Below are 57,671 nucleotides of genomic sequence, written 5' to 3' on the forward strand. Positions count from 1 at the left end.
TGGGATAACAGTTTTACCTTCAAAAATTTCGACTTAGGTATAACTATGCGAGGTGCATTCGACTATGACATCCTCAACTACCCCCGCATGTTTTATGAATGTCCTGTAAACTTGACCCGGGGAAATTTGCTTGCCACAGCTTATGAACCGAAGTACGGAAAGACTGTACTAAACGACCAACAGGAACTTCAATATGTTAGCTATTTCATCGAAAGAGGAAACTTTTGGAAAATTGATAATATCACCATTGGTTATACCTTAAAACTTAAGAATGATTATTTAAAAAGGATACGTATATACGCAACCGGTAATAACCTATTCACATTTACAGAATACAGTGGATTAGACCCTGAGGTTAATACGCAAGGACTTAATCCCGGATGTGATGAATTAGGCCGTTACCCTTCTACACGTTCCTTTACTTTAGGCGCAATGTTTACTTTTTAAAATAAATAAACTCATGAATACAATTAAAAAACATATAAATATTTTATTATTAGGTTGCTGTTCATTGAACTTTATTTCCTGCACAGACCTAACCGAAGAAATCTTCTCTGACATTACTGAAGATAGTTATAAATATGAAGCTGGAGACGCAACTAAAGTAGTTGGTGCCGCTTATACCAATCTTCAAGATTGGGGATATTGCGGTTCCGGACAAGCTCCAATGCTGAGTCAAGAAATATGTACCGATGCCGCAGTGTTCCCCGCTAATGGTTCCGGTTGGGATGATGGAGGTGTATTTCGTAGAATGCATCAACATTCATGGAACTCCGAACAATTACAAGTGAATCGTTTATGGGAAGTTTGCTATTCCGGAATTATCTTGGCAAACCGGGCTATCAGCATTATCAACCAAGATGATTTTCCTTTTGCCGCTAATGAAAACAAGGCTGCCATGATCGCTGAATCTCGAGCATTACGTGCTTTCTATTACTGGTACATCATGGATAATTTTGGAGATGCTCCTTTAGTCACGGAACCCACCTCAGAATTACCTGTAAAAACATCCCGGAAGGATCTTTATGATTTTATAGTCAAAGAACTAAAAGAGTCTTTCAGCGATCTCCCAACAGAGAAAAATGAATCTAATTATGGAAGATTCACATTATGGGGAGCTAAAGCCCTCCTCGCTAACGTATATTTGAACGCAGAAGTATATACAGGTGATCCCCAATGGAATGCTTGTATTCAAGAGTGTGATGATATTATTAATTCCGGAAAATATAGTTTAGACATTAATTATAGCGATCCATTTAAGGCACACAATGAAAACTCATTAGAAAATATATTAGTCATTCCTTATGATGAAATATTTGCCACTGGATTTAACTATCATTTAGCCGCCTTACACGGAGCAAACCAAAAAACGTATGATCTAGTTGGAAGCCCTTGGGGAGCTGGGGCCTATAAAGGAATACCTCAATTCATCGACACCTATGATCCAGATGACGAACGTTTAAATGCGACTTGGCTAGGAGGTCCCCAATACGCATCTGACCGGACACCTCTCACAGGCTCTTATGACTTAATGGGACAACCGCTTATCTTCGTCAACAAAATGCCCAACGGAATTTTCACTGGTGAGGCAGAAGGATATCGCTGGTTAAAATATGAGGTTGAGATGGGAGCCAGAAGTGAACTAAATAATGATTTGGTCTTATTCAGACTTACGCAAGTCCATATGATGAAAGCAGAATGCCTTTTACGTACTGGGAAAGCAGATCAAGCAGCGTCTATTGTAAGTATGGTCAGAAAAAGAGCTTTTAAAGAACATCCTGAAAAAGCAATTGTCTCAGGAGCGCAATTACAAGAAAAATCCTGTTATAAATACGGTACGGTAGAAAACTATGTATTAACTTCGCAAAATCAAGTTTATCCGGAAAAATTCGGACGTTTCTATGATGAACTAGGTTGGGAATTCGCTGGAGAATCTTATCGCCGGAGAGATATGATACGTTTCGGTCATTTCACAAAAGCTAAATGGTTATCTCATGAGCCGAATGGAGATTATAAAACGGTATTTCCCTTACCTCAAAAAGTAGTAGATACCAATCCGAATCTGGAACAAAATCCGAATTATCAATAATAACATAGAGGGTATGTCTCTATATTGACATACCCTCCTTTAATCTCAATTTCTAAAGCTATATGAAGCAATACCTTTTACTCGCTGCGTCTGCCTTTCTTTTGCAAGGGTGCCAGACCTCTAAAGAAGATATAAAGGAACAGCCTTTGAAAATGATCGAGCAGATCGATTTCTCTCATGTGAAAATCAATGATAACTTTTGGTCACCCAGACTCAGTAAACATGTCTCGGCGACCTTGCCTGTCTGTATCGATCAAATAGAGAATCAAACCGGGCGTATCCGTAATTTCGAGAATGCAGCGAAAGGGGAAGGAGAGCATTCCGGCATTTTCTTTGATGATTCCGATGTATATAAAGCGTTAGAAGGTATGGCTTATAGCCTGATCAACAATCCGGATCCCGAGCTGGAGAAGAAGGCGGACGAATGGATTGATAAATTCGCTGCCGCCCAACAACCAGATGGCTACATCAATACCTTCTATACACTCACCGGATTGGATAAACGGTGGACCAATATGGACAAACATGAGATGTACTGTGCCGGACATATGATTGAGGCTGGAGTGGCGTATTATCAAGCTACTGGAAAGCGCAAGTTATTAGACGTATGTATCCGCATGACAGATCATATGATGAGCCAATTCGGTCCGGGAAAAAGACATTGGGTACCGGGACATGAGGAAATAGAACTGGCGCTTGTCAAGCTTTATCAAACCACCCAAGAGCAGAAATATCTGGATTTCGCTTATTGGCTGCTGGAGGAACGTGGACACGGTCACGGCACTATGGGTGATGAAGGTAAATGGGACCCGGTTTACTATCAAGATATCGTTCCCGTCCGGCGACTTACCGATATCTCCGGGCATGCGGTACGATGTATGTATTTGTATTGCGGTATGGCTGATGTGGCTGCCTTGAAGAATGATACGGGATATATAGCCGCCATAGATCGTCTATGGGATGATGTGGTACACCGCAATATGTATATCACCGGGGGAATCGGTTCATCCCGGGATAACGAAGGGTTTACGGAGGATTACGATTTACCGAACCTAGATGCTTATTGCGAGACTTGCGCTTCTGTCGGAATGGTGCTTTGGAACCAACGTATGAACCAACTTACCGGAGACTCTAAATACATCGACGTACTGGAACGTTCTTTATATAACGGTGCGCTTGCCGGTATCTCCTTGGGTGGAGACCGTTTCTTCTATGTCAATCCGCTGGAATCTAAGGGTGATCACCATAGACAAGAATGGTATGGTTGCGCTTGTTGCCCAAGTCAGCTTTCACGCTTCTTGCCTTCTATCGGAAATTATATCTACGCCTCCTCCGATGATGCGTTATGGGTAAATCTATATATCGGAAATACGGGGCAAATACGGATAGGAGAGACTGATATCCTATTAACACAAGAAACGGACTATCCGTGGGATGGATCGGTAAAACTAACAATTTCTACGTCTCAGCCTTTGGAGAAAGAGATACGCCTCCGCATTCCGAATTGGTGCAAAACCTATGATTTAAGTATCAATGGTAAGAGAATAAACGTGTCTGAGGAAAAAGGCTATGCGGTAATCAAGGATTGGAAATCGCAAGATGTAATCGCTCTAGATATGGATATGCCCGTGGAAATTGTTGCGGCAGATCCGCATGTCAAGGAAAATTTCGGCAAACGGGCGATTCAACGAGGGCCACTTGTATACTGCATGGAAGAAATAGACAACCCGGAATATTTCGATCAAATCCAGTTGAGCCCAAGTACAACATTCCAGACAGCCTTCGTTTCCGATATATTGAATGGGATAAAAACAATTAAAACAAACGGTAGGGCACAATCTGCTACCTTCATTCCCTATTATGCGTGGGATAACCGTAAAGCAGGAAAAATGAGGGTATGGATCCCCTATAACGAATAACTAAAAAAGCATCAAAATGAAGTATTTATTAACGATAACATTATCAAGCCTAATCTCAATTACCTCCTTTTCTGCCACTTTGCCGGGAAATGAAGGTTCTATCAACATTAATTACCCGAACAATCGTTATCCATTAGCCTCTAAGCCTTATATAGAGTTGCCTATTGGGGATGTTAAACCTGCGGGTTGGCTAAAAATCCAAATGGAACGAATGTGTACGGGAATGACCGGCCATCTGGATTCTATCTATACGAAAGTAATGGGACCGCGTAACGGTTGGTTAGGCGGAGATGGAGACGTATGGGAACGAGGCCCATACTGGATAGATGGCTTACTACCTTTGGCTTACATCATGAATGATGAGGCCTTGATCCAAAAAGTAAAGCCTTGGGTTGAATGGACATTGGCCTCTCAAAAGCCTAACGGATATTTCGGGCCAGATACAGACAGAGACTATGAACCCGGCTTACAACGGGATAACGCACAAGATTGGTGGCCCAAAATGGTTATGCTCAAAGTTCTGCAACAATATTATTCCGCTACCAACGATCAAAGAGTTATCTCGTTCCTCACTAATTATTTCAAATACCAGCTTTCTGAACTACCTAAAAGTCCTCTGGGAAAATGGACTTTCTGGGCTGAACAACGAGGAGGGGATAATCTGATGGTCGTATATTGGCTTTATAATATCACGGGGGATCCTTTCCTTCTGGAGTTAGGAGAGTTAATCCATAAGCAAACCTTCAATTGGACCGACGTGTTCTTGAACCAAGATCATTTAGCCCGGCAAAACAGCCTGCATTGTGTAAATCTCGCCCAAGGATTCAAGGAACCTGTCATTTATTACCAACAGAGCCATAATCCTCAAAATCTGGAAGCGGTTAAGGAAGCTGTACGGAAAATGCGCCATACGATTGGTTTTCCTACAGGATTATGGGCGGGAGATGAACTTTTACGTTTCGGTAACCCGACACAAGGATCGGAACTCTGTACCGCTGTCGAGATGATGTTCTCTCTCGAGAAAATGTTAGAGATAACCGGAGATGTCCAGTGGGCTGATCATTTAGAGAAAGTCGCATACAATGTACTGCCAACACAGATCAAGGATGACTTTTCCGCACGACAATATTATCAGCAAGTCAATCAAGTAGCGATCACTTGCGAAGGACGTAACTTTGTCTCACCACACGAGGACACAGACATTGTTTTCGGAGAATTGAGCGGTTATCCTTGTTGTACCTCCAATCTACATCAAGGTTGGCCTAAATTCACACGACATCTATGGTTTGCCACCGCCGATAATGGCATCGCTTCACTTATCTACGCACCATCGGAAGTGACTGCCCAAGTGGGAAACGACATCACGGTTAAAATCGCAGAGAAGACCGATTATCCCTTTGAAGAAAAGATCGATTTCAATTTATCGTTCCCTAGCAAGAAAGACAAGAAAGCCTTTTTCCCTTTTCACTTGCGTATTCCCGCTTGGTGTAATAATCCCGTGATTACGATAAATGGCGAGGCTGTCTCTATCGCGGCTCACTCTGGCGAAATCGTACGAATCAACCGGGAATGGAAAGATGGCGATCATATCCAGCTAGAGCTACCCATGCGTATATCCACAAGCAATTGGTATGACGATGCGGTTGTCATCGAACGAGGTCCATTATTGTATTCCCTAAAGATGGATGAGAAATGGGAACGCAAGGTTGATCAACGCCCGGAGTCTTCACATAAAGGAGAATGGTATTATGAGGTCACCTCTACTTCAGCATGGAATTATTCCCTGATTCGCAAATATCTGAAAGAAGAAGAACTAGAGAAAAATTTCGTCGTTAGAAAGGCAGAGAACATAGCCCCTTACCCATGGAACCTAGAGAATGCCCCTATCACGATCAAAACAAAGGGACGGATCTTACCTTCATGGAATATGTTCAAAGGTTCCGCCGGCCCCGTAAATTTCTTCATGCAAGCCAACGAACCGATGGGTGATGAAGAGACGATCGAGTTAATTCCTTATGGCTGTACCACTTTACGTATAACCGAGTTCCCGGTACGATAAAATAATGTGCCAATGCTTATTCTACACAAAGAGTATTCGCATTGGCACATTGCCTACATTGGCACATTATTTCAATTCTTCTTCATCGTATAATCCTTCACCCCCAAGGAATCATACGCCTGCAAAAGCGCCTCGTCATTATCGGAAATCATTAACAACTTATCATTCTCCTTTAATTCCGTATTTCCTTTCGGGATAAAATAGCGGCCTTCCCGTTTCACCATTACCGCCAAGGTATGATCGGGTAAAGTCAGCTGCATCAATTTATTTCCATGGGATAATACCGCCGGGGTAATATCGATCTCGCTCATTGCGCTCTTGATCTCCTCGGGAAGCTCGATGCCAAACTCATCCTTTCGTTCCGGCTCATCCACCATATCCAGCCATTTAGCGGCTTGGGTAACCGTGGTTCCTTGGATCAGCAAAGAAAGAATCGTGATAAAGAATACGATATTAAAGAACATACTAGCATGCTCGATCCCGGCGATCATCGGGTAAGTAGCGAAAATAATAGGAACCGCCCCGCGTAATCCCACCCATGAGATATACAGTTTACCTTTGAAGGAGAAATTCTTATAAGGTATCAAACAAAGGAACACGCTAATCGGACGGGCGATCAAGATCATAAAGACTCCCACCATAACACCTACACCCGTCACCGGTAATAACTCATGCGGGTTCACTAGCAAGCCTAACGTAAGGAACATCACGATCTGCCACAACCAAGCGAAACCGTCAAAAAACGTCCCCATACTTTTCTTGTGAACAATCTTAGCGTTACCAACCACCAAACCAGCGATATAAACCGCTAAATAGCCATTACCTTTACATAAGGTCGTAGCGGCGAAGGTGAAGAAAGCCGTAGCCAATAAAAGGATCGGATACAAAGACTCGTTATCTATATCGATCTTATTGATAATCAACACAGCCAGTCTCCCCAATAAGAAACCGGCGATAGCTCCCACCGATAATTGAATGACCAAGGATAGCCCGGCCTCCCAAATATTCATACCTCCGCTTTGTATGTAAGCGATCAGAAGCAAGGTAAGCATATAAGCCATCGGGTCATTACTACCACTCTCCAGCTCCAAGGTAGGACGCAGACGCTCTTTCAAATAAACCCCTTTACTGCGCAAGATGGAGAAAACCGAGGCTGAGTCCGTAGAGGACATGACCGCCGCCAGCAATAAAGATTCCGGGAAAGTCAACGTAACATATTTGCCAAATAAACCAAATAACCAATAGATAAACCCGCCCGTGATAAAAGTCGTGGCCAGCACCCCGAGCGTAGCCAATACCACACCTTGCGAGGCGATAGGTTTGACCTCCGCAACTTTCGTATCCATACCACCCGAGAACAAGATGATACTCAACGCCAACATGCCGATAAACTGGGCCACATTCGGATCGCTGAACTGGATGCCCAGACCATCGCTGCCAAACAACATTCCCACACCAAGGAACAACAACAAAGCGGGTAAGCCGAAACGATAACCGGCCTTACCGGCGAATATACTTAAAAACAGGATCACAGAAGCTATTAATAGCACTTGCTCAGGATTTTGAAACATACGCAAAACGGGTTTTATGATTAGTGATTTGATACTTTGTTACAAAGTTCGTAAACTTTTTGTAATTATAATCACACAAAAAGAAGAAATCCGGTCCCAAATTTACAGGAAGACCAGATTTATTCTTTCTATAGAAAAACAAATCTTTCTTACAAATTGTTCGAGAATTTTTCTATCTCGCATAGAATCATTACTTTTGGCAAACATACATATCCGCTTTATGAACAAAAAACATCTATTTACGCTGTTGTTCACATTACTCGTATGGACGAGCTGTAACAACCAACAACATTTTATTACCGACGCCGCTTACCGAGCTGAGGTCGAGAACGATTTCCAAGCGAAACAGGCCGCTCTGCCTAACGGAGACCTTTTCGCAGTATTTAACGATCAAATGACTCCCGAAGAGAGGGAGGCGTTAACCTTCATGTACGCCTATATGCCGATTGGAGACATCACGGACTATAGTGGCGATTTCTATTTGAAAAACATCCGTTCCTCTTTCCAAGCACGGAATGAGATGCCTTGGGGCGATAGCATCCCAGAGGATATCTTCCGCCATTTCGTATTGCCGGTACGAATCAACAATGAGAATCTGGATGAAAGCCGCATGGTTTTCTTTGATGAGTTGAAAGACCGGGTGAAGGGTCTCTCGTTGTACGACGCCGTACTGGAAGTGAATCACTGGTGTCATGAGAAGGTTATCTATACTCCTTCCGATGGGCGCACAAGTTCCCCTTTGGCATCCGTAAAGACCGCTTACGGTCGTTGCGGTGAGGAGTCTACCTTCACGGTAGCCGCTTTACGTTCCGTGGGTATCCCCGCGCGTCAGGTATATACGCCTCGCTGGGCGCATACGGATGATAACCACGCATGGGTAGAAGCTTGGGTGAATGGTAAATGGTATTTCCTCGGCGCTTGCGAGCCCGAACCGGTATTGAATCTGGGTTGGTTCAACGGCCCTGCTTACCGGGGTATGTTGATGCATACGAAAGTATTCGGTAAATACAATGGCCCGGAGGATGTCATGGAACGTACCGATGGGTATACCGAGATCAACGTGATCGATAATTACGCGCCTTCGGCTAAAGCTGTTATCACGGTTACGGATGCCAATGGCAAGCCAGTGAAGGACGCTCTGGTTGAATTCAAGATTTATAATTATGCCGAGTTTAACAGTGTAGCCCGCAAGAAGACGGATGCGGATGGCAAATGCTCATTATCCGCCGGAAAAGGGGATATGTTGGTATGGGCCAGCAAGGACGGCAAATTCGGCTACAGCAAGGTCTCTTTCGGCAAAGACGGAGAGGTTACGATCGCCTTGAACAAAAAACCGGGAGATGTGGAGACGATCGCCCTAGATATCATACCACCGGTGGATGGCTCTATCCCAGCGGAAGTTACACCGGAGCAAAAGGAAGCGAACGCCAAACGTTTATTGGAGGAAGACGCTATCCGTAATAAATATGTAGCCACTTTCTATACGGAAGAGAAAGCGGAGGCTTTAGCGAAAGAATTGGGTATCGACCCGATGAAGACGGAGGATTTCATGATTGGTAGCCGTGGTAACTGGATGGAGATCGAGAAGTTCTTACGGGAGACTCCCGCCGAGAAGCGTGCGCAGGCGATGGCATTATTGGATGTCGTGTCCGCTAAGGATCTACGTGATACACCAGCGTCTGTCTTCGCAGATCATTTGAATAATACGCCGGCCGTTCAAAGCGAATGGTTCAATGAATATATCATGAATCCTCGTGTGGCCAATGAGTTCCTGACTCCTTATAAGAGTTTCTTCGCCGCGAATATTGAGCCTTCCCTTGCGAAACAAGCCGTAGAGAATCCACAGGCATTGGTGGATTGGGTGAAGAATAACGTCTCCATTAACGACGCACTAAATGCGCAACGTATTCCGATCATGCCGATGGGTGTCTGGAAATCTCGTATCGCTGATAAGGGCTCCCGTAATATCTTCTTCGTGGCCGTGGCTCGTAGCGTAGGTATTCCGGCACGTATCGAGCCGGTAGCCCGCAAGATCCAGTACTTCAAGGACAACGCTTGGGTAGACGTCGATTTCGAGGCTGCCGTACAGACGACCGCTAAACAAGGCAAGGTAATCGCTTCTTACCAACCGATCAAGGCGCTGCAGGACCCGAAATATTACAGTCACTTCACGATCGCCAAGGTTTTGCCGAACGGTACTTTACAGACCTTGAATTTCGAGAGAGGCGGTAATGTGGATATGGGCTTGGGAGATACTTGGAGCGGATTACTGAAGAAACCGTTATCCATGGATGAAGGTAATTATATGTTAGTGACCGGTACTCGTATGGCAAACGGTAGCGTATTGGCCGAGATCGAGTTTTTCAATGTGGAGGCAGACAAGACCACCCCGATCCAATTGGAGATGCGCGAAAGCAAGGACGAGATACAGGTGATCGGTAATTTCAACTCCGAGAATAAATTCAAACGTGCGGACAACGGCGAGGAAACTAGCTTGCTAGCTACTACCGGACGTGGCTACTATATCGTAGCGCTTCTAGGCTCCCGCCAAGAACCGACAAACCATGCGATGCGTGATATCGCCGCCGTGAAGAAGGAACTAGAAGATTGGGGACGAGGCATCGTGCTTCTCTTCCCTGACGAGAAGGGCTATAAGAACTTCGATCCGAAAGAGTTCGGCGATTTACCGGGCACGATCACATACGGTCTGGATATCGACGGGGCGATCCAAAAGGAGATGGCTACAGCGATGAAATTGCAAAACGCCAATACCTTGCCGATCTTCTTGATCGCCGATACGTTCAACCGTGTCGTATTTGTCTCTCAAGGCTATACAATTGGCTTGGGCGAGCAGTTAATGAAAGTTATACATAAGCTATAACGAACTCACAAAAAAGTAAAGGAGTTATCTACAACTATAAGGAGGGGCGGTTCTATCTATAAGGGCGCCCCTTTTGTATTAACCTTAATCATTCTGCCAGTGAGATCCTTCTCCCCCATAATTTCTATATAACCAATATCCTTTTTAGGGACAAGCAAGTCTTTCAAAAAAGTACCGTCATACAAGATTTCCAATAAAGGGGTCATAGGTAAAGGTGAGATTTGATATTGGCACGCTGGATCAAAATATAAATGGAAATATAAAATAACCGCCAGTTCGTTCAGTATATAAAGAGAAGCTAGATCATAATCAGAAGAGTCGATCCTTGCAAAACGAAAACCTTCCGGCAACCGCCTGTTACGTTCTAGAATCTGCTTGATAACTTCCCGCCGAAAAAGGATTTCAGTTCCATATAATAATCTAAGTCTTTGCAATAAAGTCTTGAATCGAGGCTCTAAGGCTACCGCTTTCCAAGAAAGCAATCGAACATTGTCATAGTCACCTTTCTTGATAACCCTTTCTATGAATCGATACTTTATATCGCCTATTTGCAAAGCTTTCGCACAAGCCTCTTTTCGTTCCAAACCTTTAGAAGCCATAAAAGTGTACATTTGTATCTCATCGGCTATTAATACATAAACAGATTTGACATTTGCCTTGCACCAATCAAACAGAGCAACCAAAGTCTTCTCTGAAAATAAACGAGAGCAAATACTCACTCCTAAAAAAGCATTCGATTCCGAATACGGATATATTCGTTCTATATAGCAAGACTCCAATCGTCGCTCATACAAGAGGCTCATAAGTATTTCTTTTAATCCACTCTCCTAAAACAAGAGGGAACATAACAACCACTGATTCAAAAATAAATATCAATACACTTTGCTGCATCGGAACACAAGCTTTCTCGAATACTTCAGATCCATCAACAAGAAAATAGTTATACAAATAAAATGCATCAACAAGAAAAAAGAACAAAAAAACAACCGGCAGCAAATAATAAGAAATGGAGACAAGCCTATATAAAAAATAATAGTTAAACAGTTTCTTACAAGAAGACCGCTTCATAAAATCCCCCAAACAACTGCAATCCGAAAGCCCATCTAAGGGCTGTTTTTCAAGGTATTCCCTTACTTTTCGCATATTCGTAGATTTCATCCATTTACATAACAATAGGAATCCTCCTAAAGCTGAAACCATTAGTTCGAAAATCTCACCTTTTGTTAACTCCAGTATCATAACCCTCTCCTTTCTTAATAAAAAACCAAGGTATCGCAGAAACCAGAATCGAAACAAGTGGAGCCGACAGATAAACGTATTCCACCGGATGAAAAAGCATCCACACCATCATGCATACAGAAGCCAAGAAACCAGCAGAAAGAGAGAATATCGCATACTTTCTCATCCGTACACAATCCTTACGGAATATCGCCACGCAAATCGGTATAAGCAATATGATCTGAGCACTATAAACTAAAAAAACAAATCCAGAACACCCGGTATCACAATACTAACCAAGTAAATGAACAAAGGGCTGATAAGTCCGAATAAATAAACCATTTTCCTTCCATAGCGCAATAAACCCTTCATTTTCTCCGGGTCATTTGTATCTTCTATCGTCTTCAATGAATGTGAAGGATACAATATATCAAAAACAAAAGTCTGTATAGAAGCAATCAATAATGTATCTGCCGTAGACACTAATGCGGCAAAGCAGCCCGCCGCAAACAGAGCAAACGCCCAAGGTTCTTGGAGATAACTCAATAGCAAGGAACCGTAATCATTATTCGAAGGAGCCGTAAAGTCCGGAAAATAATTCAGTAAAACACCCAATGAAATCAACACACACCAAGAGATTCCAATTGAGTAAATAGATTGTGACAATCCTTTCTTTATATCCTTTTGGTCTCGCATGGAACAGACTCGTTGCCAAACGGACATATCGATCAACTGCCAAGGTACATTCACCACAATTAATGAAAGGACAAATAACACTGATAAGTTTGAAAATCCCCAATGGTCCGAAGCCAATGTCTCAAGACTCAATACATTCTCATTATGAGATATTAAGAATCCAAAAACGGCAGCAATCCCGACGTATGAAAACCACAATTGCATCTTTTCCGTATCAATAACAGCCTTAAAACCTCCTAGTGCAGTATACGTACACACTACCAGACTCAAACCCAAGATAATATAAATAGAGGAGACATTAGGGAAAAGGACTTTAGCGATCTTTATCCCAACCAAGATTTCTATACCATAGGTACCCAAGAATCCGATGATCGATAACAAAGAAGCGAAATAACCGATAAATCGGCTATCATAACGATTGGCCAAGAAGCCATGCAATGTTCTCTTTTCCGAATTTTCTATACGAGGAAATACCTTATACAAGATAAAGAAACCCAGCAGCCATGTCAAAGGAGAGATAAAAGCGGCAAGCTTATAAGAATATCCAAAGCTCAAAAACGCAAAGATAGCAGAACCTACACTGATATTCGATGCGGTCAAAGAATCCCTCAACTTCTCTGATGACATTCCTTCCGGATACCAGAAGAAATCACTTGGTTTATTTATCCCCCTAAAGACCCGGAAACCTATCCATAAAGACCATATCACAGGGATAGAAACAAAAAGGTACCACCAACTAAACTGCATATCCTTTAATTTTTAGATTAACAATACAACATATGGAATAAAGTCTTGGCGGCATATACAATGCCAACCAAGACTTATTCTTACCGCCCTCTCTCCTCACGGAGGTAACGACGGATGAACTTTAATTTATTACTTTAGTATTAATATTAATCCATTCCCGCTTGTTCATCCATCACGGAGTACTTGGTTACCCGCACGGGAATGTATTTTCGATTTATTTTATTTCTTTATAAATCTTATTTTACGATAGCCTTAACAGCTTCCTCGCCATCAACAGCTACCGCTACGATACCCGCAGGTACAGCGATTGTAGCGTTATCAGATGTAAGAACAGTCTCTGCGACTACCTTACCTAAGATGTTCGTGATAACTACTGACTTACCGGCTGCACCTTGAACAGTTACAGTACCGTTGCCAGCGATGATAGATACACCTTCAGCGTTAGCGCCTTCGATAGATGTTACCATATCCTCAGCGTCAGTCTTTTGGTATGCGTTGAAGATCAAAGCACCGTCAGAGCCAGTCTTAGCTGCGCTAAACTCTGAATCACCACGAGTCAATACCAAGCAACCATTCTGCATCTTCAACCATGCGGCGTAAGAAGGAGCGATTGAACCGGCAACGGTTTTATCGAAGCCCTTAGTAGCCTTACCAGTAGAAGCAACGCCTGCCTCGTTATAGATGTTCGACTCGAACAAGAATTCGTTATCAGCACCCTCTTCCGTTACAGCACCAGCCTTATCCGGGTTTACATAGCGGAATGACCAAGTTACGTTCTTGTGGTTGTCACCCTGTAAATTCACGATAAAGTTCTCGCTCTTGCTCTTCTTATAAGCATTGATGATCGTAGCTGTATCCAATGTAGCCGGATCCATGTTCTCAAAACCTTGTGTCAAGACGAACAAGCTGTCACCAGCGTGGATTGCCTTAACAAAACCTACGCGAGTATAACCACCATCGATATCCATATACGGAACCTTCAATTCATGGCCCTTAATAAGGGCAGAGTCGCCAAAGCTTACCAAATACTTACCGTAGTCGAAGCCTGAATGACCTTGAGTTGCATGAGAGCAATGCGCTGCGTCAACAGGATTACCAGCGTTATCAAAATGATTATGCTCATACGTACAAGGAATACCCGGAGTACCGGCTTGATCATTGCGAGCGACAGAGATCAAATATTGCGGCTTGATATCGCCATTACCACGGTTAACCCAAGCAGTATCAACGATGAATCCTAATTTACCGTCAGCTTTCTCCTTATTCCAGATACCAGCGTAATCTACATTCTTGTCTGTCAAGTTCTTGTTCCACTCATCCATCAAGTATTCCTTACGGATCTTCTCTACGAAGAACAAGCTATCAGCGGTTTCACTCTCGCCTAACGCAGCGTTGTTGAAACGACGGTACAATGGAGAGTCGTCTTTTGATACGGCGAATGCAGAGGTACGGATCTCTGAATAGAACTTATCATTTAAAGTACCCTCAGTCAAATCAAGAGTATTGTCGTCAACAGATACTTTTACAGATGCATAGTCCCAAGAATTTGAACGAGAAATCGAATTGAATGCTTTTTGTAATGATACAACGCCATCCTTTGCTTTATAAGCATATACATCACCAATTTCACTACCATCCACAATCAAACGATTACCATCCTTATCATAATATGGAGCGCTCGCAATATTACCATTTGCATCGGCGTAATATTTTACTGTGACGGTGGAACCATCCGGTTGCTCATAACTACGAGTTACCTCCTTTGTATTCAGTGCAGCAAAAGTCTTAGCATCAGCAACCTTTTTACCATTTTCCGAAGCAGGGTACCAAGATAATGCGATATCATTGTTACCTTCTTTAACCAATACCTCAGAACGCAAATTAGCTTCTACCAAAGTATAATAATGAGTACCGTCAATGCAATTGTTCTCTTTCAAGAAGAAAGGAGTCGGAACTGATTTCATCATATACTTATTCGCTACACCGTCGAATGAGATATAACGACCTTTTCCGTCAGAAACATAGTAAGCGTTTCTTACCAAACCATCCTTATAACCATATTTGTCATCCTTTGCGATCAAAGTCAAACGGAAGTTCGCTTTCTCTCCATTCTCGTCTACACGAACAATAGAGTCTTTTCCTGCCGGAGTATACAGATATTTATTCAACGCCAGCCCATGCAAATAGTTGAACAAATATGTCTGAACAGAAGCTTCTTCAGCCGTTACATACTTATAACCTAATTTTGTATCCTTAACCAATGCCTCATCAACTTTGATAAAACTCAAAGTATCAGCTACACTACCATTGAAATAGAATACATCATCACTACCTTCCACCGCATAGAATTGAGTCATTTGAGACGGAAGAACACTTGTATTAGAAACATCACTGAACTCACGATTATCAATCGTAACCATAGCAGTAGAAGAAGTGCCATTCTTATCCACTACCCATTGAGCGGCAGGCATATGCTTGAACTCTTGGTTACGAGCCAAATTAGCCCAACCCAAGTTTCCTGCTAAGTTTGCCAAAGCATATAAACCATTTTGTTTGATTTTCGGATTTCCTGCCGAGGCCTTGTACTGTACCAAATATACGCCATCAGGGATCGTAGTAAGCGTCAATCCGGAGAAGTTCGTGCCAAGCTTGACAACTGTTTTCTGAACATTAGCCATAGCTACAGGTGCAGAAGTACCAGTTAGATCTGTCTCATCCGTATTGATAGTCAAGACATTCGTTCCAGCCAATCTAGCCATGTAGATAAACTTATCAGTTTTGGTCGCTAACGTACGAGGGTTTTCTTCATCTTGAATGCTCCAGTAAGAATTGTTGTTATTCTCTTTGATATACTTAGCAAAGTCCGCATCAGTCTCACCTGCATTTTTCGTAAGCTTATAAGCTACCTTCTGAACTTGAATATATAATTCATCTTTAGCTGCGTTATAAGTAAACTTAAAGTAATAAGAACCTTCTTCACGATTGTCCGCTTTGAAAGCATCGTAATTAAGTTGCAAGAACTTACTAGTCTCAGTACCATCATAATAAGCGGTATCAACGACAACATAGGCATCTTGATCCTCACCATCAACCTTCACTTTTTTATCTTTGGCTTGTAAAGTTACCCAATTACCAGCACCACTTACGTCCGTAGCCTTAAGAGGAGTGTCTGTCAACCGATTTGCTTTGCCAGTAGAGACACTAGGGTTCATATTCAAACCAAAGAAAGTAGCAGTAGGAACTGATTGCAATAACGTGTTCAAGTCAGCTGCATCCAAAATCATTGATTCAGGAAAATTCTTAGCAGAGGACAGATCAATAGCTTTAGATGAGCCTAATTTAGCTTTTGTTGTTTTTTCCAAATAAAGATCACCTCCGTTCTTTGCGATATAAACAACAGAGTCTCCCGTGAAATAAGAAACCAACTTATCACCTTCAGCCACCCACTCTGATGCGGTACCGCCCAAAGTCAAAGCTTTCGCACCGACACCAGCCTTATCTGCATCAATAGCTATGGTAGGATCAACAGCAAGCGTTAAACCTGTAGCTTTATTCTCAAAAGAATAAATATCTCTACCTAGAGTGTTCTTCTTTGCAGAAACAGTCCAAGTAGCACCATTTAAGCCCTTTAATTCCCAATCATTAAGATCGACAGGAGTATTGGTTAGGCCCAATTTCCCAAAGTTAGTCCCCGTTAAAGCTGACAAATTATCAGTGCCAGACTTCAACAAGATCGCATCCCCTTTTTTAGCGTCTACAGCTGCCCCTGCCGAGAAAGCAGTCGCAAGCATGGCACTAGCCAAAAGCATAGTAAACTTCTTGTTCATAATTTAAAATTTAATATTAATAATAGTGTTAATTAAGCACTTACCTTCTTCTCGATGGCTAATCGTCATTAGTAAACGACTAGTCTAAACGATCGTTTAAACTAGTCGTTTCGGTATAGACGAAGGATGATTAAGGATTTGATAGATATTCAATTAACACTATTATTAATATTTAAATTTTCGATTTATGAACAGAAAGATTTCTACATTGTTTACGGCGGGTCTGCTGATGGCGGGTTCGTTGTGCGGTAGTGCTTGGGCGCAAAGTTCTATTCAGCAATTGGCTGGCTTTGTGAATGGACAGGGGACGTTTACCGCAACGCCTGCTACGGAATTGAAGGCTGGACACCAGTATGTATTTGTTAATGATCAGACGAATAATGAGGCTTATGGTCATGAGCTATCGGGTAGCACCATTACAGAGTCTACGATAGGATTATCTACGCCTCTTGCTGATAATGATGATGTTAAACAGTATGTTTGGACTGTTGGCATAACTGAATCTCCGAAAGGCTTCTTCTCTTACAATTTTACGAATGTTGAGACAGGAAAGCTTTTAAGGGTTAATGTCGGCTTTACGGCTATAGAGAAAAACACGAAAGTAGAGGATAAGAATACGAATAAGGATTTCGTATTTGATGGATCTTCTGTTTCTGCTCTTACGGGAGGTGCATATTCTGGCACGAATAACAATTTGTATATTTATTCATCTTCTACTCCTCTCAACGGCTTGAATTGGGGTAGTAATGTGTCAACAGTATCTACGACGATTGCGGCTCCGATCTTTTACGAGGTTAAGTCTGAGTTGTTGACGAATTCAGAGGAATTGAACGCATTGTACAATACATCTGGTTTCTCTTTCGTTTCTAAACGTCTTAAAGATCAAGGTGAAGAACCTATCGGTAACTTGTTTAACGACAAAATGGTGGTAGCTCGTTATTTGGCTCGCCCAATTACGATTGATGCTACACAATACCCGGGGTATTCAGGATCTTCTTCAGACTTGCAGATTCCTGCCGGTATGTACTTCTTTACGAAAAATGCTCCAGCTTTAGATAATAGTGACCAAGTGGTTAGGGACTATAATGCGTGGTTGAACGCTACGGTTTTGGTTGCAAGCTCTACAGAGACAATGGAGGGAACGAACGCCGGACGTGCGAATGGTGATGGTTTCTCTTTGGTAGAGAAGGAAATTGGTGACTTGAACCTGTATGTAGGAACAGGTGCGGCTTGGAAGACACAAGGTGACGAGATTTCTATCCATAACGCTTGTTTCCGTGTTCAAAAGAGTTACGTGGAATCTTATCCGTATGAGTTGAATCTGGATCGTTTCCGTTTCAGAATACAAGGTAGCAAGGCCGATCATAAGGATGCTCAAATCAAGTTGGAGATTTTGCAGCATAATGATAATTTCTACTTGACTACGATCTCTAACACTTCAGACAAGACGGATAAGTTCATCTTTAAGTTGGGCGTTGCCGGTACGAAGAAAGGTATCGAGTTGTTGAACAAGGAGGCTAAGGCAGCTGTTTATACGATCCGTGTATTGAGCGGTAAGCAAGGGGATGTGAAGAGCGTATATGGAAAATATTTGACTTCTGCGGTTGATAATGGTAGTTTTGAGCTTGTCGCAAAAGCGAAGGTGTTGTCACAGACAGAGACTCCGGCTTATCAATGGATGATTACAAGCGTGGATGATACTTATAAGATCACTTTCACGAATCGTGAGACAGGTGATCATTTCCTTACGACATTGTTCCCTAAAACAGATTTGGGTGAGAATGTATATGAGACAGCTGTTCCTTCAACTCGGGATATCACTCCTATCTATGTTGATGAGAATACCTACCGTGAGACTGCTTCGACTCAGACCGTAGAGTTTAAGCGTCTGTTAGTGGAGTTGACGAAAGTAGAAGAAGTTGATCCATACGCAGGTTTCTTGAACGTAGATGACCAGACTTTGGTAACAATGGCTTTCGCTCGCGACAACAACGTGACTTCCAATAAATGGTATACCGCTGTTACAAAAGACAATAATAGTAATGTCTACAAATTGAATGCTGATGGTAAGTTCGCCAACAGCGTATCCGATGCCGCTCAATGGCAATTGATCAAAGACGAGGCTCCGAAGACGATCATCGAGAGTAGCTTCGTTTACAATAGAGGTAACCACGTGACCGTACAGGCTAAGGGCGATAAAGGCTATGCTTATGCTTATCAATTGCGCTATATCAATGATGGTATAGAGACTAATGCCTATTTCCCGCAAGGTACAGGTACTAGTACCCATGTTAACGGTGCAGACGTTATGGCTGCGGCAGATGCGGCTAAGTTCGTTATTAAACAAGCTGCTGATGGCTCTGTTTATTTGATTCCTGTATCAAGTACGAATGCGAATGTTACAACTGTATTTGGCAAGACTACGAAATCAGTAGTAGCTGTTAAGTATAACAATGACGAGTATGTGTATACAACTCCATCCGTAGTTTATGCATTGCCGGGTAATAATCAAGACATGACATTAAAGACTTACTTGATCGAGGAAGCTCCGGAAATCAGCTATCCCGCTAAGAATGGCCATATCTCATTGGTAAGCGAGTTAGGCAACTATATCTCCTTGAACGAGAACCAAGAGGGTATCGTAGTGAATAATGAGCAATACTCATTCTATTTGCGCGTAACCGATACGAAAGCGATCGTTCCTTCTTTCTATATCTCTAAGGGTACGGAAGATCCTAATAGAAGCTTGTTCTTGTTCAATCCGAAGGATTCTGTGGACTATTATGTAGCGGACGGCATGTACGACAAGAAATATGAATGGGCTGAAAAAGCTACTAAGGCTATCTTCAAGTCTGCTTCTATCGAGGCAAACAACGATACGATCTCTACGGTAGTAAAGGGTAAGGAAGTGAAAGTTGCTAAAAATGCTGACGACGAAGGCGTATTAGGCGGCTTGGATAACTTCAAGGTTCAGATTATCCAATGCGCTGACGATGAGGGTATGTATGTGATCCGTTCCGTTAAGGAGAAAGGTCGTTACTTATATGGCCTCAACGACAAATTGGCTTGGGGTACTGATAAGAATAGCGCCATGAAGTTCACGATCACTGCTGGTGATCCTACTTCCAACGAGTCTGTAGCTGATGGCGCTGCCGGTGTTAAGGTAATAGGTGGCAATGGTATCGTAGAGATCCAAGGCGCAGCCGGTAAGAAGGTGGTTATCTCTAATATCTTAGGTAAGGTAGTAGCCGAGACTATTCTTGCTTCCGACAACGCTACGATCGCTGTTCCTGCTGGAATCATCGCAGTAGCCGTAGAAGGCGAGAACGCTGTTAAGACAATAGTTAAATAAAAATATAATGACGATATTAAGTTCCCGTGAGGGCCTCGGCCCAAGTATCCCGTGAGGGCGAACAAGCGGGAATGGATTAATATTAATACTAAAGTAATAAATTAAAGTTCATCCCTTAGTACTTCCGTGAGGAAGGAAAGCGGGAAAAGAATTAGCCCCGGTCGTTTATTCGATCGGGGCTTACTTTTGGGGAATCCACAGAAGAGAAAAAGACGGACTAATAAAAGACCGGCAACAAAGGTCACTAAAGTTTGCCGGGAGATTACACGAACAAGATTTCCGTATCCGGCAAGACAGCAGAGATATTTTCAATCGGATTGATGGAAATTTTAGCCGCATGTAACCATGCCAACTTTTGCTTTAATTTTTGCATCCAGACACTCATACGGGCTTTGTGTTCTTTTTCACCAGCAATGTCTAGTTCTATACAGGCAATAATGACTATCTTTTTCTGATTATCAAGTAGCAACTGATTAATCCGGGTAAAAAAATCCTCATCATTGGTCGAAAAACGAGCAGAATTAGTTACCGTGGCGATTGTGTCCCTAACTTTGACAGCAATCCTGCGCATTAATTCCTCGCCTTTTGCCTGAAGCACTTCCTGAGTCTCTGCATCGTGTGTATGCCCTCTGTAATTCTTTACTTCTACCAAAAACAACTGTCTGTTGTCATGAATACCTAAAAAGTCCACCGCTTTGGTAGGCTGCAAGGCATTGCTTACTTTTTTGTGCGCCAAATGTTCGTCGTACTTGACAACGTTCCATTTGGGAGATTGAAACTTGAAGTTTATGCCGCTTTCCTGAAAATTACTCATATTTGCTGATGAATTGTTGTTCCAAGTCGTAAAAGGCTGCATATTCCTCCAGAATCGGATTGCTCTGTATGCCTGCCAAGGTTTCGCTTTCCTCTACAATGATTCCCTTGCCTTCTTTTTTCAGCCCAAAGAATTTGACAGATACACCGGTGTGTTCTTTATACTCGGAATAAAGAGAAAGCGTATGTGTAAGCAAATAATCGTGTGTAGCGATGAAAATCTGCAAACCACATTCCTGAAGCACAAGGATGAACTTCGACACCACTTTGATAAGAGCCGGGTTCAAATTGGCTTCCGGCTCATCCCAGAACAGAATGGTGTTCGCATTAATTTCCCCATTCAGTATGAGGTATAAGATAGAGGCCAACTTGCGAAGACCTTCTGCCACCAAATGCGCTTCCATATTACCACTTTCCGTCTGTATATAGAAACGTCCGTTCATCTGCAGCACCTTGAACTGCAATTCCCGTTCCAACAACTCAACAGCCGGTCTCAACGGATTATCTTCAGACTCACGCAATACGGGGAGAGCCAATGCGTGTGCTAGATTGATGTAGGTCTGGTCGAATGAAATCTCACGCTTACTGCTCAAACCGATAAAACCCTCGAACAAAGAGAACATTTCACGAGGAGGGATGTAGATGAAATGACGGTCGTTCCACTTCTCGTCCGTTTCCAATTTCACAGTCGTCTTGGCTGCAGAGGAAAAGCTATATTGCAATACCTTGCTATCTATCGTAACCGCAATGTTCGCCCTACCGGAAGGTAGTCCTTTGCTGACCAAATTGCCGATGATGTCCGGCTTGAAATAATAGATCATATCTTCCGCCAAGATATACTCAAACTGCTCTTTGGAAGCAGAGTTCTTGCCGAGGAAGTCGTGACGTGCCTGCAAGGTGGCAGCCAAGCATTTAAGCACGTGTGTCTTGCCGGTACCATTCTTGCCGATGAGGACATTTACTCCTTCGGTGAAATCGAAACGATTGTTTGCAAAGCCCGTGAAATTAGTCAGTAATATGCTGTTAATCATTGAATATACCTCATTTTTAACTAAGTGTTCACAAAAGTAACTTAAAATTGGAAAGTAACAAAGTTGGATTCAAAAAAGTTACAGTTACCCAATGATGTATTCTATCCTCGGTAAACAAGATATAAGGACCACTACGTTTATCTCGTTGGCAAAGTAAGTTAACTTACTTGGGCATTTTAATTAGCTTACTTTGCCAACGAAGCTAGCTTACTTTGAAAGTAGGGTAATTCGGTATTAATGATTCGTCCCCTCGAATAAATCCTTTGAATTGTTGGATAAGCCATTCTTTAGCTTGAACTGGTTGAACGTATAGCTAAGGGTCAAGCCTATCAACGGGTAATCGGGCCGGATTCGTGTTTTGGAAATCAAGTTCGAGGAAGTGATCGTATTGACATAACGGGCCGTATTGAAGACATCCCGGAAAGAGAGGGTGGCCGTCAACTTCCGTTTGAAGAATTGTTGCCGTATCGCTAGGTTGACAAACCAGAACGACTGGGTTCTTCCTTGGGTGGTTACGGAAGGGCCTACGAAATTGCCGTCAAGCTGTATCCTTGTGTATTTCCCGGTCGTGAAAGCGTTGTTCCATGCGATCTCGTAATTGGTACTGGTCTCATTCTTCCCGTCCGTCTTATACTCGTTCTCTACCCGGTAGTGATAAAGGCTACCGTTTATTTGCGTATTCCACCAACTGGTGGCCTGCAAACTGCCCGATAGTTCTATTCCGGTGGAATAATCATGTCCCACGTTCGCCATGGAATCCAAGGTAACCCCGGCTTGGTAAGGAACCCGTAATCGTTCGATCTTGTCTTTGCGGGTTCGGTGGAATAGGGAGGCAGACAAGGCATTGTCGCCGGAAGTCAAGGAATAATTCAACTCGAAAGAATGAATGTACTCTGGGCGTATATCCGGGTTACCGATCTCGGCTGTATAGTAATCCTTGTAAGTGATGTATGGCTCCATGAAATAAAGCTCTGGTCGGGTCGTACGACGGCTGTAAGCGAATAGAAGCTTCTGATTTTGTGTGAGGTTATAACCGATATGGGCGGATGGGAACAACTCAAAACGCCTTTGTAGGCGGTTCGCCCAATCTTTGGAGCTACGTAATACTTGATGCGTATGTTCTCCCCGTAATCCTACTTGAAAATCAAAAGACCGGTAGCTATCCCCAACGATCGCATAAAGGGAGTTGATCCCTTGTTGGAAATAGAACGTGTTGTAAATATCGTCACGCCAGAAGAACTCTTTGGTATCCGGGTTCCAAAACTGCATACTATAATCGCCGTCTTCCGAGTATGAGAAATATTGATAACCCGCCTTGATTTGTCCGGTTTTGCTGTATGGAAATACATAATCGGCTTTCGCACGGACGGTCCAACGATGTTCGGCCTCCCACGCACGATGACCTTGCTGGCGTACGTTGTTTTTGTCGAACAGATCGCTTTGGAAATATTCCAGAGCGTCGCCTCCATATTTCAAGAAGAAGCTACCGCTAAGGTTATGCCCCTTATCATTGAACTTATGATCCACGGCCAGATTCCCTAGTCCGAAAGTCTCATGGATATCAAAGTCGTCAAGGCTCTTGAACTCTCCGTTCTCGAATTGCTCGCCATTAGCGGAACGTTCTTCCGTATATTCCAGATCTCCTTTTCGCTTGAGTCCGGCATATCCGCCTTCCGCGTTAATAGAAAAAGTCGTTTGTTTTTGCGTATAGCTCCAACCTCCGTTGAGAATATATGCGTAGCCGTTACTTTCACGGGGGCCATTGGAATAAGAAGTCGTTGTCGTATCGTTTACCAACGTCGTTTTCTCTTGGGTAAAATGACTTTTACGAAGTCGGTTTCCCACATAACCGCCTATACGCCATTGAGACGCCTTGTTTTGTCCGGTCAACAAGAAATCCAAGGTCCGGCTCCATACCGTATTCCCGCTTAGGTTGATTACTCCGCTCAGCCCTTCCCCGAAGTTCTTCTTGGTAATGACATTGATGATCCCGACATCACCCCCAGTATCATGTTGGGCGGACGGGGTGGTGATGATCTCTATATTCTGGATTTGTCCGGACGGGATCTGTTCCAAGGCTTGGGTCCCGGTAAATATACTGGGCTTTCCATCTACGTAGACCGTGAATCCGCTACTTCCCCGGAAGGTAACCTCTCCCTCGGCGTTCACCCGGATGGAAGGCGTGTTCTCTAGGATATCGACAGCGGTTCCTCCCGAGGAAAGCAGGTTGGAAGAAGCCTCGATGATCTTTTTATCCAGTTTATAGATGACTTGTTTCTTGTTGGCTACGACCTCCACTTCCTGTAAGCCTACCTCAAGCATTTGCATCGGGATAATACCCAGATCTTTGATTTGCTCTGTAAGGATAAACTCCTCTCCCATATAAACATCATATCCCAGAAAATGGATACGGATCGAATACGTTCCCGGTTTTACGGGCTGGATTAGAAAAGAACCGTTCGCTTCAGTCATAGCTTCTTCGACGATATGATCTCCATCATATAATACAACGTGAGCGTAGTCTAATGCCTTACGGGTGGTTTGATCGATTACGATTCCTTTAATACCCGGATTCGCATGGATAGATAGTAGTGCGCTAAGGAATACTAGCGATAGAAAAAGTTTTCTCATATTTTACATTCGTTTTAGAATTGATACCGCAAAGCTAGGGAAATAGGGAGGGAGCGGGCCGGACATATGTTTCATAATACCGTACAAATCGTTCAATCTTTCTGTTTTCTGTGATTTTCACCCACTTAATCTTTATATTTGGGGCATTAATCGGATGAATGGATGAGAATATACCTTTTACTGCTGTTTGTACTTATGGTAACGAGAACGCAAGCTACCAACGTTATTTTTGACCGGATAACAATGGATAGCGGGCTTTCTTCTTCCTCGGTGACCTCTATTTTGAAGGATCGTACCGGGTATGTCTGGGTCGGGACGACTGAAGGCTTGAACCGCTACGATGGATATACGTTTAAAGTATTCTTGCCCGTACCGGATTGTCCGGAAAGTATACAAAGCAGTTCTATCGATAAATTATTCGAGGATTCAGATGGAGGTATCTGGATCTTTTTTTCCTCGGGTGGGATTAGCCGTTATGACAGAGGTTCGGATACATTTTTGAATTTCACGAAAGAATGGCTTCGACAACAGTTACGTGTGTATGGTAGTCCTACTTGTTTCTCGGCCTCCGTTCCGGGACATATCTTTATAGGTACGGAGAACGGGATGTTGGAGTATGATGCTAAAGAGAAGAAATTGGTACGCCTTTCGCCGGCGGGTTCGGTAGTCTCGTCGTCTCCTGTGAATTGTTTGTATTCGGCGCCGGATCATTCGTTTTGGGTAGGGACTTTAGCTGGTTTTAGTTTGTATGACAAAGAAACAAACCACTTTCAAGATTATACGATACGGACAAATGACCGGGAGGATATCAATGCCGGCAATTTGAATGGCGTTAACGCGATCTATATCGACCGGTTTGATTATATGTGGTTAGGTACGGGACGTGAAGGGGCTTTTCGTTCGCTTGATATGGGAGAGCGAGAGATCTTCCAATCTGTCGGTCGTGAGGATACTCGGGTATATCAATTCTTGGAGACCGGTGATGGTGATTTCTGGATCGGACATAATAAGGGGGTAAGCTTGATTAGCCGGATGAACCGGCTTGCCTTGCGATGTGAGCATTTCTTTGACCGGCCGGAGGATCTGGAACCTACGGGAGAATGCCAAGTGCGATCCATCTTCGAGAGTAAGGACGGAACGGTCTGGTTTGATGATAGCCGTTTCAATCAAGGTCTTTTTTATTATTCTCCGAAGGAGAGGAAAATGGGACAGTTGAGGAACGTGCCGGAAGACGCACATTCTATCAGCAGTAACCAGATTACCTGTTTGTTTCTGGATGACTCGGATCATCTGTGGGCGGGGCATTCCACGTATGGGGTGAGCCATGCGGATTTAACACCTTCCTTGTTTCGATATACCTTGGGATACACGGAAAAAGAGAATCTGTCTTCTCTTCATATCCTAGCCGTTTATGAGGATTCGGACCTGAATCTTTGGGTTGCGACCTCTAGGGGATTAGATCGGATTAACCATAAGACTTCCCGGGTAGATATGCGTTTTACCTTCTCACCCCGAAAAAGTCCGTCCTCTTTATCCGGAAAGATTATAGGTTCTATCCGTGAGGATTCGGAGCGGAACCTATGGATCAGTTATCAAGACGCCAACCCGGACCGGTTGAATCTGGATGATTTCCGAATCCGCCCTTTTATACCGGATTACCAAGTCTCTTATGATTATCCGATCAACTCGTTGTCGGAGTTATGTAACTTATGCGTGAGCGAAGAATCTTGGTTTTGGGGAGGAGCGGATGAGGGGCGGCTTCGGGTGTGGGATACGAAGACGAGAGCACTTATCACGTATCGATATATACCGGGTGAGATGAATCCCCTTGCGTCGAATCATATTCATTGTCTGTTTGTGGACTCTTCCGGTTATTTGTGGATCGGTACGAATGCGGGGTTGGATCAATACGACAAGCGAACCGGGCGATTTGATCATTTCACGGTACAGGATGGCTTATCGGGAAATATCGTACGAGGAATCCGTGAAGGTGAGCCGGGCATCCTGTTTGTCAGCACGAATAAAGGGCTGAGTCGCTTGGATATACAAAACCGGCATATCGTTAATTATACGACGGCAAACGGTTTATTATCGAATGAGTTTATGGGTGGCGCTTGCTGTAAGCGCAAATCGGGTGAACTTGTATTTGGCAGTAATGAGGGGATCGTTTCTTTTGATCCCGTTCAGTTAACGGACGGTTTGAGAAAAATACCTGAGTCTTTGCGAATCACGAACCTCACGATCGGAGACTCACGTGAGAAGCAAGGTTTACAGGTGGGTTTTATCGCGTTCGATTATTCTCATCCCCGTAGTATCCGATACCGGTATCGTCTGGATGGATATGATACGGATTGGCGGGAGGTGGACGCCAGCGATCGTACGGCTATATATAACCGCCTACCACCGGGAAACTATGTGTTTCGGGTGGAAACTTCCGGCAATGGTTCCTATTGGAGCGCTCCCATTACCGAACCTGTCAGGATCTTTCCTCCTTGGTGGCGGACGTGGTGGTTTATTTTGCTGGTATTCGTGGTTGTATGCGTACTGTTGTATATCGCCTATAAGAGCCGGGTGCGCTGGTATCAGCTTCGCCAAGCCGAGTTGGAGCGTAAGATACAAGAACGTACACGGCTGTTGAAACAGGCCAAGCAAGAACTGGAGGAAAAAGATGCGTTGAAAACTCGTTTCTTTATGAATGTCTCTCATGAGCTTCGTACCCCTCTGACGATAATCAAGGGATTGACGGAGGATCTGGAACGGCATTCCGGTTCAGAAGAATCTTGTGGAGATAAAGAAACTTTGCGTACGATCTCCCGGAATACCAATCGCTTGATTCGGCATGTCAATGAATTACTGGATTTATCGGTATTGACCCGGGGAGTTCCTTCCCCGCATATTGTTTGTGCGGATCTCAGTCGATTCTTAAAGGAGATTTCGGAAACCTTTATTCCTTTGGCCGATTCCTATAAAATTGCGTTTACGTATTCGATTGCCCCGGATATCTCAATCGCTTATTTTGACAAGAATATCCTAGAGCAGGTTCTATATAATTTACTGTCGAACGCATTTAAGTATACGCCGGATGGTGGTTCGGTAAGCTTTTCCGCTTTATTGGAGCAAAGCTCATCCGATGCGGTCATGACTTTACGAATTACGGATAGTGGAATCGGCATTCCCCCCGAATCGTTACCGTATATTTTTGATCAATATTATAAGGGGGAATCGATAGCGTTTCGCCGCTCGGAGAGTTCGGGGATCGGCCTTGCGTACACAAAAGAGCTATTGGAGTTACATAAGGCAACCATTCAATGTGAGAGTGAATTGGGGAAAGGTTCTGTTTTTACGGTTGCCTTGCCTATATCGGAAGAGGCTTATCCTGAGGAGTGGTTGGAGTATTCGGAACCTAAAATGGAAGAGGCATCTTTGCGGGAATCAGTTCCATTGGAAGGAACAAACCCGGTCCCGGAGAATCTACGACAAACGCTTTTGTTTGTAGAGGATAATGAGGATCTATGTCGTTATTTGATGAATGCTTTTCAAACGGATTACCGGGTCGTGATAGCGAAAAACGGAAAGGTCGGCTTGGAGAAAGCCATGGAGATCCTACCGGACGTGATTGTCTCGGATGTAATGATGCCGGTCATGAATGGGATTGAATGTTGTGAGGCTTTGAAAATGGATGAACGGACGGCCCATATACCGGTTATCCTATTGACTGCTTTAGCGGAAGAACGTCAACAATTGGAAGGGTATGGAGCCGGAGCGGATGATTATCTGCCTAAACCGTTCAGTCTTGCTGTCCTAAAAGCGAAGATCAAGAATCTGCTCAAACGTAGTGAGCAACTAAAGTTATATTTCAGGGATCGGTTCGACTTGCGTACTCCGGAGCAAACCATCGCCGATCCGGATAAGGAATTTGTTTCGAAAGTGACAAGGGTCGTTCTGGCCCATTTGCAGGACCCGGAGTTTGATGTAGAGCTTTTCTGTTCCGAGATGGCGATGAGCCGTGCCAGCTTATTTAGGAAATTAAAGTCTACTACTGGTTGCTCCGCTTCCTCATTCACCCGTAATATACGTATAAAGCGTGCCGCCGAGTTATTGGGGCAGCACGCTTATTCGATCGGGGAGGTAGCTGCTCAGGTCGGCTTCTCCGATCCGAACTATTTTACCCGTTGCTTTAAAGAAATTTACGGGATCACTCCGAGTGAGTTTATTCAGACTTCACCGAGTTCACAGGATTCTCATTCGCCGCTTGCCAGTTCCGGAAAGTAACGGTACCGATCGTAACCGAGAGAATGATTAGGAAAGCTACGATGAAGACCCAAAGATGGAGTGGTGTTTTATAAGCGAAATTCTCTAGCCACTGTTGTGTTCCCATCCATGCTATTGGGATCGAGATGATGAAGCAAACGGAGACGATCCGGATATAAGTCTTGTTGAACATCAAAAGAATCTGTCCGGTAGTCGCTCCGTTGATCTTGCGGATACCGATCTCTTTCCGGCGGTATTGCGTCTCAAATAGCACGAGTCCGAATACACCTACGATAGAGATCAAGATCGCCATTATTCCGAATAGGGAGATTAGTTTACCCAGTGTTTGTTCTTTCTGATATAAATTGTTTAAGATGGTGTTGTAGAAAGAGATCTCGAAAGGGAAAGTCGGATCGATCTCTTTCAATGTTTCCCGGACGTGGGCGACAGCTTCCTGTAAATTCGTTTTCGAATTGAAGCGGATATAGGATACCAATTTAGGATTGGGTATATCGTTATTCAATGCGAATACGAAAGGCGAGCTTGCGATCCGGCAAGAGTTAAACCGGAAATCCTTGCTGACTCCTAGAACCGTACGATCATTGAAACGATCTCCGGGATGTAAGTGGAAATCCCGCTCTGCCGCCGGATTGATGATATAATCACTTTGTGCCTTGTTTAAATCCTCCCGTGTAAAATCCCTTCCTTCCTCTACTTGGATATCCATGACGGAAAGGAAATTCTCGGAGGCATAGAATACCTTGAAGAATACATCCTTATCTTCATGACGGGCATATTCGAGATCGATCATGTCATCTTCTTTCGATAACTCGTAGACGGAGAAGGCCACATCCTCTATTCCCGGATAATCTTTAAGTTTCTGGATATATTGGGGCTTATGCTTGGCGTAGATCTCCGGTGTCAGGTTCACGATGGCTACTTGGTCTTTATTGAATCCTAGTTGCTCGCTAGAGGTCATGAAATGGTTCTGAAGTCCCATGAATAAGGTGACAATAATCAAGGCGATCGATACCGTGTATTGGAAACCGATCAGGGCGACACGTACTTTTTTCCCTTTGGGACTAAGACCGAAAGAGCCCTTTAGTACCAAGGCTGGCGCATAGGAGGTACTTCGTATAGCTGGATAAAGTCCCGCCAAGCAACCCGTCAAGATAGCGATCAGTGCAGTGAGAAGGATCAGGCCTTTGTATTGACTAAGACGTATATCCGCATCTACCCAATTAGCGATCGGTGTGTAAGACAAATCGTTTACGATGAATAAGGCGAGAATGTAGGATATCAAGCAGATCACGATCGATTCAATCAGTGAGATGGCTTGTAACTTATAGATGGAGCATCCTAATACCCGGTGCGTATTGATCGTTTTCAATCGTAGGGGAATCAACGAGGTTGTGAGATTGGTAAAATTGATTCCGGCGATGAATAAGATGAGGAAAGCGATACCCAGTAACACATAATTTGTCTCCCGGTGACCTTTCGGATTAAAGTCGAAAGTTGTATCATGCGTGTAATAAACTTCCTTTAAGGGGGTTAGACGTAATGCGATCTCTTGCGCTGAACCCATTTGGCTTTTAGCGAAATCGAAAGTCTTGTTGAAATGATCCAATACCTCCTCTTTATTTAGGGGATCGTCTAGCGTGACGTATATTTCGTTGGCATACATTTGCCAAGAACTTTTTAATAGATCCAGTTGGTCCATCGGGACGTAAATACGGTTTTGTACTGTAGTATTTCCCGGGAAATCCTTATAGACACCCCCAATAGTAAGTATCGTGGTACTTACAGGTTGCCAGCCACTACTGCCGGACATCCGGATACGTTTACCGATAGCGGATTGTTTGTCGAACAGCCTTTTGGCGACACTCTCCGGAATGAGTACGGAGCCGGGAATGGATAGGCATCCGACGGAACCTTCTTTCATGTGGAAATCAAAGACATCTGAGATATTGGGTAGACAAAGCTGGAAGTTTTCCTTAAATACTTTCGCTTCTCCTTGATCGTCTACCTCGTCGATTTGGCAATACCGTTCTCCTCCGTAGAATGGATAACGGTAGGAGTAATCCGTGATATGAGCGGATGAGTTAACAAAAGCATCGCTAAACATTAGGCAATGGATGGCGTTATGCTCGAATTCTCCGTGATTTGCCTCTAGCCGGAAGGTTCTGCCCGATTTACTGTGCATGGCATCGTAATTCATCTCGTAATCCACCTGCATTACTATCAGGAGGAAGGCGGCGAAAGCGATTGTCAAGCCGAAGAGGTTTAACACGACGGCGGTCTTAAACCGCTTGAATAGATAAAGTAAGTTTCGAATCATTAGTTTCATTGTAACAGGTTTTAAATATATTCATTTTTTAGAAAAGAAGCAAATAATGTGCCATCGATGTAACGTTCTGCTAATCATAAGATAATAGAAAAATGCTTAGAAACGATTGTGTGTGCCTTCGCACGGTGCACGTTCGCTTTCGCACGTTATTTGATTTTAATTCGTAAGTTTGCGGATGTTTTACATATAGAAAGATAATTCGGAAATATCAGCATGGAAACTTCAAATAAACTCTGTTATTGGTTCCTTTTTTATAAAGACCAACTGTTGCTTCAGAAAGAGAATGATACGTATACCATCCCTTATGGCGAGAATCCCCCAGTTCCGGTTTCTCATACGCTGGAGGTTGATTACCGGGATGGACTTCCCGCGCGTACGGCAGAATTGGATACTCCGGTGGAGGGGAATGACCGTTACGTACATATGGGGTTGCGTGCCTCTTGGGATTATATCTCGAGAGCGTGTTACGAGAAGGCGGGTAAGGCTTTTCAATTGCTTTATTGGGATAGCCATAGCCGTTTCTGCCCGGTATGTGGTACTCCTACCGTACAGACTACGTCGATCATGAAGCAATGTCCTTCTTGCAAACATGAGATTTATCCGACAATCTCAGCAGCGATGATCGTCTTGATCCGTAAGGAGGATTCGATTCTTTTGGTACATGCCCGTAATTTCCGGGGAACTTTCCATGGATTAGTGGCCGGATTCTTAGAAGTTGGCGAGACCTTGGAAGAGTGTGTGCGTCGGGAGGTCCGTGAGGAAACGGGTTTAGAGGTCGATAATATCACTTATTTCGGAAACCAACCCTGGCCTTATCCGAGTGGCTTGATGGTAGGCTTTGTAGCGGATTATGTAAGTGGGGAAATTAAGTTGCAGGATGAGGAACTAAGTTCTGGTGCCTTCTATACCAAAGATAACTTACCGGAGATCCCCCGTAAGTTGAGCTTGGCCCGTAAGCTAATCGATTGGTGGTTGGATCATCAATGAGGAGTCCTTTTTTGCGGCCTCTGCCTGTTGTCTTTCGAATTTCTTCCTTTTAGAGATGACATCCGGGGTAGGGAGGTTACCGTAGTTTTGCCAAGTTCCGTTGCGTTTTGCGTTGCGTTTATGGACATATGTTTTCCGGCTGGTCATCCTTCCTAGATCGAAGGTAGCTAGTGAGGTACGACCACTGGACGGAGTCCTTTTCAATTCATCTAAGATAGATTGATAGACAGGCAGTATCTTTTTATACGGTGGATTATGTCGCCAGAATACCGATGGCGGTAAATCCTTCAATGCTACTTTTCGGTGTGTCGTATCGTCTTGTTGGATATATTCTGAGAAATCTTTGGTGATAGGGATATTGCTGGGAGCGGCCAGTTGAGGTTTCCCCATCGGTTTTCCTGGTTCCGGGTTGAGGAAAGAACCGCTTTGGATTGCTTTTTGGAATTCAGGGTTCAATTTGATGGAATCTTTGCCTGCTAATACATCCTTTAGCCAGATCGAATCTTGCTCAGTCCATTGCGCATAGCCTAAGTGTATATTTATACAGACGAAAAATCCAATCAATAGTGGTCTCATGAATGCCTGAATTGTTAATTGTGTTCAAAGATAGTCTTCCTTCTTTCTCCTCGTTTTTTCTTTCGCTTAAATAGTCTTACCGTTTACTTAATCTTAACCCTCTTTGCGGACTATTAATTTAACAGTTCATCTGCGCACGATAATCGTTCGATTACGCACGCTTCTTCCATTGATTTAATACCTACCTTTGAGGCATCACAAACTAGTTCAGCGCTTATGAAAAAGGGAAAACTATTAATTATAGATGATAATGAGGACATTCTTTTTGCCCTTAATTTATTACTGGAGCCCTATATGGAACAAATAAGAGTGGCTACGCAACCGGAGCGCATCGATCATTTCATGCGGACTTTTATCCCGGATATTATCTTGTTGGATATGAACTTCAAACGGGATGCTATTAGTGGTCAGGAGGGTTTCTATTGGCTGGAGAAGATAAAGAAGATAGACCCGGACGTGGTGGTTCTTTTTATGACTGCCTATTCGGATACGGATAAGGCCGTGCGGGCGATTAAGGCGGGAGCTACCGACTTTATCCCGAAACCTTGGGAAAAGGAGAAATTACTCGCTACACTCTCTTCGGCATTGGAACTTCGGGAGAGTAGGGCGGAAGTGCGAAATTTAAAGAAACAAGTTGAGATTCTTAGTTCACCCGAGGATGCTGGCTTCGAGATCATCGGTGAAAGCGAACCGATGCAGGCTATTTTCGCTACGGTCGATAAATTAAAGAATACGGATGCCAATATATTAATCTTGGGGGAGAATGGAACCGGTAAAGATTTAGTTGCCCGCGCCTTATATCATCAATCTCCGCGTTCGGGGAATCTTTTCGTCGGGATCGATGTGGGCTCTATTCCGGAACAACTTTTCGAGAGTGAATTATTCGGCTATGAGAAAGGGGCTTTTACGGATGCCCGTAAGGAAAAGCCGGGACGAATGGAGGTAGCTTCCGGTGGCACCTTGTTCTTGGATGAGATCGGGAACTTAAGCCTTTCCATGCAAGCGAAACTGTTGACCGCTTTGGAAAAACGACAGATAACCCGTTTGGGAGCAACGCAACCCATACCGATTGATATCCGGTTGATCTGCGCAACGAACGTGAATATCCATCATCTTGTGGCAGAAGGTACTTTCCGGCAAGATCTTTTATATCGTATTAATACGATCGAGTTACATATTCCTCCCTTGAGGGAACGAGGAAATGACGTGATCTTATTGGCTGAACATTTCTTGTCGAAGTATGCTCGTAAATATAAGAAAGACTTGAAGGGCATTAACAGGGATGGGAAGAATAAGCTACATAATTATGCTTGGCCTGGTAATGTACGTGAACTGCAACATGCGATTGAACGGGCGGTTATCTTGTCTGAAAGTAATTGGCTAAGGCCGGAAGACTTTATTCTGCGTTCTGTCCCGCTTAGGGATAAGGAACCATCCGATGAGTTAAATCTGACGGTATTGGAGAAAGAAGCGATCGAACGTGCCTTACGTCGTGCCGAGGGGAATATCACTCGTGCCGCCGAGCTTCTAGGGATTACCCGCTTTACCTTGTATCGTAAATTGGAGAAATTTGGCTTATGATACGTTACTTGTTGTTCGCTCGTATTTTGGGGATCGTGGTATTGTCTTTTACTGCCTCATTCTTAATGCTGAAAGGGTTTTTGTTTATTCCCGTGCTGTTCGGATTTTGTATTCTTGCGCTTTCGGTTTTCTTATATAAGGATCAGCAAAAGACTGTTAAGCGGATGGAATACCTGATAGAGAGTATTCATTACGGGGATCTGAGCCTGTTTTATCCTTCCGATTCAATGACGGAAGACGAAAAGGCTTTGGCCTCTTCTATGAACGCTGCCTTGGAGGCTTTACGGAGTCGATTGTATAATTCGGTGGTCGCTGAGGCGGAAACCGAGGCATGGCAGAAACTTATCCGGGTATTGACGCATGAGATCATGAACTCGATCGCTCCGGTAATCTCTTTATCAGAGACGGTAGCCGAGCGTGCGACGATAAATGGCATGAATGAGAAAGACTACGCTATTATGGTACAAGCCATGCAAACGATCCACCGAAGAAGTAAGGGGTTATTGGATTTTGTCGAGAATTATCGGAAATTAACCCGTCTGCCTTTACCTACTTTACGAAACTTCTCGGTTTCGGCTCTCTTTGACGATATCCGGCTTCTATTCCCGGAGAAATCCGATATCCTCTTCTTTCATGTAAAGCCGGAAGACTTGAATTTATATGCGGACCGGATCATGGTGGAACAAGTATTAATTAATCTATTGAAAAATGCGATAGAGGCTTGTGAAGAGTCCTTATCTCCTCAAATAGTCGTGGAGGCTGTCCAAAAAGCCGGCATGGTTATTATTTCGGTGATTGATAATGGTAGCGGAATTGTTCCCGAGGCGATCGACAAGGTCTTCGTGCCTTTCTTCACGACTAAATCTAAAGGTTCCGGTATCGGATTAAGTCTTTGCCGGCAGATCATGAACCGTCATAGAGGAAGTATTAGTCTCGACTCTCAAGTAGAGAAGGGTTCCTCTTTCGTTTTGCGTTTTCCGATTGTTACCAAACGGATTCTATAAATAAGTATTAATACATGCGATTAGCTTATCCGGCTTGATCGGTTTAGCGATGTAAGAGGAGAATCCGCTTTGTTTTACCCGTTCCTCATCTTCCGCGAAGGCGAAAGCCGTTACGGCGATGATAGGAATGGACTGGTTCTTTTCCCGAATTACCCGTGTAGCCTCATAGCCGTCTACGATCGGCATTTTTAGGTCCATTAGGATTAAGTCCGGTTGATATTTATTGAATAAATCGATCGCTTGTTCCCCGTTCCATGCGTGTATAAGGTTATAATCTTTCAACATGGCTTGGAATAAAGTATAGTTGCTTTCGTTATCTTCCGCTATTAATAGGGTTGCAGATTTGGATGACTGGCTCTTCTGTACATTCTCGGTCTTTGGTTTCTCATGCGGGACTTCCTGCATCTCTAGTATCGAATAGGGCAACGTAAACCAGAATGTAGAACCTTTTCCTTGCTCTGATTCCACCCCTATATCTCCACCCAGACGCTTGATAATCATCTGGCAGATCGATAATCCTAGCCCCGTTCCTTGCACAAAGCTATTTAACTTAACGAAACGGGTGAAAACTTGACCGATCTTATCCTTGGCGATACCGCATCCCGTATCTTTTACATAGAAATACAACTCATCATCTCTATGGCGGTAGCCAAACAGGATGCTACCTTGAGTCGTGAATTTGATGGCGTTGTTGATAAAGTTCGTAATGACTTGGGAGACCCGGTTACGGTCGGTGCGTAAGATACAATTCGGGATCTTCTCGACAAAGCATACCTGCACACCATCTTGCGCCTTCAAACGGGAAGACTGCTCGATATCGGAGAATAGTTGATTGACATCTACGTCTGAATCCACGAATTCTAGCGTACCCGCCTCTATCTTGGCTAGATCGAGAATATCATTGATCAATTGCAATAGCAGGTCGTTGTTGCTATTAATGATATTGATATATTCCTCTTTATCCTCCATATTCTCGGTTACGGCCAATAATCCGGAGAAACCGACGATCGCATTCAATGGCGTTCGAATCTCATGACTCATATTCGCCAAGAACGCGGATTTCAAACGATCGGACTCTTCCGCTTTCTCTTTCGCTTTCCTCAGTTCGTTCTCCGCCTGTTTTTGTTTTGTCACATCTTCTTTCTTGAAAATAACCCCGATAAGGTTGTCGTGCTCGTCTAATACAGGGTTCGCCAAAATATGAAGATACTTTCCATCGCCGAACTCATTCGTGATATCGACCTGCTTTTTGGTTTCCATGGCCTTTGCGACCGTGCAACGGGTACAATAAGGCTTTACTCCGTTCTTGACCAAGAAGCAATTAGCCGGACCGAATTCAGGGATACAGTCATGGAACTCTACCTCATTTCTCCATTTTACGGTATAATCCGGCTTGATGAAATAGATGGAAGCTTGGATATTATTCATGATTAGTATATTATCCTTCTGTAGATCCAATAACTTATCTTTCAGTTTATTGGTCCGGATAAAGAAGATTAATATCATAATCAGGAAAATAAATAATACGGTGATTACGCTTAGCAAGATCTCGAACCTGTATTTGGAGAATAGGCTCGGGTCCTCGTTGATAATAGTAGCGTCGTGGGGCAATGACAATCTGCTGATATCAAAAGCCTTGATCTTTGAAGCGTCGAACATATATCCATTGGGAATGATTTGTGGATGGATATCTTTAGGGGCGATTTTCTTTTCCAATATACTTAAAGCCTCTTTCGCCAAATCGGAACCTATAGGCCTGTATTTGGGACTGAAACCTCCGATGGCCCAGTGCCCTATGCCGACGGATGCCAATGTGAATGTCGGGATTCTGGGATTGGCGGTCATCATGGTATACGTGGCATTTCCAACATAATACCCGTCGTTCACGTCTACACGCCATGTACCAATCAATATCACGGTCTGATCCGGCAGGTTCTTGATTTGCTCAACGATGGTGTAGATATTATTCTTTCTTCCATCCAGTAATATCAAGTTCAGATCCTTGATATTTTCCATTTCCTTTTTTACCAAGGTCTGCATAGCTAAACCACCGTAGGTATTATCGGTGATTAATGCTATATTTTGAGTTTGGGGATATAACTTACGTATTAACCGGATATTTTCTTTTACGTCATAAGAATACAATAACCCGCCAAGGTGTAAACCTTTATCTACGTACTCTTGGATATCGATGTATTTCGGTTCCCATTCGGCGACATTTAAATCCGAGTCGGGTAATAAGATCGCATTCTTACTGATCATACCGCATAAAACCGGTATATTAGGCTTGTATTCTTGGGAGATATAAGAAGCCCATGCCTCTTGACCTAAGATAATGATAAGCTGAGGGGTGTTATTTTCCTTATATTTATCCAATATACCTCTCATCTTACCGTCCCATAAGGGGGCTTCCGGGAGGCTCTTACAGTTCATGTTCTCGATAACCACCGGCGAGATACCACCTCCCCGCTTATATTCCTCCATAAACTCGGAAATATTGGCGGTCGTATTACGTGTATCGGGATTGTAGGAGCTAATGATTAAAATAGGGCCTGCATTATCTGTAGCGTATAAGTGGAAAGAAAAGACCAGACTTAACACGATAAAGAGTACGAATCGTATGTAGTATTTTAATAATGTCATTCTTTACCTACCTATTCATGTGCTTATTTGCGATTAAAGTACTATTTTTTGTTCATACAGTCCACAAAAATAGAAAAGATTTATGATTAATTGCTGAAATTCAAAATAAAAAGAATCTATTACGCCTAAAATCTATAACTCGATCATCACTCCGATACTTGGGAGAAGCGTTCCTGTAAGACGTTCTATCGGTCTTAATTCGTACCGTTGTTCATATATGGGAGCTTCCGGGTTGATAATTTTACCCGTTTTGATATATACGTCTTGCTCTTTGTATTTGGAATTCAATATGTTTTGGATGTCGATATAGGCTCCAAGCATGATCTTTTTGAAGTAAAATGTTTTATCGATACGGATATCTAACTGCGTGAATGGCTTGAGCCGTTCGCTGTTAAACCGGCTGTAATCATAGTATAGCCCGTTATTAGCGTCCCAAGCTTCTACATAACTACTCTTTTCTACATCGTAAGGCGTATAGGGAGCGCCTCCTACTACCCGGAACTTGGCGCCTACGTCCCAGTTCTTGGGTAAAGAATAAGTCCCGCTAAACGTGAACAGATGCTTATTGTCCCAAGCCGAGGGAAGATAAGTGTCCATATTTCTCCCATCCTTGAATTCGCTTCTTACCAAAGTGTAGGATGCGATGAAAGTAAGCCCTTTATAATTATACCAACGTCCCATGATCTCAAGCCCATAAGCTCGCCCTGTAGCGGTAGACGATACGGCCTCATTTCCCAAGACACCATAGTCTGTACCTTTCGACGCGAGTGGGATACTGTCGAGTATGGACATCGGATAACGATCATAATGTTTATAGAATCCTTCGGCCGTGAATTTCAAGTATGAGGTAGGACGGTATTCCAAGCCTAATCCGGCTTGGTCGCTTCGGATATAGCTTAAATGATTTGTCCGGTTTACATAATTACCTTCATTATCCTTGAATCCCAATGTCGTATAAGGAGGAAGCTCGTAGTAGCGTCCGATATTCGCGTTTATATAAAGCGGATCGGACAAGCGGTAGGATAAGGATAGGCGAGGAGATAACTGATCTAACAAATTATTCATATCCGAGGAATAATTGTTTGCGTCCGCACGAACACCTAAAGAGGCGGTAAACCGCTCGTTATAACTCTCATAAATAGCCGTGGCATAGATACCCCACTTCCATATGCCAAGGTCTGTTTGATATACGATGGTACGGGGGATAGAGGTAAATTGCTTTTGATAGGTGTCATTCGTGTATTGGGCGTATTCGATGTTTCCTCCGACATTCAATTGAATGAATGGTAAGCGGAACGTGTTTTCCGTTCGGAACTTATTCTCGATCTCATCCGAACGGTAATTTAAGGAGAGATTCTCTTCCTTGCTTTCGTCATTGTCTTTGTATTTAATATTCTTATTGTTGGTCTGGCTACGGCTGATAATGACCGAGTAGAGATTTTTACCGGCATAGTGTTTATAAACCGCTCCAAGGGTATACGTTTTTTGTTTTACGACCGGCAAGTAAGAGAGGATATATTGGTTTTTCTCGCTCATGTCTTTCATTCCTGTATTCAGCTTCATATCATCGATCGCCCCTAATCCGAGAACTGTAAGCTCATTCTTGGGGTTGAAGGAGTGCTTAATCTTGAATTGGGCATCCGTGAAAGTAGGTAAGAACGGCAAGCCGATCATATCGAAAAGGAATTGAAGGTAAGAGCGACGAACAGACACTTGGTAAGTGGTCTTTTTTCCTAGCGGTCCATTAGCGGACACACCGATATCTGAGGCTCCTAGGACTCCTCGCAATGAGAATTTCTCCTTATTCCCATCTTGTAGTTTAAAATCCAATACCGAACTTAAAGTGTTCCCTTTGGATGCGGGGAATGCGGCCGAATAAAAGTTGACCTCCCGGATAAAATCGGGATTGATAATACCGACCGGACCTCCGGAGGCTCCTTGGGTAGAGAAATGGTTGATATTCGGTATCTCTACGCCATCCAAAAAGAAACGGTTTTCCGAGGGACCTCCTCCTCTTACCATCAAGTCGTTACGAAACGCTGCCGTAGACGCTACTCCCGGAAAGGTTTGTACTACCCGGGAGATATCCCGGTTTCCTCCCGCGCTTTTCTCTATCTCCTTGAAACCGATTACACGAAGTCCTAGCGGACTTTCGGCGGTTTTACGGAACGGAGAGGCTACTACGCTAACCTCTTGCAGATTCTGGCTGGCTTCCTCTAGCTCGATCGGGAAGAATATATCTTTATTCGCTAGTCTGAATTCGGCGGTAACGAATGGCTTATATCCCAGAAAGGAGGATTGGAGACGATAGCTTCCGGGTGATATGCCGGATATCTCGAATAATCCGGTGGAATCGGTGACCGCCCCTTGCGTCGTGTTCCATACCACTACGTTAGCGAAAGGTATCGGCTGTCCGCTCGATGCGTCTTTTACAACTCCCTTGATAGAGAAGGAGCGCTGTTGACCGATAGCGGCTTGTATGGTACATAATAAGAATAGTAAGAAGTAAAGATGGCGTCTATCCATATCTTATATCATATTTATAGCGGTAAAGATAAGTATTATTCTGATTCGTATGTATTATCTTTGCATACATATGGAGAAAGAATTACAGATAACGGCGGATGGAAGCCATACGCTATATATTCCGGCGATGGATGAACATTATCATTCCGTGAACGGGGCCCTGCAGGAATCAAGACATATATTTATAGAGGCGGGATTGCATGCGCTTGAAAAAGACTTTATCCGAATCGTGGAGATTGGCTTCGGTACAGGGCTGAACGCCTTCTTGACATTGAAGGATGTCGAGCTATCTCAAGCACATCATATTGATTATCATACAGTGGAGTTATACCCGCTTCCTTTAGATACGATTCGTGCCTTGAATTATGGGGAGCTGATCTGGCCGGAGAGAAAAGAGTTATTCTTAGCCTTGCATGAGGCGGAGTGGAATACTCCCGTTTCAATCTCAGAGCGCTTTACACTTCATAAAATAGAAGGAAATAGTAACGCCTGTGAACTACCGGATGATATCGATTTGATCTATTTCGACGCATTTGCGCCCGAGAAACAACCGGAGATGTGGAATCAGGAAATCTATAATCGTTTGTATGCTCATACCGCACCGGGCGGAGTGATCGTAACCTATTGCGCAAAAGGAGAGGTACGCAGAGGTATGCAAGCGGCTGGTTTTGAGATGAGCCGTCTTCCCGGTCCTCCGGGCAAGCGACATATACTTAGGGGTAAAAATTGAGAATTGAAAGTTACAGAGCGTATTCCTCGGTATTTTCAATTCTCAATTCTCAACTTTCAATTATTTAAGCATTGCCTCGATCTTTTCTACGAACTTATCCTTAGCCGTAGCGCCTACTACTTTATCAACCATCTTACCGTCTTTGAAGAAAAGAACGGTAGGGATGTTGCGGATACCGAATTGTCCGACTACATCGTCATTCTCGTCAACGTTCATTTTACCGATCGTCACACGACCTTCGTATTCGGTTGCCAACTCATCAATGATAGGAGATACCATGCGGCAAGGGCCACACCACTCTGCCCAAAAGTCAAGAACCATGGGCTTTCCGGAGTTAACCAACTCCTCGAAATTAGCGTCTGTAATTTGTAGTGCCATTTTGAATTACGTATTATTTAATTATGAATTATAATCTAATGATTGTTATGACGCCAAAAGTACAAATTCTTTCAGCGTCGTACAACTTTAACCATTAATTTTAAAATCGATATTCTCGTTCTCCTGTAAAAAGTCTACCAGCTCACGGGTCACGTTTAAGCGGATATTTTGGGAGAAGAGATTTAGGGAAATATTATGTTCCCCATCGACAACCTTAAAATATAACAGGCTATGGCCCGGATTGTTCTTGATCAATACCGAAAGCTCATTGATTGTCGGCTCGTCCAAATCATGGATCGGGACCGTGATACTGATTTTCTCGATCAGCTTGTCTTTCTCGTCTTGCAAAAGGTTGACGGTACCAATCTTGAAGTCCAGTTTATTGGGGTCCCAGCGGCTAGGCTCTACACGGGCTGTGATCAAGAGATACATCCCTATTTTACCATACTTGCTGTATTCGATATAATCCTGTCCGAAAAGAGGGATCTCGCCACTACCCGTGAAATCCTCGATCTTCAAGATACCGTAAGGCTTTCCGTTCTTGGTCATTCCTTCCCGGAAACCGGTGACGATACCACCTAATAAAACCTCCCGGCCTTGTAAGGTTTCCCGCTCGTTAAGTTCTATCATGCCGGTATTGCATACATATTTTAATATGATACGGTATTCATCCAATGGGTGGGCGGATAGGTAAATACCGACCAACTCCTTCTCTTTATTTAGGCGTTCGAGATCGCTCCAACGTTCGCATTGCGGGATCTCCGGTTTAGCGATGGCGATCAAGGCGTCTCCACCGAATAAAGAGTTGACTGCCGTGCTCTTATCCATCTGGTATTTGTTACCATAGCGAACCAAGGTATCCAAGAACAATTCTCCTTTTCCACTGTCGGTGAAGAACTGTTCACGCTGGATACCGAAGTTATCGAACGCTCCGGCCAAAGCCATGGACTCTATGTTTTTCTTATTGCAAGCGGTCAAGTTCACCCGTTCTACGAAATCGAAGATACTCTTGTACGGGCCGTTCTTCTTGCGTTCCTCTATGATATTTTGTACGGCTGACTCACCTACGCCTTTCACGGCACCTAGCCCGAAGCGGATGTTCTTGTTCTTATCTACGCTGAACTTCAAGATAGACTCGTTCACGTCCGGTCCCAATACTTGAATACCCATCGCTTTACATTCATCCATGAACTTCGTGATATCCGTGATATTGGATAAGCTTCGGCTCAAGACGGCGGCCATATACTCGGACGGGAAGTTCGCTTTCAAGTAAGCGGTCTGATAAGCCACCCATGAGTAACAAGTAGCGTGACTCTTATTGAATGCGTATGAGGCGAACTTCTCCCAGTCGGACCAGATCTTGTTTAAAGTTTCCTCTTTATAGCCGTTGGCTTGACCACCGGCCATAAATTTAGACTTCAAATGGTTCATCTTCTCGATCAACTTCTTACCCATCGCCTTACGTAAGGCATCACTCTCACCACGCGTGAAGTTAGCGAGCAAACGGGATAGAAGCATGACCTGCTCTTGATAGACCGTAATACCGTATGTATCTTTCAGGTAGCGTTCCATGACGGGAATGTCGTACTTGATCTCTTCCTTACCCTGTTTACGGGCGATAAAAGAAGGGATGTAATCCATTGGACCCGGGCGATACAGGGCGTTCATGGCGATCAAGTCCTCGAATTTAGAAGGTTGCAACTCCTTCAAATACTTTTGCATACCGGCGGACTCGAACTGGAATGTACCGGTTGTCTTTCCGTCGCAATACAATTTATAAGTCTTGGGGTCCTCCAGACTGATATGGTCGATATCCAGATCATGTCCGGTAGTCAGTTTCACGTTCTCGATCGCTTCCTTGATGATGGACAAGGTCTTCAAGCCCAAGAAGTCCATCTTGATCAATCCGGTTTCCTCGATCACGGAACCCTCGTATTGGGTAACCAGCATCTCCTCGCCGGTATCCTTGTCTTTCGCCGTACTGACAGGTACGACATCCGATATATCATAACGTCCGATAATGACACCGCAGGCGTGTACACCCGTGTTACGGACGTTGCCTTCCAGCATCTGGGCGTATTTCAAGGTATCCCGTGCCAGCGGATCATTTCCGTTAGCCGCCTCTTTTAGTTCCGGCACATACTTGATGGCGTCACCCAATTTGAACTTCTTCATGTCGGGGATCTTATCCGGAACCAATTTGGCTAACCGGTTCGATTCGGATAACGGTAATTTCTGTACCCGGGCGACATCCTTGATAGCGGACTTGGTAGCCATTGTACCATAAGTAATGATATGAGCCACACGCTCGGCACCGTATTTCTCCGTTACCCAGCGTAAGACCTCGCCACGGCCATCATCATCGAAGTCGGTATCGATATCGGGGAGGGAGATACGGTCCGGATTCAAGAAACGCTCGAACAGGAGGTCATATTTGATCGGGTCGATCTTGGTGATCCCTAAGCAATAAGCTACGGCAGATCCGGCGGCCGAACCACGTCCCGGTCCTACGGATACACCGAGTTCCTCACGAGCGGCACGGATGAAATCTTGCACGATCAAGAAGTAGCCGGGGAAACCCATGGTCTTCATGATATGTAACTCGAAGTTCAGACGCTCCTTTACTTCATCGTTCAAGGGGTCTCCGTAAAGCTCCTTGGCTCCGTCGTATGTCAATTTCGCCAAATAGTCGGCTTCCAGCTTGATGCGGTATAGTTTGTCGTATCCACCTAATTTCTTGATTTTGGAGTGCGCCTCTTCCTCGCTTAATACGACATTACCGTTCTCGTCTCGGGTGAATTCCTCAAATAAATCATGCTCTGTCAATTTCTGACGGTAGGACTCCTCGGTGCCGAACTCCTCGGGAATGGCGAAAGTCGGCATGATAGGACCGCTGTCGATGGAGTAGAATTCTATTTTGTCGGCTATCTCGAGGGTATTACTCAAAGCTTCGGGGATATCGGCGAAGATGGTGTTCATCTCGGCGGTTGTCTTCATCCATTCTTGCTTGGAGTAGCGCATACGTTTGGGGTCGTCCAAGTCTTTGCCGGTACTAAGGCAGATCAGGCGGTCGTGGGCCTCAGCGTCGTCGGCATTGACGAAATGGACGTCGTTGGTGGCGATTAGCTTGATATTATATTTGTGCGCAAGCTCGATCAGCACCTTGTTCACCTCTTGTTGATGCGGGAAAATCGTGCAATCAGCGTTAGGGTCGTGTGTCTCGTGCCGTTGCATCTCAAGGTAATAGTCTTCTCCGAATAAGTTTTTGAACCATTTGATAGACTCCTCAGCCTTATCGATTCGTCCGTGCATGATATGCTGTGGGATCTCTCCTCCTAAACAGGCGGAGCAGATGATCAGATCCTCATGATATTTCTCCAACAACTCTTTGTCAATACGCGGACGTCCGTAGAATCCTTCCGTCCATGAGAGGGATACCATCTTGATCAGGTTCTTGTATCCATTCTTATTTTTGGCCAGAACGATCAAGTGCCAGCCGCTACGGTCGTCTTGCGAGGCCAGCTTGCTATGCCTTCCGTTGCGAGCGCAATAACATTCGCACCCGATGATCGGCTTGAAGATGGAAGCTTTCGCTTCGGCGATTTGTTTTTGTAGTTCCGTTATCCTTTGTTGTTCCTCATCGGTTGGCGCATCCTTGGCCAGCAGCGGTTTTAGTTCTTTCTCGGAGTCCTTGATGATCCCGAGAGGTTTACTGTTCTTTTTGCTAACCTTATTGAAAAACTCCTTGATACCGAACATAACGCCATGGTCTGTTACGGCGATCGCACGCATTCCGTCTTTGTACGCTTTGTCGATCAACGCGTCGATGGATGCCTGTCCGTCCAGCAAGGAATACTGGGTATGTACGTGTAAATGAATAAACGGTTCCATATATATTAATGTATAGTCTGGTGCATATTGAAATAAGTGCATAAAGGTAGGAAATATTTTTTAGTACGAGAGAGGTTGTTTTGCTTTTAAAAAAACACGTACGTCTTTTTTCGGAAACACGTACATGTTTTTGGAAAAAGACGTACGTGTTTTCTGAAGGATATAATGAGGTTATAATATGTGTGATTCTATAGAATCTATATGTTATATAAACAGATGTTGTATTGATATTTTGCTTGATATAAGCCGTATATCGTGACAGGAGGTTTTCGTGAGGTGCTCGAACTAGCGGATGGAAGATAGTTATGAATGGCGTTTTTCTGTGTGAAAAGCCGTTTTATACTGTACTTATGCTTGGAAAAAGCGAATCTCAGGGAGTTCTGTTTACAAAGTGTCATTTTGTTAGAACAAAGGAAACTAATATTCCGATCTATCGCAAAAGGTGATCTTACTTTTGTTGATTATTCGATGGTGTATTTATAATGTACGCATGTACATTAAATAATAGAAGAGAAAAATGATTGATTTAAACGATCGTTTAGATCTTGCGTTTTTAAAGAAGGAAAACGGGAGGTTCGTTTACGGAATCGGTTGTTTCGTAAAGGATAGGCTATCCTATTGATAAGAAAGCGAATAAGGGATGAAAAAAATAGCCCGGAAGGGTTGCAGAAGTCAAAGAAACGCGTACCTTTGCAAATGACTAATTAAAACGATGGTTTAGACTAGTCGTTTTCTAACGGTAGTCTGCTATCAGAAAATAGCTAAGTGCTTAATTAACACTATTATTAATATTAAATTCTAAATTATGAACAGAAAGATTTCTACATTGTTAACGGCGGGTCTGCTTGTGGCGGGGTCGCTGTGCGGTAGTGCCTTCGCTCAGACGCCGACGGTTTCCATTAAAGATTTGACCGGAATCGGATCTACAGTGGCGAATGAACTGAAAAACGGGGCTCGATATGTGATGGTAGATGCCTCTTCATTGCTAGCCTATGGTCATGAAATAAGCACTACTACCGGTAAGATTGTTGAGGTAGGGGAGGCTATAAACACTCCGATTTTTTGCGATGACAGCGATAGCAAAGACGGCGTTAAGAAGTACATTTGGACGGTCAGCGTGACAGAGGTTCCGAGAGGTTTCTTCTCTTATACCCTCACCAATGCGGAGACTGGAAAGGCGTTGAGATACAACAGCGCATATAATGCGATAGAGACAGACCCGGCAGCGAAAGCCGAGGATACCTTTAAGGATTTCGTGTTTGAGAATACAGGTACTGTCACTTCTACTCCCACTGGTGCGAAGTATTCTGCCTCTAATAAGTACATGGTTGCCTATAAAGCGGGTGTGACTGTTTGGAACGGTCTGTCATGGTCTGGCAGCCCATTGGTCTCTACTACTACGATCTCTGCTCCTGTGTTCTATGAGGTTAAATCCGAGGAACTTGAGGATGTTACCGAGTTGAACGCATTATATAACACTTCTGGATTCTCATTCGCTTCCAAGCCTTATGATACGGATCAAACCGAGGAGCCGATCGGCAACTTGTTCAATACGAAGAAGGTGGTAGCTCGCTATGTATCTACCGCTATTGAAGTTGACGCTACTCAGTATCCTTCTTATTCGGGTAATACTAGTGATTTGAGGATCAAGCCGGGTATGTATTTCTTCACAGAGAACGCTCCGAAAGATGGTGCTGATTATAAAGAATGGATGAACGCTACGATCTTGGTCGTAAGCTCAACGGAGACCGTTGAGGCTACAAATGCGGGACGTGCCTCTGGTGATGGTTTCGCTTTGGCAGAGGTGAAAGTCAGCGACTTGAACTTCTATCAAGGTTCGGATAATGCTTGGATGACAGCAGCTAACGATATCTCTATCAATAACGCTAACTTCCGTGTGCAAAAGAGCTATGTGGACGCTTATCCGTATGAGTTGAACGTTGATGATTTCCGTTATCGTGAGCAAGCTAGCAAGGCTAAGCACGTTACTAAGCCTGTTAAGTTACATGTGTTGAAACATAGTGACAAGTACTATCTGACCACTACACATGCTACAGATGACCAGTTCATCTTCAAGTTGGCTGCCGCCGGTATGAAGAAAGGTATCGAGTTGTTGAACACGGAGGCTAAGGTCGCCGCTTACACGATCCGTATCTTAGACGGTAAGGAATTTGGGTCATCTACCGATAACATCGACAAGAAAGACATCAAGAGCGTATACGGCAAGTACTTGACGAACGCCGTTAAAGCTTCTCAATTCGAGTTGGTAGCTAAGGCTAAGGTTCTTTCTCAATTGGAGACTCCGGCTTATCAATGGGCTATCTCCAGCGTAGACAATGAGTATGAGGTGACATTCACGAACCGTGAGACCGGCGAGTATTTCACAGCAAGCTTGTTCCCGAAGGCTGATCTGGGCGAGAACGTTTACGAATTGTCCACAAAGAGCAAAAAGGTTACCGCTATCTATGTAGACGCGAACACATACAATGAGACAGTGGGTGAAGTCGCTGAAATGCAACAACTGATCGTCGAGTTGACTCCGGCTGAGGTTGATCCGTACGCAGGTTTCTTGAACCTAGACGATGAGACTTTGGTGACGATGGCTTTCGCTCGCGATAACAACGAGACTTCCAATAAGTGGTATGTGGCAGCTAAGAAACAAGCAATCCCATTGATTAGATATGAATTGAACAAGAACGGTAAGTTCGCTAACGAGGTATCCGATGCCGCTCAATGGCAATTGGTGAAAGATGATAAAAAATGTACGATCATCGAGCGCAGTTTCGTTTACAATAAGGATGGCCGCGTGACGGTACAGGCTAGAGCAGATAAGGGCTACGCTTATGTTTATCAGTTGCAGTATATCAATGATGGTATCGAGACTGATGAATATTTCCCGCAAGGAACTACTCCTGTAACTAATGTAACAGAACAGGAAGTGTTAGTTAATGAAGGTCAAGCTAAGTTCGTGATCAAGCTAGCCGCCGATGGTTCTGTTTACTTGATTCCGGTGGGTGACACAGACAGTTCTATCGCTTCAATTTTGGATGAGAATACGAAGTCTGTTGTAGACGCTACTTATAAGGCTTCTATCGACGAATGTCAATATACTACTCCGTCTTCAGTTTACGCATGGCCGTCAACTTCTACACAACAAGATTGGTTATTGAACACCTACTTGATCGTAGAAGCACCGGAGATCAGCTACCCGGCAGAGGAAGGTCATATCTCCTTGGTAAGCGATAAGGGTAACTATATCTCCATGAACGAGAATCGCGATGGTATCGTGGTAAACGAGAATCAATACTCATTCTACTTGCAAGTAACCGATGAGGACGCTGTTGTTCCTTCTTTCTATATCTCTAACAAGGGTACGGTTGAGAATGGTGACAGATTGTTCTTGTTCAACCCGGCAGACTCTGTAAACTATTATGTCGCAGATGGTACATACGACAGAAAGTATGAGTGGATCAAGGGTGAGACAAAGGCGATCTTCAAGCCGGCCACTCTTTGGGAGACTAAGGATACTTTGACTACGGTCGTTAAGGGTAACAAGGTTTCCGTGGCTGAAGAGGCTGATGATGAGGGCGTATTAGGTGGCTTGGATTACTTCAAGGTTCAGATCATCCAGTGCGAGGACAATGAGAACGAATATCGTATCCGTTCTGTAGCCAAGAAGGGTTCTTATCTGTATAGCTTCAACGACCAGTTGTCTTGGAGCGGTAGCAAGGAGAAAGCAATGCGCTTCACTATCACTACAGGCGATCCTACAGCTAACGAGTCTATCGCAGACGCAGCAGAAGGCGTTAAGGTAATCGCTGGCAACGGTACCGTTGAGATCCAAGGCGCAGCTGGTAAGAACGTGGTAATCACAAACGTTCTTGGTAAGGTTGTAGCTAGCACGGTTCTTACTTCCGATGACGCTACGATCGCTGCTCCGGCAGGTATCGTTGTGGTGTCTGTAGAAGGCGAGGAAGCTGTTAAGGCAGTCGTTAAATAAGAATAATGACGATAAATAACATAAATCGAAAATCATTCCTGCGGGAGTTGTAGTGATTCAAGTACCCCGTGAGGGCGAACAGGCGGGAATGGATTAATATTAATACTAAAGTAATAAATTAAAGTTCATCTGCCGTTACCTCCGTGAGGAGGGAAGGTGTGAAAAAATAGCCTCGGTCGTTTCCGCGATCGGGGCTAACTTTTGAGTGCCCCTTTCATGAGTTATACTTTTTATATAGCTTTCCTGTATGTTTCAGTAGGATAAATGTAGATGTTATTGAAAAATGTATATCTTTGCTTACTATTAGAAGGAAAAGCAAATGAGGAAGTTTATGAGAAAGATCGGATTGTTGTTGATTGCCGTGATGATGATTTTACCGGCGATGGCTCAGGTTTCTTTCGGCGTACGTGCCGGAGGCGCTTATTCTTCGTTGATCCAGAAGGTGGAGGATACGTATGAGGCGGGAGCCCGCTTCGGTTTCAGCATAGCGGGTTTGGCGGATATTCCTTTGAGCAAGAATAAAAAATGGTCGCTTCGTCCTGAGGTGGCGTTCGTGAACCAAGGTGGCGCTTATTATTCGAATCAGGATATACATGGGATGGCGCTTCATAATAAATGTTGGTATTACTCTTTGCAGATTCCCGTGAATGTGGCTTATACATTTACCTTCACGGACGTTCATCTGTCCGTATTCGCCGGTCCTACCTTTGATTGGTCCTTGTTTGGCAAGATGAAGAGCCGGGAGACCAATCCGGATCTCCATTTCGGCGTGTCCGATGAGAAGGACTTGAAACCTTGCGACTTTGGCATGAATGTCGGCCTATCGGTAGAATATAGTAACTTTTTCTTTTCCGTAAGTTCCCTATGCGGCATGATAGACCGCCGTGCCTTGAAGCGTGACGGCGAGACTTCCGTTTATCAAAATAACGTGACATTCTCTTTGGGGTATTACTTCCGTAAGTGATGAGTATCTTCATAATAACTTGAAAAATAATTAGATTTGTTTGGTATTTCGGATAAAACCCGTACCTTTGCAAGCCGATTATTATCAAATTGTACTAAGAGTTTAGTTCTTAGCACGTTGTTGCATCATGTGTCCGTTGTGACAATGTTGGTAAGGCTAGTTTTTTGAGTTATTAATTAATTTAATTTTTAAGCAGTGGATACTTTAAGTTTTAAGACCATTTCTGCAAACAAGGCAACTGTAAACAAAGAGTGGGTCATTGTTGATGCTGAAGGCCAGACGTTAGGTCGCCTTTGCGCTAAAGTAGCGAAGCTTTTGCGCGGTAAGTACAAACCCAATTTCACTCCGCACGTTGACTGTGGTGATAATGTAATCATCATCAATGCAGACAAAGTCGTTCTGACTGGTAACAAGTGGAACGATCGTATTTATTTGAGATATACCGGATATCCCGGTGGACAGATCGAGTATACTCCGGCTGATCTTTTGAAGAAAGGTGGCGACCGTCTGTTCCGTAAAGTAGTAAAAGGTATGTTGCCTAAGAACCGTCTGGGTGCAAAGTTGTTGAACAACATGTACGTTTATGAGGGAACTGAGCACAAGCACGAGGCTCAACAACCTAAGTTAATCGATATAAACTCATATAAATAATCACGATGGAAGTAGTAAATGCAATAGGAAGACGTAAAGCGGCAGTCGCTCGCGTATTCGTTAGCGAAGGTACGGGAAAGATCACGATCAACAAACGTGAGCTGGAAAAATACTTTCCTTCTTCAATCCTTCAGTTTATCGTAAAGCAGCCGTTAGCAAAGTTGAACGTCGCTGAGCAATATGATATTAAGATCAACCTTGACGGTGGTGGTTTCAAAGGTCAGTCTGAGGCTGCCCGTTTGGCTATCTCTCGTGCGTTGATAAAGATTAATCCGGAAGATAAGGCTGTCTTGAGAGCGGAAGGATTCGTAACTCGCGATCCTCGTGCTGTTGAGCGTAAGAAACCGGGTCGTCCGAAAGCTCGTAAGAGATTCCAGTTCAGTAAACGTTAATGTTATTTGTGAGTCCCTTACAAGTAAAGCGAAGCGTTTAGTATCTAAATTATCGGGATTCTTTTTACATGTGGACATGCGGAAAGACTACCTGATGGTTGAAATTAAACAAAGAAAGTAAACGATTTAAGAAAAAAACAATGTCAAGAGTAAATTTTGATCAATTATTAGAGGCTGGTGTACACTTCGGACACTTAAAAAGAAAGTGGAATCCCGCTATGGCTCCTTATATCTTCATGGAGCGCAATGGTATTCATATCATTGACCTTTATAAAACAGTTGCTAAAGTAGACGAAGCCGCTGAAGTTATGAAGAACTTGGCTAAACAAGGCAAGAAAGTTCTTTTCGTGGCTACCAAAAAACAAGCTAAACAAGTTGTCGCTGATAAGGCTGCTTCCGTAGGTATGCCTTACGTTATCGAGCGCTGGCCGGGTGGTATGTTGACCAACTTCCCGACGATCCGTAAAGCTATCAAGAAGATGGCTACTATCGATAAGATGACAAAAGATGGTACATTTGATAATCTTTCTAAGAGAGAAAAACTTCAAATCACTCGTCAACGCGCTAAGTTGGAGAAGACTTTAGGTTCTATCGTAGACCTTACTCGTCTTCCGTCAGCGTTGTTCGTTGTAGACGTGATGAAAGAGCATATCGCTGTTCGTGAGGCTAACCGTTTGGGTATCCCTGTATTCGGTATGGTTGATACGAACTCTAATCCGAACAATATCGACTACGTTATTCCGGCTAACGATGACGCTACAAAGTCTGTAGAGGTTATCTTGGGCGCTATCTGTGAGGCTATGAACGAAGGCTTGCAAGAGCGTAAGGCTGAGAAAATTGACGCAGAGGCTGCTGAGGAAGCTCCGAAAAGAGAGCGTAAGGCAAAAGCCGCTGTTAAGAAAGAACGTACGAAGAAAGAAGACGACGATGCGTTGAACGCTAACGTTGCCGGTAAGTTCGCGAAAGACGAAGAATAATTCGATTGACAATTGACGTTGACAATTGACAATTAGAATACAAATACAATGGGCAGTTGGCTTTTGACAGGATTTGTCAATTGGCAACTGTCCATTGTCAATTTTTGAAAGTATAAACATTTTAAAGATAAAGGAAATAAGATTATGGCTGTAACAATGGCTGATATTACCAAGCTGCGCAAAATGAGTGGAGCTGGTATGATGGACTGTAAGAAGGCTTTGACAGAGTCTGACGGTGACATCGAGAAAGCAATGGAAATTATCCGTAAAAAAGGACAGGCTATCGCCGCTAAACGTTCTGATCGTGAGGCTGCCGAGGGTTGTGTGTTGGCTAAGAAGGATGGCGAGTTCGCCGCTATCATCGCTTTGAAGTGCGAAACAGACTTCGTGGCTAAGAATGAGGACTTCGTAGCTTTGACTCAGGCTATCTTGGACGCTGCCGTGGCTAACAAATGCCGTACTTTGGACGAGGTGAAAGCTTTGCCTATGGGCAAGGGTACTATCCAAGAAGCTGTTACGGATCGTAGCGGTATCACTGGCGAGAAAATGGAGTTGGATGGCTACTGCGTAGTTGAAGGTGCTTACACTACTGTATACAACCATATGGGTAAGAACCAACTTTGTACGATCGCCGCTTTCAACAAGGAGTCTGAGGAAGCCGCTCACAATATCGTTATGCAGATCGCCGCTATGAACCCGATCGCTATCGATGAGGCTGGTGTTCCTGAGTCTGTAAAAGAGAAAGAGATCCAGGTTGCTATCGAGAAGACGAAGGCTGAGCAGGTACAGAAGGCTGTAGAGGCTGCATTGAAGAAGGCTGGTATTAATCCTTCGCATGTAGATAGCGAGGCTCACATGGAAAGTAACATGGATAAGGGCTGGATCACGGCAGAGGATGTAGCTAAGGCTAAAGAAATCATCGCTACTGTTTCCGCTGAGAAGGCGGCTAACTTACCTCAACAGATGATCGAGAATATCGCTAAGGGTCGTCTGGGCAAGTTCTTGAAAGAGGTTTGCTTGTTGAACCAAGAAGACATTATGGATGGCAAGAAGACTGTAAGAGAGACAATGAAGGAGATCGATCCTGAGTTACAAATCTTGGCGTTCAAACGTTTCACTTTGCGTGCTGAATAATTGCGGTAACGTATTTGATATAAAGAAAAAGGCGGTACAACCCAATGTATCGCCTTTTTTATAAAGTATAGCTTACTTGCCCATAGAAGATATACTTACTTGTCCAATGCAGTATATCTTACTTTGCCAAGTAAGTATATCTGTTTAATTTTTTCTTATTTCAATGCGGCCAACGCATCCTTAATACGTTTGATCGCCTCCACGATATTCTCATCGCTGGTAGCGTAACTCATGCGGATACACTCAGGTGCCCCGAACGAGGTACCACCTACGCAAGCTACGTGCGCTACTTCTAAGAGATACATAGCTAAGTCATCAGCGTTGTTGATTACACAGGTTCCATCTGTCTTGCCGTAATAATAACTACATTTGGGGAATAAGTAGAAGGCGCCTTCCGGTTTATTCACCTCGAAGCCCGGAACTTCTTTCGCTAAATTAACGATTAAGTCACGACGACGTTCGAAAGCCTTACGCATTTCCTCAACGGGTTCTTGTGAGCCTGTATAAGCCGCTTCCGCCGCTTTTTGAGATACGGAGCAAGGGCCAGAGGTATATTGTCCTTGTAATTTATTAACCGCTTTCACGATCCATTCCGGTCCGGCGATGAAACCGATACGCCAGCCAGTCATCGCATACGCTTTGGAAACGCCGTTTACGATAACCGTACGGTCTTTCATTCCTTCGATAGAAGCGATGCTGTTGTGTTTACCAATATAGTTAATATGTTCGTAGATCTCATCCGCTATAACGATGATATCCGGATGTTTTTTCAATACTTCCGCTAAACCTGCCAATTCCTCGGCGCTGTAAACAGAACCCGTCGGGTTGGAGGGAGAGCAAAGGATTAACGCTTTTGTCTTAGGTGTAATAGCGGCTTCCAGCTGAGCTGGAGTGATCTTGAAATCTTGCTCGATACCAGCCGGAACGATAACGGGGGTTCCTTCCGCTAACTTCACCATCTCCGGATAGCTTACCCAGAAAGGGGCAGGGATGATAACCTCGTCCCCCGGATTTACCAATACCATGACCGTGTTACAAACGGATTGTTTGGCACCGTTTGCGCAAGAGATCTGGCCTGCTGTATATTCCAGTCCATTCTCGTTCTTCAATTTGGCAACGATAGCATTACGTAATGCCGGATAACCCGCTACGGGAGAATAACGTGAGAAATTATCGTCAATCGCCTTCTTCGCGGCTTCTTTAATGAAGTCGGGAGTATTGAAATCGGGTTCTCCCACACTTAAGTTGATAACATCGATACCTTGAGCTTTCAACTCACCGCTCTTTTGTGACATCGCCAATGTTGCTGAAGGCGATAAACTCGCTAAACGATCTGAGACTTGTGTCATGACATTGCTTTTTGTATAGGTTGTTTTATTATTATGCGACAAAAGTAATCAATAATCGGAATTCTTGCAACGTTCTGATAACTATTTAATGTTATGCAGCACATGCCCCATACGTTCTTTCTTCGTTTTCATGTAGAATTCGTTGTATGGATTTGGTTTCACCTCGATAGGAACGTTCTCTACTACCTCAAGTCCGTAAGCTTCCAGACCTACGCGTTTTACCGGATTATTGCTCATCAGGCGCATTTTCGTTACGCCGATATGACGTAAGATCTGTGCTCCGACACCATAATCTCGCTCGTCCGCTTGATGGCCTAAATGCAAGTTCGCGTCCACCGTATCCAAACCATCCTCTTGGAGCTTGTATGCTTTCATCTTCTCCATCAATCCGATGCCTCGTCCTTCTTGGTTCAGGTAAACGATAACCCCTTTGCCTTCTTGGTCGATGCGGCGCATAGCCTCGTGCAGTTGCTCTCCGCACTCGCAACGCATGGAACCGAAGATATCACCTGTAGCGCAAGATGAGTGCACGCGTACTAAGATAGGCTCGTCTTTCTCGAATTTACCCTTTATCAAAGCTATATGCTCTAATCCATTGCTTTTCTGGCGGAAAGGAATGAGACGGAAATGTCCGTACTCGGTAGGGAGATCTACCTCTACACCGTTCTCTACGATCGATTCGGTCCGGAGGCGATAAGCGATCAGGTCCTTGATGCAAATAATCTTGATATCAAATTTCTTGGCTACCTCGATTAATTGCGGCAGACGTGCCATGGTTCCATCCTCGTTGATGATCTCGATCAAGGCTCCGGCGGGATATAAACCGGCTAACCGGGCCAAATCCACGGCTGCCTCTGTATGACCCGCACGGCGAAGTACGCCACGAGAGCGGGCACGAAGCGGATTGATATGTCCGGGACGTCCCAGATCGGATGGCTTGGTCTTTGGATCAGCCAGCGCCAAGATCGTTTCCGCACGGTCGTACATGGAAACGCCGGTCGTGCATTTCCCTCCTAATTTATCTACTGTTATCGTGAAAGGAGTACCTAATAAAGAGGTGTTATTGGCAACTTGCATATCCAGCTCCAACTCTTGGCAACGTTCTTCCGTGATCGGGGCGCATAATACACCTCGTCCGTTTTTCAACATGAAGTTGATTTTTTCCGGGGTTACTTTCTCGGCCGCGATGATAAAGTCTCCTTCATTCTCCCGGTCCTCGTCGTCTACAACGATTAAGAACTTTCCTTCACGGAAATCCTCGATAGCTTCTTCGATGGTGTTTAATTGAATCTCGCTCATATTTATTGATTATTTATATCCGAGTTATTTTTTAGCAAATGTAATGAATATATCATATTGATCAGTTCCTTACTGGTCTTTTGTACCATGACGATATCATGCCGTAGCAATTTACGTTGGTACGTAGCCAATAGGTAGATCGGCAATCCCAGTGGGAAGAAAATACCGATAGCCAAGGCAAGTTTCCCGTTTATATGCTTGCTTAGCTTATTATTGTAACCTCCGATGACCGGGTAGTCCATCAATTTATTCAGGAGTAAATTCTGGTCGGAATTACTTAATTCCTCCACGATATTTTCCGTGTCCTGAGCTAACAGTTCCGCTGTGTTATCTTTTCCGCCTTGTTTCCAAAATGTCAGATAATTGATCCAACGTTTATGGTTTGCCAGATAAGTCGTGCTTTCTTCCACTAATTTCTCCAGTTGAGGAAGGGTTGCCTCATAATCGGGGGTGTATATGATAACCTCTTTCCGCTCCACTTTTCTCCCTTCACGCTTACCTATTAAGTTCTTCAAGGCATTCACGTAAGTGTCGGCATTCAAGATAACAGAATCTTTTACCGCTTTATAGGTTAGGAATATACCCATAGGTGTTAAGACCACGGAGCTAAGCCACATACCTTCCCATGCGTCCCAAACGCCGTCGCGTGCCATCTTGAAGCCCATATTATCTATAATATAATAGAAGATAAACAAGATTACCGAGATAACGACCGGTACGCCCAACCCACCTTTACGGATGATGGCTCCTAAGGGCGCTCCGATAAAGAAGAACATGATGCAAGCGAACGATACCGTGAATTTCTTATGCCATTCCGTCAAGTGGCGGCGTACCTTATAGGCCTCGTCGCCAACCGTGGCCGCACGGAAATAATAGTCGGTCTTGATATTCTCGATCGAGGATTTGGCCCGGCCTAATAAAGCCGCTTTACTACTCGGTGCCTGCGCTTGGTAAAGACTGTCGAAATCCAACTGGATGGTAGGAGTGATTACCGGCAATTTTTCCTGCTGCTCGTCTGGTTGCCCCTCGGCTTCACTCTCTTTTTTAGCTCGTAAGGACTTTAGTGTTTTTACGTATGAGGCATCGTAAATGCTTTTTGCGTTCACGTCCTTGATGCTATCCAAGCGTACGCCCATCGAATCGATAGAGGTTTGTAA

The 57,671-nt window shown here is 43.9% G+C and carries 34 protein-coding genes (2 of these 34 cut by a window edge); 17 read left to right on the forward strand and 17 right to left on the reverse strand.

The features are described 5' to 3' along the window. The 4 genes from BHV83_RS13625 to BHV83_RS13640 all read left to right on the forward strand — a co-directional run. Nucleotides 1–447, forward strand: partial view of a TonB-dependent receptor gene (locus tag BHV83_RS13625; RefSeq protein ID WP_286757629.1) — the final stretch only. The gene continues 2,763 nt to the left of window position 1, outside the view; the window shows 447 of its 3,210 coding nt (coding positions 2,764–3,210); its start codon lies beyond the left edge, outside the window; the stop codon is at nucleotides 445–447. A gap of 13 nt (nucleotides 448–460) precedes the next feature. After that, nucleotides 461–2,089 (forward strand): RagB/SusD family nutrient uptake outer membrane protein, encoded by a 1,629-nt coding sequence (locus tag BHV83_RS13630; protein ID WP_005863235.1) that lies wholly within the window; start codon nucleotides 461–463, stop codon nucleotides 2,087–2,089. A 62-nt stretch (nucleotides 2,090–2,151) separates the two neighbouring features. Further along, nucleotides 2,152–4,008 carry a glycoside hydrolase family 127 protein gene (locus BHV83_RS13635; protein WP_121772090.1) on the forward strand — a complete coding sequence of 619 codons (1,857 nt, stop codon included), beginning with the start codon at nucleotides 2,152–2,154 and terminating at the stop codon, nucleotides 4,006–4,008. A 16-nt stretch (nucleotides 4,009–4,024) separates the two neighbouring features. Further along, nucleotides 4,025–6,067 (forward strand): beta-L-arabinofuranosidase domain-containing protein, encoded by a 2,043-nt coding sequence (locus tag BHV83_RS13640; protein WP_122143851.1) that lies wholly within the window; start codon nucleotides 4,025–4,027, stop codon nucleotides 6,065–6,067. Nucleotides 6,068–6,138: 71 nt separating this feature from the next. Here the strand turns inward: BHV83_RS13640 and BHV83_RS13645 are convergent, their stop codons facing one another. Beyond that, nucleotides 6,139–7,638, reverse strand: a complete 1,500-nt coding sequence (locus BHV83_RS13645; protein WP_122377463.1) for a potassium/proton antiporter — start codon at nucleotides 7,636–7,638, stop codon at nucleotides 6,139–6,141. A 220-nt stretch (nucleotides 7,639–7,858) separates the two neighbouring features. On the opposite strand from BHV83_RS13645, the gene BHV83_RS13650 reads away from it, so the two are divergent. Further along, nucleotides 7,859–10,519 carry a transglutaminase domain-containing protein gene (locus BHV83_RS13650; RefSeq protein ID WP_286757630.1) on the forward strand — a complete coding sequence of 887 codons (2,661 nt, stop codon included), beginning with the start codon at nucleotides 7,859–7,861 and terminating at the stop codon, nucleotides 10,517–10,519. Between the two features lie 56 nt (nucleotides 10,520–10,575). Here the strand turns inward: BHV83_RS13650 and BHV83_RS13655 are convergent, their stop codons facing one another. The 4 genes from BHV83_RS13655 to BHV83_RS13670 all read right to left on the reverse strand — a co-directional run bounded on the left by BHV83_RS13655 (nucleotide 10,576) and on the right by BHV83_RS13670 (nucleotide 17,007). Further along, nucleotides 10,576–11,322: a tRNA-dependent cyclodipeptide synthase gene (locus tag BHV83_RS13655; RefSeq protein WP_122143846.1), complete on the reverse strand. Its 747-nt coding sequence runs from the start codon at nucleotides 11,320–11,322 to the stop codon at nucleotides 10,576–10,578. Next, nucleotides 11,306–11,758 carry a hypothetical protein gene (locus tag BHV83_RS13660; protein WP_005863247.1) on the reverse strand — a complete coding sequence of 151 codons (453 nt, stop codon included), beginning with the start codon at nucleotides 11,756–11,758 and terminating at the stop codon, nucleotides 11,306–11,308. The genes BHV83_RS13655 and BHV83_RS13660 overlap by 17 nt, the downstream gene beginning before the upstream one ends. Before the next feature lie 234 nt (nucleotides 11,759–11,992). After that, nucleotides 11,993–13,180: a sodium:solute symporter family transporter gene (locus tag BHV83_RS13665; RefSeq protein ID WP_286757632.1), complete on the reverse strand. Its 1,188-nt coding sequence runs from the start codon at nucleotides 13,178–13,180 to the stop codon at nucleotides 11,993–11,995. Between the two features lie 236 nt (nucleotides 13,181–13,416). Further along, a complete protein-coding gene (locus BHV83_RS13670) occupies nucleotides 13,417–17,007 on the reverse strand; it encodes a DUF6383 domain-containing protein (protein WP_122143844.1) in 3,591 nt (1,196 codons plus the stop codon). 187 nt (nucleotides 17,008–17,194) lie between these two features. Between BHV83_RS13670 and BHV83_RS13675 the strand changes: the two genes are divergently transcribed. After that, on the forward strand, nucleotides 17,195–20,359 hold the full coding sequence (locus tag BHV83_RS13675; RefSeq protein WP_009016878.1) for a DUF6383 domain-containing protein: 3,165 nt from the start codon (nucleotides 17,195–17,197) through the stop codon (nucleotides 20,357–20,359). Nucleotides 20,360–20,621: 262 nt separating this feature from the next. On the opposite strand, the gene BHV83_RS13680 is transcribed toward BHV83_RS13675, so the two are convergent. From BHV83_RS13680 to BHV83_RS13690, 3 genes are all read right to left on the reverse strand, one after another. Continuing rightward, complete coding sequence (locus BHV83_RS13680) at nucleotides 20,622–21,173, reverse strand: hypothetical protein (RefSeq protein WP_005867515.1); 552 nt, start codon at nucleotides 21,171–21,173, stop codon at nucleotides 20,622–20,624. Beyond that, nucleotides 21,166–22,203 (reverse strand): AAA family ATPase, encoded by a 1,038-nt coding sequence (locus BHV83_RS13685; protein WP_005867516.1) that lies wholly within the window; start codon nucleotides 22,201–22,203, stop codon nucleotides 21,166–21,168. Before BHV83_RS13685 ends, BHV83_RS13680 begins: the two co-directional genes overlap by 8 nt. Nucleotides 22,204–22,437: 234 nt before the next feature. Further along, nucleotides 22,438–24,834: a TonB-dependent receptor gene (locus BHV83_RS13690; RefSeq protein WP_048927128.1), complete on the reverse strand. Its 2,397-nt coding sequence runs from the start codon at nucleotides 24,832–24,834 to the stop codon at nucleotides 22,438–22,440. A gap of 162 nt (nucleotides 24,835–24,996) precedes the next feature. Here BHV83_RS13690 and BHV83_RS13695 point away from each other — a divergent pair, with 162 nt between their 5' ends. Beyond that, nucleotides 24,997–29,106 carry a hybrid sensor histidine kinase/response regulator transcription factor gene (locus BHV83_RS13695; protein WP_057326207.1) on the forward strand — a complete coding sequence of 1,370 codons (4,110 nt, stop codon included), beginning with the start codon at nucleotides 24,997–24,999 and terminating at the stop codon, nucleotides 29,104–29,106. On the opposite strand, the gene BHV83_RS13700 is transcribed toward BHV83_RS13695, so the two are convergent. Next, complete coding sequence (locus BHV83_RS13700) at nucleotides 29,045–31,432, reverse strand: ABC transporter permease (RefSeq protein ID WP_039848539.1); 2,388 nt, start codon at nucleotides 31,430–31,432, stop codon at nucleotides 29,045–29,047. The two genes, BHV83_RS13695 and BHV83_RS13700, sit on opposite strands and share 62 nt — an antisense overlap. A gap of 213 nt (nucleotides 31,433–31,645) precedes the next feature. Here BHV83_RS13700 and nudC point away from each other — a divergent pair, with 213 nt between their 5' ends. After that, entirely contained in the window at nucleotides 31,646–32,419 is a 774-nt protein-coding gene (gene nudC, locus BHV83_RS13705) for an NAD(+) diphosphatase (protein WP_009016882.1), read from the forward strand. Here nudC and BHV83_RS13710 read toward each other — a convergent pair. Further along, nucleotides 32,390–32,995 carry a DUF4858 domain-containing protein gene (locus tag BHV83_RS13710; protein WP_008772812.1) on the reverse strand — a complete coding sequence of 202 codons (606 nt, stop codon included), beginning with the start codon at nucleotides 32,993–32,995 and terminating at the stop codon, nucleotides 32,390–32,392. The two genes, nudC and BHV83_RS13710, sit on opposite strands and share 30 nt — an antisense overlap. Before the next feature lie 216 nt (nucleotides 32,996–33,211). Between BHV83_RS13710 and BHV83_RS13715 the strand changes: the two genes are divergently transcribed. Together BHV83_RS13715 and BHV83_RS13720 are read left to right on the forward strand one after the other, a co-directional pair. Continuing rightward, complete coding sequence (locus tag BHV83_RS13715; protein WP_009275379.1) at nucleotides 33,212–34,576, forward strand: sigma-54-dependent transcriptional regulator; 1,365 nt, start codon at nucleotides 33,212–33,214, stop codon at nucleotides 34,574–34,576. Then, nucleotides 34,573–35,580 carry a sensor histidine kinase gene (locus BHV83_RS13720; RefSeq protein WP_057326206.1) on the forward strand — a complete coding sequence of 336 codons (1,008 nt, stop codon included), beginning with the start codon at nucleotides 34,573–34,575 and terminating at the stop codon, nucleotides 35,578–35,580. Before BHV83_RS13715 ends, BHV83_RS13720 begins: the two co-directional genes overlap by 4 nt. On the opposite strand, the gene BHV83_RS13725 is transcribed toward BHV83_RS13720, so the two are convergent. Both BHV83_RS13725 and BHV83_RS13730 read right to left on the reverse strand, forming a co-directional pair. Further along, nucleotides 35,575–38,223: an ATP-binding protein gene (locus BHV83_RS13725; RefSeq protein ID WP_057326205.1), complete on the reverse strand. Its 2,649-nt coding sequence runs from the start codon at nucleotides 38,221–38,223 to the stop codon at nucleotides 35,575–35,577. The genes BHV83_RS13720 and BHV83_RS13725 overlap by 6 nt on opposite strands. Before the next feature lie 132 nt (nucleotides 38,224–38,355). Next, nucleotides 38,356–40,749: a TonB-dependent receptor gene (locus BHV83_RS13730; protein ID WP_057326204.1), complete on the reverse strand. Its 2,394-nt coding sequence runs from the start codon at nucleotides 40,747–40,749 to the stop codon at nucleotides 38,356–38,358. 70 nt (nucleotides 40,750–40,819) lie between these two features. Between BHV83_RS13730 and mnmC2 the strand changes: the two genes are divergently transcribed. After that, nucleotides 40,820–41,479: a tRNA (5-methylaminomethyl-2-thiouridine)(34)-methyltransferase MnmC2 gene (mnmC2, locus tag BHV83_RS13735; RefSeq protein WP_087880432.1), complete on the forward strand. Its 660-nt coding sequence runs from the start codon at nucleotides 40,820–40,822 to the stop codon at nucleotides 41,477–41,479. A 60-nt stretch (nucleotides 41,480–41,539) separates the two neighbouring features. Here mnmC2 and trxA read toward each other — a convergent pair whose 3' ends face one another. Both trxA and dnaE read right to left on the reverse strand, forming a co-directional pair. Next, the gene (gene trxA, locus BHV83_RS13740) at nucleotides 41,540–41,857 is read right to left on the reverse strand and encodes a thioredoxin (protein WP_005867529.1); all 318 of its coding nucleotides are present in this window, start codon (nucleotides 41,855–41,857) and stop codon (nucleotides 41,540–41,542) included. Between the two features lie 87 nt (nucleotides 41,858–41,944). Further along, a complete protein-coding gene (dnaE, locus tag BHV83_RS13745) occupies nucleotides 41,945–45,748 on the reverse strand; it encodes a DNA polymerase III subunit alpha (protein ID WP_057326232.1) in 3,804 nt (1,267 codons plus the stop codon). 805 nt (nucleotides 45,749–46,553) lie between these two features. Between dnaE and BHV83_RS13750 the strand changes: the two genes are divergently transcribed. The 6 genes from BHV83_RS13750 to tsf all read left to right on the forward strand — a co-directional run bounded on the left by BHV83_RS13750 (nucleotide 46,554) and on the right by tsf (nucleotide 53,866). After that, nucleotides 46,554–49,748, forward strand: coding sequence for a DUF6383 domain-containing protein (locus BHV83_RS13750; protein ID WP_286757634.1), 3,195 nt, complete (start codon nucleotides 46,554–46,556; stop codon nucleotides 49,746–49,748). A gap of 331 nt (nucleotides 49,749–50,079) precedes the next feature. Continuing rightward, entirely contained in the window at nucleotides 50,080–50,712 is a 633-nt protein-coding gene (locus BHV83_RS13755; protein ID WP_008777864.1) for a porin family protein, read from the forward strand. 195 nt (nucleotides 50,713–50,907) lie between these two features. Beyond that, on the forward strand, nucleotides 50,908–51,363 hold the full coding sequence (gene rplM, locus BHV83_RS13760) for a 50S ribosomal protein L13 (protein ID WP_005859486.1): 456 nt from the start codon (nucleotides 50,908–50,910) through the stop codon (nucleotides 51,361–51,363). Between the two features lie 5 nt (nucleotides 51,364–51,368). Next, nucleotides 51,369–51,755 carry a 30S ribosomal protein S9 gene (rpsI, locus tag BHV83_RS13765; RefSeq protein ID WP_005859484.1) on the forward strand — a complete coding sequence of 129 codons (387 nt, stop codon included), beginning with the start codon at nucleotides 51,369–51,371 and terminating at the stop codon, nucleotides 51,753–51,755. 140 nt (nucleotides 51,756–51,895) lie between these two features. Next, the gene (rpsB, locus tag BHV83_RS13770) at nucleotides 51,896–52,732 is read left to right on the forward strand and encodes a 30S ribosomal protein S2 (protein WP_005859482.1); all 837 of its coding nucleotides are present in this window, start codon (nucleotides 51,896–51,898) and stop codon (nucleotides 52,730–52,732) included. A 144-nt stretch (nucleotides 52,733–52,876) separates the two neighbouring features. Then, nucleotides 52,877–53,866, forward strand: coding sequence for a translation elongation factor Ts (tsf, locus tag BHV83_RS13775; RefSeq protein WP_005859480.1), 990 nt, complete (start codon nucleotides 52,877–52,879; stop codon nucleotides 53,864–53,866). Between the two features lie 155 nt (nucleotides 53,867–54,021). Here the strand turns inward: tsf and BHV83_RS13780 are convergent, their stop codons facing one another. The 3 genes from BHV83_RS13780 to BHV83_RS13790 form a co-directional block, all read right to left on the reverse strand. Continuing rightward, nucleotides 54,022–55,215 (reverse strand): pyridoxal phosphate-dependent aminotransferase, encoded by a 1,194-nt coding sequence (locus BHV83_RS13780; RefSeq protein ID WP_057326202.1) that lies wholly within the window; start codon nucleotides 55,213–55,215, stop codon nucleotides 54,022–54,024. 81 nt (nucleotides 55,216–55,296) lie between these two features. Further along, complete coding sequence (locus BHV83_RS13785; protein WP_005859476.1) at nucleotides 55,297–56,514, reverse strand: bifunctional 3,4-dihydroxy-2-butanone-4-phosphate synthase/GTP cyclohydrolase II; 1,218 nt, start codon at nucleotides 56,512–56,514, stop codon at nucleotides 55,297–55,299. Between the two features lie 2 nt (nucleotides 56,515–56,516). Beyond that, nucleotides 56,517–57,671, reverse strand: the 3' portion of a protein-coding gene (locus tag BHV83_RS13790; RefSeq protein WP_048927139.1) for an LptF/LptG family permease. 792 nt of this gene lie beyond the right edge of the window; only the last 1,155 of its 1,947 coding nucleotides appear in the window; its start codon lies beyond the right edge, outside the window; the stop codon is at nucleotides 56,517–56,519.

Source organism: Parabacteroides sp. merdae-related_45_40 (genome assembly GCF_001915675.1).

What these genes read in the sequence shown, in the direction of transcription:
- BHV83_RS13630 (WP_005863235.1), top strand. Translation starts at nt 461, where the DNA reads ATGAATACAATTAAAAAACATATAAATATTTTATTATTAGGTTGCTGT.
- BHV83_RS13635 (WP_121772090.1), top strand. Translation starts at nt 2,152, where the DNA reads ATGAAGCAATACCTTTTACTCGCTGCGTCTGCCTTTCTTTTGCAAGGG.
- BHV83_RS13640 (WP_122143851.1), top strand. Translation starts at nt 4,025, where the DNA reads ATGAAGTATTTATTAACGATAACATTATCAAGCCTAATCTCAATTACC.
- BHV83_RS13645 (WP_122377463.1), bottom strand. Translation starts at nt 7,638, where the DNA reads ATGTTTCAAAATCCTGAGCAAGTGCTATTAATAGCTTCTGTGATCCTG.
- BHV83_RS13650 (WP_286757630.1), top strand. Translation starts at nt 7,859, where the DNA reads ATGAACAAAAAACATCTATTTACGCTGTTGTTCACATTACTCGTATGG.
- BHV83_RS13655 (WP_122143846.1), bottom strand. Translation starts at nt 11,322, where the DNA reads ATGAGCCTCTTGTATGAGCGACGATTGGAGTCTTGCTATATAGAACGA.
- BHV83_RS13660 (WP_005863247.1), bottom strand. Translation starts at nt 11,758, where the DNA reads ATGATACTGGAGTTAACAAAAGGTGAGATTTTCGAACTAATGGTTTCA.
- BHV83_RS13665 (WP_286757632.1), bottom strand. Translation starts at nt 13,180, where the DNA reads ATGCAGTTTAGTTGGTGGTACCTTTTTGTTTCTATCCCTGTGATATGG.
- BHV83_RS13670 (WP_122143844.1), bottom strand. Translation starts at nt 17,007, where the DNA reads ATGAACAAGAAGTTTACTATGCTTTTGGCTAGTGCCATGCTTGCGACT.
- BHV83_RS13675 (WP_009016878.1), top strand. Translation starts at nt 17,195, where the DNA reads ATGAACAGAAAGATTTCTACATTGTTTACGGCGGGTCTGCTGATGGCG.
- BHV83_RS13680 (WP_005867515.1), bottom strand. Translation starts at nt 21,173, where the DNA reads ATGAGTAATTTTCAGGAAAGCGGCATAAACTTCAAGTTTCAATCTCCC.
- BHV83_RS13685 (WP_005867516.1), bottom strand. Translation starts at nt 22,203, where the DNA reads ATGATTAACAGCATATTACTGACTAATTTCACGGGCTTTGCAAACAAT.
- BHV83_RS13690 (WP_048927128.1), bottom strand. Translation starts at nt 24,834, where the DNA reads ATGAGAAAACTTTTTCTATCGCTAGTATTCCTTAGCGCACTACTATCT.
- BHV83_RS13695 (WP_057326207.1), top strand. Translation starts at nt 24,997, where the DNA reads ATGAGAATATACCTTTTACTGCTGTTTGTACTTATGGTAACGAGAACG.
- BHV83_RS13700 (WP_039848539.1), bottom strand. Translation starts at nt 31,432, where the DNA reads ATGAAACTAATGATTCGAAACTTACTTTATCTATTCAAGCGGTTTAAG.
- nudC (WP_009016882.1), top strand. Translation starts at nt 31,646, where the DNA reads ATGGAAACTTCAAATAAACTCTGTTATTGGTTCCTTTTTTATAAAGAC.
- BHV83_RS13710 (WP_008772812.1), bottom strand. Translation starts at nt 32,995, where the DNA reads ATGAGACCACTATTGATTGGATTTTTCGTCTGTATAAATATACACTTA.
- BHV83_RS13715 (WP_009275379.1), top strand. Translation starts at nt 33,212, where the DNA reads ATGAAAAAGGGAAAACTATTAATTATAGATGATAATGAGGACATTCTT.
- BHV83_RS13720 (WP_057326206.1), top strand. Translation starts at nt 34,573, where the DNA reads ATGATACGTTACTTGTTGTTCGCTCGTATTTTGGGGATCGTGGTATTG.
- BHV83_RS13725 (WP_057326205.1), bottom strand. Translation starts at nt 38,223, where the DNA reads ATGACATTATTAAAATACTACATACGATTCGTACTCTTTATCGTGTTA.
- BHV83_RS13730 (WP_057326204.1), bottom strand. Translation starts at nt 40,749, where the DNA reads ATGGATAGACGCCATCTTTACTTCTTACTATTCTTATTATGTACCATA.
- mnmC2 (WP_087880432.1), top strand. Translation starts at nt 40,820, where the DNA reads ATGGAGAAAGAATTACAGATAACGGCGGATGGAAGCCATACGCTATAT.
- trxA (WP_005867529.1), bottom strand. Translation starts at nt 41,857, where the DNA reads ATGGCACTACAAATTACAGACGCTAATTTCGAGGAGTTGGTTAACTCC.
- dnaE (WP_057326232.1), bottom strand. Translation starts at nt 45,748, where the DNA reads ATGGAACCGTTTATTCATTTACACGTACATACCCAGTATTCCTTGCTG.
- BHV83_RS13750 (WP_286757634.1), top strand. Translation starts at nt 46,554, where the DNA reads ATGAACAGAAAGATTTCTACATTGTTAACGGCGGGTCTGCTTGTGGCG.
- BHV83_RS13755 (WP_008777864.1), top strand. Translation starts at nt 50,080, where the DNA reads ATGAGAAAGATCGGATTGTTGTTGATTGCCGTGATGATGATTTTACCG.
- rpsI (WP_005859484.1), top strand. Translation starts at nt 51,369, where the DNA reads ATGGAAGTAGTAAATGCAATAGGAAGACGTAAAGCGGCAGTCGCTCGC.
- rpsB (WP_005859482.1), top strand. Translation starts at nt 51,896, where the DNA reads ATGTCAAGAGTAAATTTTGATCAATTATTAGAGGCTGGTGTACACTTC.
- tsf (WP_005859480.1), top strand. Translation starts at nt 52,877, where the DNA reads ATGGCTGTAACAATGGCTGATATTACCAAGCTGCGCAAAATGAGTGGA.
- BHV83_RS13780 (WP_057326202.1), bottom strand. Translation starts at nt 55,215, where the DNA reads ATGACACAAGTCTCAGATCGTTTAGCGAGTTTATCGCCTTCAGCAACA.
- BHV83_RS13785 (WP_005859476.1), bottom strand. Translation starts at nt 56,514, where the DNA reads ATGAGCGAGATTCAATTAAACACCATCGAAGAAGCTATCGAGGATTTC.